Here is a 57,671-nt window from a genome sequence, read left to right on the forward strand (position 1 = left end):
ATTTGTTCAGGCTGATGTAACATCGTTACCTTTTCCGGAAAATCAATTTGATGTGGTATTCGTGGAGTCGGTCACGATCTTCACCCCATGGCGGAGTACACTTGCTGAGTATAGAAGAGTGTTGAAGCCCGGTGGACTTTTGGTGGATCGGGAGATGGTTCTATCAGGCCAGAAGACCGAATTAATGTGTCGCAGGTTAAAGCAATTTTACGGTATACGAACTCTGGTAACGGCTACAGCATGGAGAAAACGCCTTAAGCAGTGTGGTTTCACCAAGGTAGAGGTCAAAGAACATTCGCGATCCATGGGAAAATGGGGCGTTGATCATGATCCACATCGGGAGATCGATATGAATTGGTTTGAGGATGAACGTATGCAGCGAATGAGTCGAACCAATGATCGTTTGCTCGCGAAGTACGGCAAAAAGTTGGGATATGCTGTTTTTGCGGCTAGGGCACCGTTGGAGGTCAAAAAGGAAAAATAGGAAAAAGGCAACTCACACAATCGTGTGGGTTGCCTTTGGTTTGTTCTGACAGTACGTACTACAACATATCGTTGTCGATAATCCGCCAGTGGTGTTTGAGCAGGGCTTCCAGTTGGTTCTTATCTTTGGCTCGAAAAGCACTTAAAATTTGACGGTGCTCTTCATTAACTTCGAGCAGTACCTCGGATAGCTTTGGTTTATTATCACTAACATACGACTGCCGGATGAAACTGTTCTTCAATGTGTTTAACATCTCAATGACTGTGGCGTTACCACATCGCTGAATGTACAGATTATGAAACTGATATTGGTTTTTGTTGTAGGCAGCAAGATCAAGCTGGCTGATATCTTCGTCCATTCGGACAACCAGAGTTTCCATCTCCATAAGTTCTGATGGTCTGAGATGGTCTGCTGCAAGTGTGGCAGCAAGTGCCTCCAGCACACCGATCGCTTGGGAGAATTCCAGTTTTTTGCCTGCATCAAAAGGAGTGACAATAAATCCCCTGCGTGGGATGTATTGCAGCAGATTGTCTGAAGCCAGCTGAAAAAGCGCCTCCCGGGTAGGTGTGCGACTGATGTCCAGCTTTTTGCATATTTCGGCCTCGTTGATCTTCTGGTTGGGAAGTAACGTCCCGTCCTGAATCTTCTGGGCAATGTAATCGTATACGTGATCTTTCAAGGATCGGTATTTGGGTACCTCCATACCGAATCCTCCTTTCTATGTATAGTGAATAAATAGATGAGTGTGAGGCCGTACTGTACGCGCCGTTCAGGAGTTTCAAGTTTTTATCATCTTAACACCGAGGGGGAAGTTGGGCAAGCAAACTTCATGTTTCAGGCGATGTAAATACTGTGTTATATATAGTACATTTTATGGAATTAAAGCGTATAAATGTTTAAATAATCATTGTGATAAACCAGATTGTTTGTTAGTATAACTTACATATAAGTCCATATATTGTCTTGTGTATATTGTATACAAATCATGATGTTTCTCATTTAAAAAAGAATAGGGGTATGATGTGTGAAAAAAGTGCTGTTGCCAATGATGCTGTTGTTAGTGGTTGTGATCATGTCCGCATGTGGGCAGGAAAAAACGACAGGAACCGGATCGGAGCCAGATTCATCCTCGGGAAATAACTCGGCAGAAAAGGAAGTAATTGTACTTGGAACCAGTGCAGACTATGCACCCTATGAATTTCATAAGAAAATCGATGGTAAAGATACCATTGTAGGTTTTGACATCGAGATTGCAAAAGCAATTGCGGCTGATCTGGGAGCCGAGCTGAAGATTGAGGACATGGACTTTGATGGCCTTCTTATGGCCCTCGGTACAGATAAGGTTGATTTTGTAATATCAGGCTTAACCCCTACCGAAGAACGGAAGAAGAATGTTGATTTTACGGATATCTACTATTATGCAGAGCAGGCTGTACTTGTTAGAGAAGGGGAAGATACGGCATTAAAGTCCATGGATGATCTATCAGGCAAACAGGTTGGTGTACAAAAGAGTTCCATTCAGGAAGGGATTGCACAGGAAATAGAGGGGGCAAAGCTCACTTCTCTGGCCAAAATACCTGAACTGATTCTGGAGTTGCAGACAGGACGTGTAGACGCACTCATCCTGGAGAGGCCGGTGGCTGAACAGTATGTGAAGAACCAAGAGGGGCTTGTTGTTGCAGGTGTGGAGATCGAACAGGCTGAAGACGAGGGTGGTTCGGCCATCGCGGTGAAGAAAGGCAATCAGAAGCTGCTGGATCAGATCAACACTACATTGGAAAAGCTCAAAACGAACGGAGATATTGAACGGTTCGTCGTTGAAGCGAATGAGATGCTCGGCGAATAAACCGGACGAGTGAGGGATATGCCGTGAATTTAGATTTTTCCTTTCTATTAGAACATTGGCAGGATTATGCACGAAGTGCGTGGGTCACGCTTGAACTTTCCTTCTTCGGTGTATTGTTTGGTACGTTACTTGGTGTGATCATGGCATTAATGCGAATATCCCGAATATGGCCATTTAAATTTGTGGCTTCGGCGTATATTGAACTCATCCGAGGAACACCAATGCTGGTACAGATTCTTATTATTCATTATGGTCTGACGGTTGTAGGTGTGAACTTGCCGGCATTTATGTCGGGGGTGGTAGCTCTGACGATGAATAGCTCGGCTTATATGGCGGAGGTGTTCAGGGCCGGGATTCAGGCGATTGATAAAGGACAGACCGAGGCTTCGCGCTCCCTTGGTATGACACATGGTATGACACTTCGCTATATTATACTGCCGCAGGCTTTTCGTAACATGCTTCCAGCTATCGGCAATGAATTCATTATTATCATTAAAGATTCTTCGCTTGTCTCCATGATCGGCATAGCCGAGATTATATACACGGCCAGAACGATTCAGGGTGTTACGTTCCAGCCGCTTGCTCCGCTGCTCGTTGCCGCCGGCCTCTATTTTATAATCACATTTGCACTGGCCAACTTGCTCTCTTGGTTGGAACGTAAACTATCTACTTCTCGATAACTAGTGATAAAGGATTCGATTCGAGAAAGGCTGGGAATAGGCTACTGTGGAAATAGCGGGATGTAGTCGTAAATGGCTGTGGCATCGCATACATTGTTATTGTATTTTGTATACAATATTTTGGAAAGGTGTTGGGTGTGTATGTCAGATTCCAAAATGTTAATGGATTGGTCGGAGCGTTATGCTGCACCTAATTATCATCCACTTCCTATTGTTATTGAACAGGCGGAAGGGGTATGGGTGGAAGACCCTGAAGGCCGCCGTTATATGGATATGTTAAGTGCATACTCTGCATTGAATCATGGTCATAGACATCCTGTGATCATACAGGCACTCAAGGATCAGGCAGATCAGGTTACGCTGACATCACGGGCATTCCATAGTAGCTCAGCTTCTCTTTTTTATCAAAAACTCTCACAATTCACGGGGAAATCGAAGATTCTCGCCATGAATACAGGAGCGGAAGCGGTGGAGACTGCGGTGAAGGCGGTGCGTAGATGGGCCTATCGTTGCAAAGGTGTACCGGAGAACCAAGCCGAAATTATCGTATGCTCTGGTAACTTTCACGGAAGAACTCTGACGGTCACGTCTTTCTCTTCTTCGGCGGAGTATAAAAAAGATTTTGGACCGTTCACACCTGGATTCCGAATTATTCCCTATGGAGACATTGAAGCACTGAAGCAAGCCATTACACCGAATACAGCAGGCTTTCTTGTAGAGCCCATTCAAGGTGAGGCAGGAATTGTTATCCCGCCCGATGGATATCTGGCTGAAGCTTTTGCATTGTGCAAACAACAGCAGGTGCTAACCGTATCTGATGAGATCCAGACCGGTTTTGGAAGAACAGGTCGCCGTTTTGCCTCTGACTGGGAAGGTGCTGAACCAGATATGTGGATTATGGGCAAGGCGCTGGGAGGAGGAGTCATGCCCATCTCGGCTATCGCTGCTAATGCGGAGATACTGGATTTGTTTGAACCCGGGTCTCATGGTTCTACGTTTGGCGGGAATCCACTCGCCTGCGCCGTGGCTGTAGCAGCTCTGAAAGTCCTTGAAGATGAGAAGCTCGCCGAGCAATCGGAGCATCTGGGCAACTATTTTATGAAAAGACTTCGTGATATTCGCAGTTCGGCTATAAAGGATATTCGGGGTAGAGGTTTATTTATTGGGGTTGAGTTGTATGGATCAGCACGTCCTTATTGCGAACGTTTGATGTCTGCTGGACTGCTGTGCAAAGAAACCCATGAGACAACCATTCGGTTTGCTCCACCACTAACGATTAAAGAGTCCGAGATTGACTGGGCATTGGAGAGAATTGAGCTGGTTTTGACAACCGATGAGGGAGCTGACCTACATGAAAAATGATGATGTCCTTGATGGCACACAAGATACTTCTACTAATACAAGTCATACTTCTGTGCGGCGCAATGTTGCCATCATTAAGGTTCCTTTCGGACTCGGTGGAGCGAGAGGCGGTGCAGAGTTGGGGCCCGATGAATTAATTACAGCTGGACTGAAGCGGGAGATCGCGAGCCTGGGACTAGTGCTTTCCAAAGAAGTGCGGGTAGAGTGTCCAACTGAACCATCTGTCCCTGCTGAGCGGAATCGGGTGAAATATTTAAACGAAGTACGGCAGGTCAGCGAGAATGTGTTTAATGAAGTATCTGTTGCGGTAGAGGAGGGGGCCTTTCCGCTTGTGCTTGGAGGAGATCATAGTGTAGCGATAGGTACTTTCGCCGGATTAACTGCGCATTATTCTAATCTGGGGGTGATCTGGTTTGATGCGCACGCAGACTTGAATACGGAAGAACGAAGCTTGTCCGGTAACATGCATGGGATGAGTGTGGCTGCTTCTTTGGGTCATACTGCATATAATCTGTCTCACATTGCTGGGGCAGGCGCATTTATAGATCCATCCAATTTGGTCTATATTGGTCTGCGTGATCTGGATGAGTATGAGAAGGAACAGATTAAGGGACTGGGCATCCAAGCATTTACGATGCATGATATTGACCGGATGGGTATACAGCAAGTTATTGAGCAAGCAATAGCTATAGCTGGTGATGGAACGGATGGTATTCATGTCAGTTTTGACATGGACTGTCTGGATCCGCGTGAAGCTCCGGGGGTAGGCACACCTGTACCGGGTGGTTTGAATTACCGAGAGGCACATTACGCATTAGAGCTACTTGCTTCCACGAATCAAGTTACGTCCATGGAACTGGTTGAGGTGAACCCATTGCTTGATCACAATAGACATACGGCAAGGCTTGGTGTGGAACTGATCGCTTCTTTGCTCGGTAAGCGCATATTGTAAGCACTGAGAAGTGAATCGGAATGTGTAAGCTGCGCTCAAGGAATGACTCTCTTATTTATATAGAAGGAAAGAAAACTGAGATTTCCGAAAACTAGGGCTAGTCACAAGAAATTGTTCACTGCATTCGCAGTGGAAGTGGCTTCCCTGGTTATGTTTAATGGATAAGTATATTAGAGGCGCCGTAATGAGGATGCTGAGAGTTATTTCTATAGTACAGGAGCGTCAGATTACATATTGTGCTGATGATGTAGGTTGATTATCATTTTTAAAAAAGACTTGCAATTGAAATCTGTACATGATATATTCTAAGTCCGGCCAAGAAAGTACGGTTTACACGGTGCGGCAAGCAAATCAAATAAGCTTCGAAAGAAACTTAAAAAAAGAGCTTGCAAAGTTGGTTAGGACATGATATTATATAAGAGTTGCTGAAGAGAACGACATTCAGTAACGAAACAAGTTTGATCTTTGAAAACTGAACAACGAGTGAGTAAACATTCTGCTTGCAGAATGAACGCGAAAGTTGGAAACAAGCCTTGGCTTGGATCGACTGGAGCACAAATGAGATTTTTAATCTCGTCAGATTCAAAATGAGCTTATCGCTCTTTTCAATACTTTATTGGAGAGTTTGATCCTGGCTCAGGACGAACGCTGGCGGCATGCCTAATACATGCAAGTCGAGCGGACTTGAAGAGAAGCTTGCTTCTCTGATAGTTAGCGGCGGACGGGTGAGTAACACGTAGGCAACCTGCCCTCAAGTTTGGGACAACTACCGGAAACGGTAGCTAATACCGAATAATTGTTTTCTTCGCCTGAAGGAAACTGGAAAGACGGAGCAATCTGTCACTTGGGGATGGGCCTGCGGCGCATTAGCTAGTTGGTGGGGTAACGGCTCACCAAGGCGACGATGCGTAGCCGACCTGAGAGGGTGATCGGCCACACTGGGACTGAGACACGGCCCAGACTCCTACGGGAGGCAGCAGTAGGGAATCTTCCGCAATGGGCGAAAGCCTGACGGAGCAATGCCGCGTGAGTGATGAAGGTTTTCGGATCGTAAAGCTCTGTTGCCAGGGAAGAACGCTTGGGAGAGTAACTGCTCTCAAGGTGACGGTACCTGAGAAGAAAGCCCCGGCTAACTACGTGCCAGCAGCCGCGGTAATACGTAGGGGGCAAGCGTTGTCCGGAATTATTGGGCGTAAAGCGCGCGCAGGCGGTCATTTAAGTCTGGTGTTTAATCCCGGGGCTCAACCCCGGATCGCACTGGAAACTGGGTGACTTGAGTGCAGAAGAGGAGAGTGGAATTCCACGTGTAGCGGTGAAATGCGTAGATATGTGGAGGAACACCAGTGGCGAAGGCGACTCTCTGGGCTGTAACTGACGCTGAGGCGCGAAAGCGTGGGGAGCAAACAGGATTAGATACCCTGGTAGTCCACGCCGTAAACGATGAGTGCTAGGTGTTAGGGGTTTCGATACCCTTGGTGCCGAAGTTAACACATTAAGCACTCCGCCTGGGGAGTACGGTCGCAAGACTGAAACTCAAAGGAATTGACGGGGACCCGCACAAGCAGTGGAGTATGTGGTTTAATTCGAAGCAACGCGAAGAACCTTACCAGGTCTTGACATCCCTCTGACCGGTACAGAGATGTATCTTTCCTTCGGGACAGAGGAGACAGGTGGTGCATGGTTGTCGTCAGCTCGTGTCGTGAGATGTTGGGTTAAGTCCCGCAACGAGCGCAACCCTTATATTTAGTTGCCAGCACTTCGGGTGGGCACTCTAGATAGACTGCCGGTGACAAACCGGAGGAAGGTGGGGATGACGTCAAATCATCATGCCCCTTATGACCTGGGCTACACACGTACTACAATGGCCGGTACAACGGGCTGCGAAATCGCGAGATGGAGCCAATCCCAACAAAGCCGGTCTCAGTTCGGATTGCAGGCTGCAACTCGCCTGCATGAAGTCGGAATTGCTAGTAATCGCGGATCAGCATGCCGCGGTGAATACGTTCCCGGGTCTTGTACACACCGCCCGTCACACCACGAGAGTTTATAACACCCGAAGTCGGTGGGGTAACCGCAAGGAGCCAGCCGCCGAAGGTGGGATAGATGATTGGGGTGAAGTCGTAACAAGGTAGCCGTATCGGAAGGTGCGGCTGGATCACCTCCTTTCTATGGAGAATCGTTTCCCGAGTGGAAACATTCAAAACCGCAGCTTAGCTGCAAAACACTCACTCGTTGCTCAGTTTTGAGAGCTCAAACTCTCAAACAGCTTGCTTTTGCATGGAGCTTGTTCTTTGAAAACTAGATATCGAAACGAAACAAACGCGAATTAGAACATTCCTTTTTAGCTGAACTTGTGTTAAACAAGTTTCAATAAAAACGGTAGATTGCACGTACGATGGTATCGAATGGGAGCGACTTTTGGCTTTGCGCAAGCAAAACAAGGGAAGCGAGCAGTTGAAACCGGAGCACGAGGTTAAGCTACTAAGAGCACACGGAGGATGCCTAGGCGCTAGGAGCCGATGAAGGACGTGGCGAACAACGAAACTGCCTCGGGGAGCTGTAAGCAAGCTTTGATCCGGGGGTGTCCGAATGGGGAAACCCAGCTGGGGTAATTTCCAGTTACTCATAACTGAATACATAGGTTGTGTAGAGGCATACCAGGGGAACTGAAACATCTAAGTACCCTGAGGAAGAGAAAACAATAGTGATTCCGTCAGTAGCGGCGAGCGAACGCGGAGAAGCCCAAACCAGAGAGCTTGCTCTTTGGGGTTGTGGGACGTCTCACATGGAGTTACAAAGGAACCGGTTAAGCGAAGAGGTCTGGAAAGGCCCGCCAAAGAAGGTAAAAGCCCTGTAGTTGAAAGTTGGTTCCCTCCGAGACGGATCCCGAGTAGTGCGGGGCACGTGAAACCCCGTATGAATCCGGCAGGACCATCTGCCAAGGCTAAATACTTCCTAGCGACCGATAGTGAAGCAGTACCGTGAGGGAAAGGTGAAAAGCACCCCGGAAGGGGAGTGAAATAGAACCTGAAACCGTGTGCTTACAAAAAGTCAGAGCCCGTTTTAGGGGTGATGGCGTGCCTTTTGTAGAATGAACCGGCGAGTTACGTTCCCGTGCAAGGTTAAGGTGAAGAGCCGGAGCCGCAGCGAAAGCGAGTCTGAATAGGGCGACTTAGTACGTGGACGTAGACCCGAAACCGGGTGATCTACCCCTGTCCAGGGTGAAGGTGCGGTAACACGCACTGGAGGCCCGAACCCACGCATGTTGAAAAATGCGGGGATGAGGTGGGGGTAGCGGAGAAATTCCAATCGAACTCGGAGATAGCTGGTTCTCCCCGAAATAGCTTTAGGGCTAGCCTCGGAAAACAGAGTCGTGGAGGTAGAGCACTGATTGGGTGCGGGGCCCGCAAGGGTTACCAAGCTCAGTCAAACTCCGAATGCCATAGACTTACTTCCGGGAGTCAGACAGTGAGTGCTAAGATCCATTGTCAAAAGGGAAACAGCCCAGACCATCAGCTAAGGTCCCCAAGTGTGTGTTAAGTGGGAAAGGATGTGGAGTTGCACAGACAACCAGGATGTTGGCTTAGAAGCAGCCATCATTGAAAGAGTGCGTAATAGCTCACTGGTCGAGTGACTCTGCGCCGAAAATGTAACGGGGCTAAACACACCACCGAAGCTATGGCTTGATGCTTTGCATCAGGGGTAGGGGAGCGTTGTATAAGGGTTGAAGGTGTACCGTAAGGAGCGCTGGACATTATACAAGTGAGAATGCCGGTATGAGTAACGAAAAGATCAGTGAGAATCTGATCCGCCGAAAGCCTAAGGGTTCCTGAGGAAGGCTCGTCCGCTCAGGGTAAGTCGGGACCTAAGGCGAGGCCGAAAGGCGTAGTCGAAGGACAACAGGTCGAAATTCCTGTACCACCGTAAGCCGTTATGAGCAATGGGGGGACGCAGTAGGGTAGTGACGCGGACTGATGGATGTCCGTCTAAGCAGTGAGGCTGATGTGTAGGCAAATCCGCACATTGTAAGGCTGAGCTGTGATGGGGAGCGAAAATTATAGTAGCGAAGGTCATGATCTCACACTGCCAAGAAAAGCCTCTAGCCAGGTGATGGTGCCCGTACCGCAAACCGACACAGGTAGGCGAGAAGAGTATTCTAAGGCGCGCGGAAGAACTCTCGTTAAGGAACTCGGCAAAATGACCCCGTAACTTCGGGAGAAGGGGTGCCCCGGTAGTGTGAATAGCACGAGGGGGCCGCAGTGAAAAGGCCCAAGCGACTGTTTAGCAAAAACACAGGTCTGTGCGAAGCCGTAAGGCGAAGTATACGGGCTGACGCCTGCCCGGTGCTGGAAGGTTAAGGGGAGTGGTTAGGGAGTAATCCCGAAGCTGTGAACCGAAGCCCCAGTAAACGGCGGCCGTAACTATAACGGTCCTAAGGTAGCGAAATTCCTTGTCAGGTAAATTCTGACCCGCACGAATGGCGTAACGACTTGGGCGCTGTCTCAACGAGAGATCCGGTGAAATTTTAATACCTGTGAAGATGCAGGTTACCCGCGACAAGACGGAAAGACCCCATGGAGCTTTACTGCAGCTTGATATTGAATTTGGGTACGATCTGTACAGGATAGGTGGGAGCCTTTGAAGCATGAGCGCCAGCTTGTGTGGAGGCAACGTTGGGATACCACCCTGATCGTATCTAGGTTCTAACCTGGTACCGTAATCCGGTGCGGGGACAGTGTCAGGTGGGCAGTTTGACTGGGGCGGTCGCCTCCTAAAGAGTAACGGAGGCGCCCAAAGGTTCCCTCAGAATGGTTGGAAATCATTCGAAGAGTGCAAAGGCATAAGGGAGCTTGACTGCGAGACCTACAAGTCGAGCAGGGACGAAAGTCGGGCTTAGTGATCCGGTGGTACCGCATGGAAGGGCCATCGCTCAACGGATAAAAGCTACCCTGGGGATAACAGGCTTATCTCCCCCAAGAGTCCACATCGACGGGGAGGTTTGGCACCTCGATGTCGGCTCATCGCATCCTGGGGCTGAAGTAGGTCCCAAGGGTTGGGCTGTTCGCCCATTAAAGCGGTACGCGAGCTGGGTTCAGAACGTCGTGAGACAGTTCGGTCCCTATCTGTCGTGGGCGTAGGAAATTTGAGAGGAGCTGTCCTTAGTACGAGAGGACCGGGATGGACGTACCGCTGGTGTACCAGTTGTTCCGCCAGGAGCACCGCTGGGTAGCTATGTACGGACGGGATAAACGCTGAAAGCATCTAAGCGTGAAGCCCCCCTCAAGATGAGATTTCCCAGTATGTAAGACCCCTTGAAGACGACGAGGTAGATAGGCTGGGGGTGGAAGTGCAGCAATGCATGGAGCTGACCAGTACTAATCGGTCGAGGGCTTATCCAATAGCAAGTGATAATTCGCATGTTTCGTTTCGAATCTAGTTTTCAGAGAACGATCTCTGAAATGTAAGCTACGCGTTTGGTGGCGATGGCGGAGGGGTTCCACACGTACCCATCCCGAACACGACCGTTAAGCCCTCTAGCGCCGATGGTACTTGGACCGCAGGGTCCTGGGAGAGTAGGACGCCGCCAAGCGATTTCCCTTTGGGGTATTTTTTTTGCCCCCCTTGCCAAGGAATAAGGGATATATATTAGGGCCCTTAGCTCAGTTGGTTAGAGCGCACCTCTGATAAGGGTGAGGCCGGTGGTTCGAGTCCACCAGGGCCCATAGCAAGACCACAACAAGAAATACACAGTGTATGGGGCCATAGCTCAGCTGGGAGAGCGCCTGCCTTGCAAGCAGGAGGTCAGCGGTTCGATCCCGCTTGGCTCCACCATTCCCTGATAGCTCAGTTGGTAGAGCACTCGACTGTTAATCGAGTTGTCACAGGTTCGAGCCCTGTTCGGGGAGCCATATGGAGAGGTGTCCGAGCTGGCCGAAGGAGCACGATTGGAAATCGTGTAGGCGTCACAAGCGTCTCGAGGGTTCGAATCCCTCTCTCTCCGCCAGATAATTTTTTTAGCAAGGCCCGTTGGTCAAGGGGTTAAGACACCTCCCTTTCACGGAGGTAACAGGGGTTCGAATCCCCTACGGGTCATAATATGGAGGCTTAGCTCAGCTGGGAGAGCATCTGCCTTACAAGCAGAGGGTCGGGGGTTCGATCCCCTCAGCCTCCACCATAATACTTCTATAACGACGCGGGGTGGAGCAGCCCGGTAGCTCGTCGGGCTCATAACCCGAAGGCCGCAGGTTCAAATCCTGCCCCCGCAATTATACTTTCCTTGAGAAAGTGATCTGGAACCGTGGTGTAGTTGGCCTAACATGCCTGCCTGTCACGCAGGAGATCGCGGGTTCGAATCCCGTCGGTTCCGCCATTTTTAATTAAATATACACCGTGCCGGTGTAGCTCAACTGGTAGAGCAACTGACTTGTAATCAGTAGGTTGGGGGTTCAAGTCCTCTCGCCGGCACCATTTTTAGTATTTACATCTGAATTTGTGATAGAATGTATATTATAGATGCAGTTGTTAATACTAAGATACTCTTAGTGGATGAATGGCTTACTCTATGGCGATCGTGGCGAAGTGGTTAACGCACCGGTTTGTGGATCCGGCATTCGGGGGTTCAATTCCCCTCGATCGCCCCATGATTTTTTAATGGGGATTAGCCAAGCGGTAAGGCAACGGACTTTGACTCCGTCATGCATAGGTTCAAATCCTATATCCCCAGCCATTTCATTACGAGTCATTAGCTCAGTTGGTAGAGCACCTGACTTTTAATCAGGGTGTCGAAGGTTCGAGCCCTTCATGACTCACCATTATATTTTGCGGTCGTGGCGGAATTGGCAGACGCGCACGGTTCAGGTCCGTGTGGGCTAACCCCCCGTGGAGGTTCGAGTCCTCTCGACCGCACCATATGTTTTGCGGAAGTGGCTCAGCGGTAGAGCATCGCCTTGCCAAGGCGAGGGTCGCGGGTTCGATTCCCGTCTTCCGCTCCAATATTTGCGCCCTTAGCTCAGCTGGATAGAGCGTTTGACTACGAATCAAAAGGCCGGGAGTTCGAATCTCTCAGGGCGCGCCATTATTTTCATAAGTATCGGGATGTAGCTCAGCTTGGTAGAGCACCTGGTTTGGGACCAGGGGGTCGCATGTTCAAATCGTGTCATCCCGATTTTTTTTATTTTGCGGGTGTAGTTCAATGGTAGAACTTTAGCCTTCCAAGCTAATAGCGTGGGTTCGATTCCCATCACCCGCTTCCGAGTAACATACAGAAGAGCCTTTGCTTATAGCAAGGGCTTTTTTTGTTTTCACCTATAAGAAGAGGTGATTTTCTGAAAATCAGAGTTTAATGTGAGTAGACAACTCGAGATGAACAGATGAAGTAGATAAGCAAAAATCTCAACTGTTGATAAACGTAGAATTACTTAATTAACTGATTTTAATTCGTTCTCTACGCAAAAAAAGACAGGCTCCTCTCCTACGATGTACGCAGGAAGAGGGGCTTGTCTTTTTTATTAAAGCTTGCGATTAATATCTTTCCAGAATGGTCTGTGTTTTCAAGCCATCGGCAGGAATCAGCCAGTTGTTGTTCTCCAGCAATTGCAGCAGTTGGGTACGGAGTCCGGATACGGCTACAGCATCATCGTTTTTGAAAGAGACCTCTACGACATTCTCAATACCTGTACCTGCTGCGTCACGGATTGGCCATACTTCGAGTGTAAGTTCTTGTCCATTCCATGTACCTTCATATCGTTGGAATGTGATCGGACCATATGCACGGGATTGAGTCAGTTGCTGCTTGCCCCAGTTGGAGGAAGTCCAGTTTTTCAATTTGCCCGGAAGCTTGTCCAGTAACATGTTCAAGGCTTCTTGCTCCGAAGGAAGCTGAACACCTGTTGCCTTGGTATCGACTTTTTTGGTGTTGGAGAAGCTCAAGGTTTGTTTGCCATATCCCCAATCGATTTCAGCCTCGTAATTATCATCCGATTGATCAAATCCCTCTTGGTTAGCCAGGGTCAGCGCACCGTTGATGTCGCCATTGATTACAGGGTAGCGCTTTTTATAAGTCAATTCGTAGTTATTCTTGTCATCCTTTTTGCGAAAACGAACGTTCCATCCTTGTTGATCCAATCCGAGAGCATTGGTGTCAAAGTACTCTACGTTAATGTTTCTTGGCGTGGAACTCAGGCCGAGTGTCTGAATCACTTCACTGCGTGGTGTCCCATCTGTATTCAATACAAGTTCCGGCTTGGCCAGAAACTTTACTTCATAAGCAGGAACGGCATTGGCAGCAGCTGAAGCCTGGGGTGCTCCCAGAAATGTCATTCCACTTCCCAATGTTACGATGCTCAGCATCAATGAGGCGGTTACCTTTTTCCACTTTTTCAAAACCAATCACTCTCCTAATCTGGATTAACGTACAGATCCCACTTTATCGCCCGAGTATCTGAAAGCGATTAACGGGGAGCGCATATTGCGTTAACCCTGCATAGATTTGATGAATGGCAAACGATAGTTTATAGCGGATCAGGGCAATCAGCCATAGAAAGGGGGAAGCCTTGACTCACCTCTCGCAGCACTTCTTTGAAGCGGTTTACCTGAACTGAAGGGTGGCGGTCTTTGTTATGTACGGTGTATATATGGCGTGGTGCCTGCTCTCCGGGAATGGGAAGAACCTGAATGAGCCCGTGCTTTTCCTCCCACTGTACCGCCATCCGAGACATGAACGAGATATGCCCCCCGATTAACACGAGCTGTTTGATTGCTTCCAGAGAATCCATCTCTACGGTGCTCCGCAAACGAATGTCATGTTGCGCAAGCCATTGGTTGGTTAGTCGCCGAGTACTGGATTCGTTGCCATGTAGGGCAAATGGGATCTGAGCAATATGCTCAGGCGTCAATGGTTCCTTCTGGGCCAACCCATGCTGCGGAGAGCAGATTAATACCAAGTCATCTTCACATAACGTCTCAGCTTGCAGCGCGGGTCCGACAAACGGTTCCGAAGAGATCACCCCCAGATCAATCTGATGCCGAATTAACATTTCGCGAATAACAGGTGATGGTTTGACGGATAAGACGATACGAATACCAGGGAATTCCTGAGAAAAGGTATTGAGTATGGCGGGCAGCAGATATGTAGCCGGTACATAACTTGCCCCAATGTGCAGAGTGCCCCGATATAGACTGTCATATTCCTTTACTACCCGCCTTGCCTCTTGGGTCAAAGCATTGATTTTGACGGAATAGTGGAGCAAAGCCTGTCCGGCTTCGGTTAAAAATGTCTTTCCACTGCGTGATTCGAATAATCGCACACCCATCTCTTCCTCCAATGATTTCATATGAAATGTAACCGTAGGTTGTTTGATCCCCAGTAACTCGGCCACGCTTGTCATGTGATGATGCTTGTCGATCAGCTCAACAATTTGCAATTTGATCAGATTCAATGTCCCAGCACTCCTCTCACTTCTACTTTATAAATCGAACTAAAGATTATTTACACAGACACTACGATGACAGAACAACCTTCCAATCGCTGTTATCCCCAGATTTTTTGATTCCCTTTCTCAAGGGAAAATCCGGTGATAAAGGCGAACGCTCCGCTTTTTCAGGTTTTTTCTGTCCTCTCCGTTATCGTGCAAATGATTAGTTCACCTACTATAGATTTAATCTATGAACATCAACAGAATTCATCTAAAAAGTTAATTCCAATTTTACATACAAGACATACAACTCGCGAAAGCGGACGTTAGACTGAAAACAGTGCAAGAGATCAAGTAACAGAAGACAGGCAGGGATGCTTATGAAATTAGAGATAACGGGAATTCAAAAATCATTTAATCAAACACCCGCACTGCTGCCGACAGATCTAACGCTTGAACATGGAAAGTTCACGACCCTGCTCGGCCCATCGGGCTGTGGCAAAACAACATTGCTGCGCATGTTGGCCGGGCTGGAACAGCCGGACGCGGGGGAGATTCGGGCAGATGGTCAGTGTATCTACTCTGCGGCGAAGCGGATTGATATACCAACACACAAGCGTAATCTGGGCATGGTGTTTCAGGATTTTGCATTATGGCCGCATATGACCGTATACGAAAATGTAGCGTTTGGCCTGAAGGCCGGAAAACAGAAATCTGATCTGCGGCAAAAGGTGAACGAAGCACTTGGCATGGTTCGCCTGCAAGGCATGGAAGATCGATATCCTCATCAGTTGTCTGGTGGACAGCAGCAACGGGTTGCTTTTGCCAGAGCCGTAGCCGTCAGACCTGGTGTGATCCTGTTCGATGAGCCACTGAGTGCACTGGATGCTGTACTTCGGGAAGAGATGCGGATTGAGATGATGTCTTTGGTACGAGACATGGGACTGACTGCGCTGTACGTCACACATGATCAGATTGAAGCGATGTCGATGTCGGATGAGATTGTGGTGATGCAGAAGGGGCGGATATTGCAAAAGGGAAGCCCGGAAACGATCTACTCGGCGCCAAGTGATCCGTATGTCGCTTCGTTTATCGGAAAGTCCAACTGGCTCACGCCTAATCAATCGATGGTGCGACCAGAGCATGTCACCTGGAACAAAACAGGTCATGATGATCTGTGTTATCCGGGGACGGTACTTAGTGTCAGCTATGTAGGTGAGCGTTATGAAGTACGAGTGCAGATGGAAGGGCTGGGCGTATGGACAGCCTATATGAACCAAAGGGTGCGCGTCGGGGAGCGGGTGCAGCTCTATGTAACCCCTGAGCAGATATGCCGAATGGACGGTTATGACCACCCGAGTGTGAAGCAGAACGAAGCAATCGCAGTGGCATACTAAATTATTGAACGAGCACGCAGTTGGAAGCAGGAGTACACATTTTATAAGAAACCAAGGGAGATGGACGAATATGTTGGGTATGAAAACACGGAAAAAGAGCGCAATGCTGTTATTAACAGCGGTAATGAGTATCAGTTTGTTCGGATGTAGCACAGGGAACTCAACTACAGGTAACGCGGCACAACCTGCAGGTGAAGGAAACACAGCAGCGGCGGCGGAAACAACGAAACCGGCTGGCGGCAAGTTGGTATTGTACAGTGCTGGCCCACAGAAGCTGGCGGATAATATCGTGAGCGGATTTACAGACAAAACAGGGATCGAAGTTGAGATGTTCCAGGGAACGACAGGCAAAATTTTGGCTCGTATGGAAGCAGAGAAATCCAATCCGGTTGCAGACGTTGTGATTCTGGCTTCCTTGCCTTCTGCACAGGCTTTGAAAGCTGATGGACTGACTATGCCTTACCCCGAAGCAGCCAATGCAGACAAGCTGAACAAGGATTGGTCGGATGCAGAGGGCAACTATTTTAGCAGCAGTGCTTCTGCACTGGGTATTGTATATAACACCAAACTGGTATCTACACCACCAACAAGTTGGGCAGAGCTCGCAACGCCTGCGTGGAAAGATGCAGTGAACATTCCCGACCCTACATTATCAGGTTCAGCACTCGACTTCATCACAGGATACCTGAGTGCGAATGGTGAAAAAGGATGGGATCTGCTGAGTGCCTATAAAGCCAATGGTGTAGCGATGGCAGGCGCCAATCAGGAAGCATTGGATCCGGTCATTACGGGTGCTAAAAGCATCGTAGCGGCAGGTGTGGACTACATGGCTTATTCCTCCAAAGCAAAAGGTGAACCACTGGATATCGTATATCCTGAGGAAGGCACGGTAATCAGCCCAAGACCGGCAGCAATTCTGAAATCCAGCCCAAATGTAGAGAACGCCAAAGCGTTCATTGATTACCTGTTATCCGATGAAGCACAGAAGCTCGTTGCAGATGCCTATCTGATCCCAGGCCGCGAAGACATTGAAGCGACTAACCGTGCCAATGTGAAGGATATTCCACAACTTAAAGTGGATTGGAACTGGATGAGCGAACATGGCGAAGAGACTGCGGCTCGTTTCTCCGAGACTTTTAAATAAGACATAGTACGAAAAAGAAAATTAGGCAAAAGGAATACCTGCTGTCTGTGGAAAGTCATGTGAGGTGAACGTAGTGAAACCTGTTGGAATGGACAACAACCGAATTTTTCGGAGAGTGGGCGTGATTCTGGCCCTCTTTCTGCTGACTATAAGCATTGGCGTACCGCTCTTGCTGATCTTCTGGCAAAGTGTGTATCCGGACGGACAATGGGACTGGATGGCTCCGATTCGCACGATTACAGGTCATCATCTATCAGGTGTATTGCTGAACTCCGTCTGGCTTGGTATCTGCGTTGTAGCGGTAACCACACTGCTGGCGCTGCCGCTGGCCTGGATGATGGCGAAGACTCGGATGGGCGAGCATCGCTGGGTCGATGTAATCCTGATGATTCCGTTCATGACCCCGCCGTATATCGGCTCAATGGGCTGGATTCTGTTTATGCAAAAAGGGGGATATCTCCAGCAATGGGTGCCCTCATCTGCAGGTTGGAGTGAGCTATTCTTCAGCTTCTGGGGCATGGTGCTCATCATGAGCTTGCACCTGTTCCCGTTCCTGTATCTGCTGCTTCGGGATGCATTGATCCGCATCGGTGGCAATCTGGAAGAAGCGGGAGCTGTACACGGTGCACAAGCAGGATACCGTTTCAGACGTATTATTTTACCCCTGTTGTTGTCGTCTTACGGCATGGGGATCATGCTGGTCTTTGTCAAAACGATTGCGGAATTCGGAACACCGGCAACCTTTGGGCGAAAGATTGGCTATTATGTCATGACCTCCGAAATTCATAAGTACATCTCCAGTTGGCCGATTGACTTCGGTAAGGCGACTTCGCTGGCATCGGTACTGCTATCCGTCTGTCTGGTGATGTGGTATATGCAGTCTGCCATGAGCCGGAAGTTCACGTATCGTCTGGTGGGTGGCAAAGGGCAACGTTCGAAGCGATATTCCCTTCGTGGCGGAGCAGGATGGTTGTGTGGGGCGTATCTTGCAATTCTGTTGATCCTGTCGATAGGTATCCCATATTTCTCCATCATTGCCGCTTCGACCATGAAGTTACGGGGATCGGGGATTGCTTTTGATAATCTGACCTTGGATCATTACAAGGAGCTGTTATCTTGGGGTTCGGTGAGTATGAAGGCGATCGGGAACAGTCTGGGATTATCCCTCGCGGCTTCAACCGTTGCTGTTATTATCGGTACTGGGTTTGCACTCGCGATCGGCAAATCATCTTCATTCATGCAGCGTGTGATTGACTTGTTCAGTCTGTTGCCTAATACAGTGCCGGGCATCGTGATGGTGGTGGGACTGATTCTGTTCTGGAACTCACCCTGGATGCCAGTCACGTTGTATAACACCTACGGCATGGTTGTGCTCACGTACGTTGTTCTCTTCTTGCCTTACACTGTGCAGTATGTAAAATCGAGCTTTACCCAGATTGACGGAACGTTGTTCCAGGCTGGGCAAGTGTTTGGCGGGAAGCCGCTGTATATTCTGCGGCGCATCCTGATCCCACTGATCCTGCCCGGCATGTTGGCGGGCTGGATGATGACCTTTACGATTGCAACAAGGGAACTGGTCGGATCGTTGTTGATTCTTCCACCGTCGATGCAGACGTCGGCTACGTATATTTTTGCGCAGTTTGAACAAGGTCAGGTATCACTTGGCATGGCGATGGCCGTTGTAACTGTAGGTATGACGGTGCTGATGCTGCTTGGAATCGAACTGCTGAATTCAAAGAGAAAGTGGAATGCATCATGATCAAACTGAACGTATGGGGCGGTGCAGGGGAACATGGACGTTCTGCCTATCTCCTGAGCGGGAGCCGGTTTCGCCTTTTGCTGGATTGTGGTGTGAAAAAAGAAGGTACGGGCGAGTATCCGCTGATTGACCCGAAGATCGTCCCGCAACTGGATGTGGTCCTGTTGTCCCACGCCCATGAGGACCATTCGGTCGCCATCCCATTGCTGTATAAGATGGGCTACCAGGGTGAAGTGTGGACGACGAGAGAGACGAGGGCGCAGCTGCGTACGTATTTTGCCAACTGGCGAAGGTTTGCAGAACGTGTCGGAGAGAAACTCCCTTACGATGAAGCAGATGAGCAAGCTATTCGTTATCGTTATCTGGAAGATGAGGTCGTATCCCAAAACTGGTTCGAACCCATTCCCGAAGTAAAAGTGATGTGGGGCCGGAGTGGACATCTGGCTGGAGCGGTATGGTTTGGGGTTGAAATGGAAGGCAAGCGGATTTTCTATTCCGGGGACTACACGTCCGAATCAATGCTTTTACAGGAGGATTGTCCAGCGGAGTCGTTCTGGCAGAAAAGCATGCTTCGTGAGAATCCTGTGTCCGATGCTCCGAGCAGCGAGCGGTGGGGTACGGAGCAACTAATCGTTATAAACAGTGGGCAAAAGGCTGGAGAATTCATAACGTCACAAGATCAGACATCTGTTGCATCAGAAGCGTCGTCAAGAACACTTGTATCCATGGAGATACCCATGAAGCAGAGGAATTTCTCATCCAATGGAGCAGATGGAGCAGTCAGAGCAGGCAGAGCAAACGTAGCAGACGCTGCGCCAATATCTTCCGTCGGACTGGTGGATCTGGCAATCGTTGATGCGGCCTACGGTACGGACCAGGATACACAGGCCGACAAACTGGAACAGCTTGAACGAGCCATTCGCCAGACGATTGCTCAAGGTGGAAAGGTGCTCTTACCCATGCCTGTCGTAGGGCGTGGACAGGAGATCATACTGTGGGCACAGCAACAATTCCCGGCTATTCCAATCGTAGTGGAACAAGGGCTGGTGGACGGTATGAAGCAGCTTATGCATGTTCCGTATTGGTTGAGGGAGAAGGGAGAGCATGTCATCGGAAGTTCGTTGAAAGACGAAATCGATTGCTTTCTGACCGGACGAGGATGGGATCTACCTACAACCACCCAAGAGCGGGAACAACTGTTGGAACATCATGCTGCTTCGCTATGGTTCATTCCGGACGGCATGATGCAGTCCTCGCTTGCCCGTTGGTACTATAGTCAATTATCGGACAGGGAGGAGAATCTGATTCTGCTCACTGGGCATGTTGCTCATGATACATTTGCTGATAAGCTGCTACGGGTTCCTGAAAAGTATGGAGCATGTGAAGTGCGGAAAATACGTTATAAAGTGCATCAGGGCTGGAAGGATGTTGAACGGATGCTGCATCAGGTTCCAGCAAGACATACGGTCCTTGTACATGCTGACCGGGCAGAGACGGACCGATTAAAAGAAGGTTTGCTCAGAAATAGCCCGTCACCGGGAACAGTTATACATTCACTGTCTGCTGGTGACGAGCTATATGTGTGAATAGTGCATGAATCGAATTGATGCGTCAGATTGGAACGTCCCTGGGGACGTTCTTTTTCCATTGTTGTTTGATCAGTTAGGATTCGCGATGAATGGGGTGTTCCAGTTCGGCATGACCCATCAAACTATCAACGGCTTCACCGTCCACCAGTATATCCAGGCTCTTCACTTCATCAAACTGAAACATCGTTGTTGTTAAAGCTTCCAATGCGAGCATTTCTCCACTGGTACCGAGATTGGCTTCAGCGGGGATATGAACATCCAAAGTCACCGTACCCTCAGCATATTGGACAGAGAGCAGTTCCACCTGCTCCCAGAGGGAAACAAGATCTGAATCGGTGTTCGTTTGCAACGCTGCGAATGTTTTTTCATATTTTTCGGAATCATCCTTGTATTCAATTTTCTGTTCTGTTTTCTCCAGCTCAAGGACCTGAGAATCTGCCAAATATACATCGATGACTTGTGTATTCATTGTGCCCAGATCCACCTCCGGTTCGGATGGGTTTGGTGACTGCGCCTGTCCTCCCTGAACAGCAGGTTCATTCGAACCGGATTCGTTCACTGGCTTCTGGGCACATCCAACTCCGATAAGGATCAAGCATGTTAATATAAGTGCACAACCTAGCTTCTTATTCAAAAAATCACTTCCTTCATCTGATTTATTTGATGATTTATAGGCCCAAATACTCCTTGATTCCATCGGCTATCGCTTGAGCGGCTTTCGTCTGAACAACTTCGGACGACATCAGTTCTTCATCGAGCACATTACTTAAGAATCCCACTTCCAAAAGCACTGCAGGCATGGTCGTGTCTCGGATTACTTCCAAGTTGCCATTTTTCACACCACGATCTCTGAGACCCATGGCTTTCACCAAACGTTGATGAATGATATTGGCTAATTCCTTGCTGTTACTGCGTTGATAATAATATGTCTCCGTACCTGTCGCTTGGGGGGCAGACTTCACACTATTGCCGTGGATAGATACGAATACATCCGCATTTAATTGATTGGCGAGTTGAACACGCTCAGGGCGGGTCGGATAGGTATCACCTTCACGAGTCATCACCAATTCGATATTGGGCTCATTGAGCAACAGGGCTTGTACTTTGTGAGCCAATGCCAGGTTGTATTCTTTTTCGGGTTTGTTCGTGATGCTGATCGTCCCCGGGTCACTGCCACCGTGTCCTGGATCGATCACAACGACCTTGCGTCCTGAATCGCCTACTGGAGTGACAGGAGCAGGTGCGATGTTGTCTCCCGCAACATTCAGATCAATAATCAGTTTGTCGGCAATCACATTCTGGCTGTACTGGACATCCATCACATTATTCAATTCTACGACAATTCGAACTTGTCCTGGATCTCGTTTGAAAAGCGAATATCTCACTTCCGTCACATTGGGATAACCGCTCACATCCAACTTGCCATTGAGTCCTTGATCCAGTGGTTGGGAGATATCACCAAAGGTGGCTCCAGGCAAGTCCACAACCAGACGATCAGGGTACTTGAGGGTCGTTACTACCGGCTGAACGGTCCCATCCGTGGATAAGACGAGCTGATTGTTGGCAAATTGGATATCGGTAACCTGAGCGACAGAAGAGGAGTCCCCTTTCCCTGAACTGTTGCCAGGGTCGACAGCAGGTTCTTTGCTGGTGTTTGTTAAGTATACGATCTTGTCTTGATTGTTCCATTTTACCGTAAGCCCCATTTGTTCACTGACAAATCGAATGGGCACCACCAGCGTTTTATTCAAAATTTGCGGTGCTGTGTTCAAGGTGACCTGCTTGTCAGCAACCATGGCTTGTTTTTGGTCCACGGTTAGAGAGATGATCTGTTGATCTTGCTGGATTTTTACAGTGTGTGCTTGCTGGTTCCAATCGACTTTGAATTTCAAATTTTCGGCAACGACACGAATCGGGATCATCACGTTTTTATTGATAATCTTCACCTGTACATCATTTGGGAGGACTAATTCCTCTCCATCCATAAAGATTTTCGACGTGCTTGCAGCGGCATTTCCCTGATGAGGGAGCAAAACGAGTAAGAACAGGCTCAAAAACAGTAGTAAAATGGTTTTCTTCATTATGCACCTCGACTAGTATTAGATCTATAGCTTACTTCCAAAATATACCTACATAGTATGAACGGTAAAAATGTAAAAATGTTTCTTTTTTGATCTTAAATTATCTAATTTATTTATAGATGAGCACGTATTCTTTTGGACATTGATGGGATTTCTAGTAGATGTATGTATTCGAAGTCGGAATTGAGGATGTATCTAGAACAAAGAGACGATCCTGTTGAAGGACCGTCTCCAATTACTCTTTATGACAATAAAATTATTGCAATTGCAGTGCTTTGGCTGTTTTTGCCTCAACTTCATCCAAAAGTGAAGTCATGTCCATACCTGCGTGGTTGCCGAGCAGGATAATCGTGATATCATCGGACAGATTACGTGAAAAAGCTGTGGCAAACCCGCCGCCACTCCCGTTATGGAAGACGGTACGATTCGTGCCGTTTTCTTTAAGAATCCAGGCGTAGCCGTAGTTCTTATCGGAATAAGGCTCATACATCTGCTCAATCGTATCCTGGCTTAGAATCTGGTCTGTATAAAGCGCACGATCCCATTTCAGCATATCGTCCACCGTGGAATAGATGGTTCCTGACCCGGATTGAGACACATAGTAAGGCGCAGTTACCCATGCGTTATTTTTTTGAACAAAACCACTAATGGTATGCACTTTACGGGAAGCCTCTCCTGAATTTTTCATGCCAAGCGGTTTCAGTATCGTCTGTTGCACGTAATCGGCATAACTCATGCCAGATACCTGTTCAACGACATATGCAAGCAAAACATAACCGCTGTTGCTGTACAGATAGGCACTCCCCGGTTCAAACTTCAGCGTTTTGTGACGAATCTCTTCTACCGTCTCTTCCATAGAAGTTCCTTCACCCCGACCAAATGCGGATGGCAGACCTGAAGTCTGGGATAACAGCATATGAAGCGTGATCTGATCTCCCTTCGGTATACCAGAGATATACTTGGAGATTGGATCTTGCACATTAATCTTACCATTCTCCACGAGACTCAGAATGGACGCGGCCGTGAAGGATTTGCTTAGTGATGCGATTCGTGTCTTCTGATCCGGGCGATTCAGCGTCTGTTCATCGGCAAGTCCGTAGCCTTGCTTTAGAAGTACTTCACCATCGCGGGCGATCAGAGCCATACCTGGATAGTTGATCTCGCGCAGATATGTATCCACGCTGGCAACCTCGCTATTCAGCAAGCTGACTTGATCAGTGACCATATTTACACTCATCTGCCCCGTGGCTGTGCGTTGGACCTTGATGTCTGCCTTGATTGCATTAGCCATTGCCCGGACAGGTACCATCAACGTACCGTTAACGGTACGTGAATTCACACCTGTAGCCAGATCGACCTTATTTACTTTAATGGAATTGCTGCCAGCCTGATGGATCAGCTTGTCTCTGCCAACGGTAATGGTAGCCGTCTTGGTACGATTATCCCATTTCAACGTGCCTTTAACCGATGTGACCACATCCCGCAGTGGAACAAACGTTGAACCTTTGATTATAAGTGGTGCGTTCTTCCAGGATTGTTGCTCACCATTCACTTCAATGTGAACTGCTTGCGTTGCCTGCGCTGCGGATGCCGTAATACCAGATTGTCCCAGAATCGGTCCTGTGCACAGGATGAGCGCTAACAGAATGCGGAACATGGATGAATATACTGTGGAAATACGTTGTCTTTCATTTGACTTGCGTAAGATTTGAATCCTCTCCTTCCAATCGTTTCATGAATAACCAGCTTATGAGCATTGTAAACGATCTCGGGTAGAGGGTCAAAACGATGAAGCGGATATAATCCATAACATCTGATCAGATCATTTAAATTAAATTTGTACTAATTTAGTATCTATACATAATATTTTTACAGCGATTGTCCGATAAAAGGATGGGTGAAGATTATGATGGGGGATAGTTAAAATGAAGAAAAGGATTCGAAATTGGTTTACTTTAACCGTAAAAAAACGCCTGATTGCTGCATTGCTCCTGTTCCTGATAGTACCGAGCATTACCGTGGGATGGTTGTCTTATCAAAAAGCTGCTGACCAGGTTAAAATGGAGATTATTCGTTCCGCACAGGCCAAAACAGAAATGCTTAGTCTGCAGATAAATCAAATGCTCGATATGGAGAAGGATAACGCAGCTCAGATGGCTGCGGGTATGACTTCAAACGATATTATTACTAAATCCCCTGCACTGCAAAGGCAGATGGATCGGATGTCTCAGAATCATAAGGAACTGGGTGTACTTACTGCAGGTGCTGAAGATGGCAGCTGGATGAAGTCCCCTGAATCCGAGGAACAGAATTATGATCCTCGAGAACGTTCATGGTATAAGATGGGCATGTCCCAGGATGAACCGGTCATCTCGGATACGTTCCAGTCGGCTTCGACGGGCGAATGGGTTGTGACCGCAGCGGTCAAGCTGGCTGACGGCAAAGGGGTATTCGGAGCCAATGTCAGTCTCAATCATCTGAAAGAATCCGTTGATCAGATACGTATTGGTAAAGAAGGAAAACTGTACATGCTGGATAACGGGGGTAAATTCCTGTTCCACTACAATATTGAATCCGGTACACAGTCGGATGAAAGCTACATTAATGAGATGTATACGAAGGAAAGTGGAACGGTGAAGTATACATATGATGGTCACGAAGTGGAAGCTGTGTATTTTACCAATCCGGTGACAGGTTGGAAAATTGTTGGCGAGATGGTTCCTTCCGAAGCAAGTGAAGCCGTAATGCCTATTTTGATCCGTGCAATTACGATTGTGGCATCTGCATTGGTTATTGGGTTGATTCTGCTTATATTCATTATCCGCAGCATTCACCGGCCATTACTGCAATTAACGCAGGCAGCATCCCAAGTTAGCGCAGGGGATCTAACAGTACGTGTAGGTTTGCAGCGTAAGGATGAGTTCGGACAGCTTGGAGAAAGTTTCGATATGATGACGACTTCACTACGTAGTGTGCTTGGAGAAGTACATGATACGTCCAGCCAGCTGGCAGCATCTTCTGAAGAACTGATGGCAAGTTCCGAGCAGACATCCAAAGCCACGGAACAGGTGGCAGAACTGATGCAGGATGCAGCAGCGGGAACGAATTTGCAGAACAATAGTCTTGCTGCTACAGGCCAACTCGTGGGCGAAATGTCCATTGGAGTGAAAGAAATCTCATCAAGTGCTGAAGAAACCGCTCGTATCGCTCTGGATGCTTCCACCAAGTCGGAAGCGGGCATGGTTACCGTGGAAGAAGCGGTCACCCATATTCAGCAGGTGAATGACGAGAGCAAAGCCATGTCTGTGGTCATTGAGGATCTACGCGCGAAAAATGAAGAGATTCTTGTGATTGTGGCCGAGATTACGGCCATTGCCAAGCAGACGAACATTCTTGCTTTGAATGCATCCATTGAAGCTTCAAGAGCTGGCGAGCAAGGGCGCGGATTCGCGGTTGTAGCCAACGAAGTGAAGACACTGGCTCACAGTTCAGGCGCTTCAGCCGAGAGGATCAATGAGCTTATGCATGAGATGCAGGAGAAAACCAATGCGGTACAATCCACTTTTGCCCGTACGGGAGAAGGCATGGTGAAGAGTTCGCAGATGGTTACAGAAGCGGGCGAAGCATTCAATAACATTCGTACTGCGGTACAGTTGGTGGCTGCACAAGCTGGAGAAGTATCCACGGCTTCCCGTCAAATTGATGGTGGCATGAGTCATGTCAACAAGGCAGTAAGTGATACCATGGTTCTGTCGGACAGAATTGCCTCTGGAACGGAAGATGGATCAGCGGCGGCTCAAGAGCAGTTGGCTACAATGGAAGAGGTTGCAGCTTCTTCGGCAGCATTGTCACGTATGGCTGAAGATCTGCAAAGCATGATTGAACGTTTTAAGTTGTAACAGGTATTGAGATGAGACTGCAGGGTTGCGACCCTGCGGTCTTTTTTCTGTTGAACAAAGGGGTATCCGTTGTGTCTTCAAACACAGTATCCTTTTCCATTATGTTGACATATTATAAACTAAATTATATTATATCTATAAATGAACAAACAAAAATATAATATGTTTGATTAATATACGTTTGGAATGACCATAACAATGATAAAAAGGAGCTTTTACATGAAATCATCGGAATCCTGGTTGCAAACAGCTTCATTGGAAGAGATCAAGCGTGGTTATACGGAGGAGGGTCCCGCCTATATATGTGTCTGCTGCGGATACAGGACGGAAGCCGGGATTATCTATCCTGAAGAAGGAGTGCTCTATGAGGCAGCCCGTTATATGCGAGTGCATATTGAAAAGGTTCATGGATCGGTATTTGAATATTTGCTGGAGCTGGATAAAAGCGTAACCGGATTGTCTGATGTCCAGCGTGGATTGCTGGCCCAGTTTCATGAAGGAAAGAAGGATGCTGAAGTACAAAAGGCCCTTGGTATCGGGAGTGCCTCCACGATTCGGAATCATCGGTTTGTATTAAAGGAAAAGGAACGGCAGGCCAAAATATTCCTGGCATTAATGGAACTTCTCAAAAGTAAGGATACCCAGGCTCCAGCCGAATGGGTGTCACCGGTGACAAGACATGGACATACAATCCATCGTGATTCATTTGATATTACAGTACAGGATCGGGAGAAGGTGCTAAATAAATTTTTTCCAGAGGGTACCGGTGGTCCGCTGACGACGTTTCAAATGCAGCAAAAGCATAAATATATCGTGCTCATCGAGATTGCCAAACGATTCGAGACAGAGCACAAATATTCCGAGAAACAGGTCAATGAGCTGTTGAAGGAAGTTCATGACGATTACGTGGAAATACGGAGGTATCTCATCGACTATGGCTTGCTGGAACGTGAGCCAGACGGCAGTCAGTATTGGCTGGGAAGCCGCGCAGAACAACAGAGCGCCGAAGTTGGAAAACCGGAGCGCAAAGAAAAGAGGGAGCAGGAGAAGATGAATCGTCGCAAAGAATTGCAGGAACAGGCCAAAGAAGTCAAAACGGAAGCGGGCGTCTACCAAATTCGGAATGAACGTAACGGCAAAGTTTATATCGATAGCACACTTAACCTGAAAACCATTAACGGACAACGGTTCATGTTACAGATGGGTAGTCATCTGAATCGAAAGTTGCAGGCTGAATGGAATGAATATGGAGAGAATGCGTTTGTAATCGAGGTGCTGGAGACATTGAAGCAAGATGATAACCCGTATTACGATCCCAAAGATGCACTCGCCAAATGTCTGAATCGCTGGTTTGAACAGTTAGAGCCCTACGGAGATCAAGGATACCACGGAGATAAAAAGCAATCTGCTGAATAGGAGGGATATTTCCTTTCTAGAATTCCCGTTCCTTATAACTCAAATATAACCCAAAAGCCCCTTTGCCAATATGATGGCAAAGGGGCTTTTGGTACTACAAACTACTTAATTTTATAAGTCGAACTAATCGTTTGCACGATAACAGCGATTGGAAGGTTATTCTGTCATCGTAGTGTTAGTGTAAACAATCTTTAGTTCAACGACTACAGCTTGAATTGTTCCACCAGCTTCTGCAGCTTGTGAGCCAGATGGGCAAGTGAATCAGCAGAGGATGATATCTCCTGCATGGAAGCCACTTGCTCCTCCGTAGCAGCAGAGATGTTCTCCGTTCCATCGGCATTGGTTTCCGATATGGCGTGGATCTGATCAATGGATTGCACCACTTCTGCTGTACTTGCAGACATCTGTTGTGAGGCGGCTGCAATGTTCTCAAGCTGATGATTAACGACCCCGACAGCCTCACTAATCTGGGCAAAAGCTTCATCTGCAAACTGAACGGCACGAATGCCGTTGCTTACATCCTGTTGCCCGATCTGTACACTGTGATTGGCCATTGAAATCTCCTGTTGAATCGCTCCGACCATCTCTACAATCTTCTGGCCGGACAGGCTGGATTGTTCCGCGAGCTTGCGGACTTCGCTGGCAACAACGGAGAAGCCGCGTCCATGCTCACCTGCACGTGCTGCTTCTATAGAAGCATTGAGAGCAAGCAAATTGGTCTGTGCAGCGATATCTGTAATGACAGATACCATCTCACCAATGGATGTGGAATGCTGTTCAAGTCGTCCGGCAGTATCTGCCATACCTTGCACAAAGCGACTGACGGAACTCATCTCGGATACGGCCGTCTGCATGGTCGCATTCCCTTTATCCGCGAGCTCACTTGCTTGCATGGCAGCTTCGGATACTTGCTGTGTGCTGTTCGTTACCTGTCCCACACCTCCAGCAAGTTCATTCATCTGCAGTGCCGTATGTTTCAGGCTGCTTGCTTGTTTCTCAAGTCCAGCTGCGGATTCTTCCGTGATCAGGGCGACTTGCTCAGTTGCTTTGGTTGTTTCCGATGAGTTGACTGCCAATTGTGTGGATGAGGCGGTTAACTCGTCAGCCGTGTGTCGCACGTCCTGAATAACGGTTCGCAAGGATTCGCTCATCTTATTGAAGCTGGTGCTCAGCTTGCCGAATTCATCCTGTCCCAATACAGCAACTTCGATGGTCAGATTACCATTACTAATTTCGTCAGATGCCTTCACTAAGCGGTTCAGTGGTTTGGTGATTGATTGCACAATCCAAAAAATAATGATGGAGCTTACCGCAATTGCAATCGCTACAACAATAAGTGTGGTGTATAGGATCGGACGGACAGATGCCGTCACTTCCCCACTGTCGATGACACCAACCACGGTCCAGCCTGTCGTTTCATTGGTGGAGAAAAAGGCGTGTTCCTGGTTTCCATTTAGTGTATAGGTCAGACTTCCGTTTTTCTGTGCAAAAATATCTTTATAGGGTGCCATGGTTCCTTCGGTCCCCGGTTTCTCGGTAGGATGTACAATGATTTTATTGGCATTATCAATGATATAGATATAACCCTTCTTGCCGATCTTCGTGGAGTTAACCGTCTTCGAGAGGGCTTCAAGCGACAGGCTGACAGAGACGACACCATGGCCATCCGCTGAGGTCTGAGCTACCGAAGCAACAACATTGCCGGTATTGCTTGATAAGTAGGGGGTGATTACGGTAGGGACATCTTTGTTCTGCGTAGCAGCCTGATACCACGGGCGTTCGCGCGGGTCATATCCTTCTTTGTTCACCGCAGTTACAGGGGAGTTAATATACACGCCCTGATCGGTACCGATGGAGGCAAGTTCCACGTCATCATGCGTTTCCTTATACGCGTCGAGCAAGGTACGGATGGTATCTGTTTCGTCACCCTGATTGGGTCCGACATTGCCTGCATCCAGCTGACTTGCCAGGAAGTCAACATTTTTGCGTGTTGCACCAATGATCTGGTCAATGGTCTGGTTGAGCACAGTAACACTGCTGATCGCGTTCTCATACATTTTCTCTTCAACCTTGGCATCAGCTGTTTGGAACGAGATAATGCCAAGACTAATGGTTGGAATGAGCAATACAATGGCAAATGACAAAATCAGTTTCTCTCTCATCTGCATTGTTCTTTTGACCCCTTGTTTACGAATTTTCTTCATACACATTCCCCCTCTGTATAACCCATCCCCATGTCTAGTGGACAAGCCCGTCTGATAAAAGATATTTCATTCCATCCTTTCCAGAAGTTTCTGGTGCTATCGTATGACAAATTTCGCGTTTATTCAACATAATTTATGAGTTTTGCGAAAATATTTTTCGGTTTTGTAGGTATTTAGGATTACATCTGTTCTATAAAAAGTAATCTGTCTCTCCCTTAGTGCACGTCTTGTGGTATATTTCTGAATTAATGTGGTACGAAAAATGCACCTGAATTAATACTCATCCATATATATCGGTTTATGGGGACAGAAATTGGAGAGGGGTTGTACGGCAGTTGGACCAAAGTACACTACAGATATCTGGACAGGAGAACATGGAAGAGGTTCAGGATCAGGCTACATTCATGCAGGGGGTCAAAGATTGTATCCCAACCCTGCTTGGTTATTTAAGTATTGGCTTTGCGGCGGGTGTCATTGAAATGACCGCAGGTCTGAGTCTGGCGGAAACAGCTCTGCTCAGCCTGATTTTATATGCAGGATCGGCTCAGTTCATTGCAGCAGGCATGCTCGCATCGAATGGGTCAGCAGTAGCAATCATGTTCACCATATTTTTTGTGAATCTTCGTCATTTGCTGCTCAGTGCAGCTGTATCACCATATTTTCGGCATCTGACCCCGCTTAAAAATATGTGGATTGGTTCATTGCTTACCGATGAATCTTTTGGCGTCGCGATGACACGTGCAATTGGCAGGGAAAGGCTGAGTGAACGCTGGATGCACGGTCTGAATATTACCGCATATCTGAACTGGTTCGTGGCTAATATGGCTGGAGCGTACTTTGGACGCTGGATCACCAATCCGGAACGACTGGGTCTCGATTATGCTCTGCCAGCCATGTTTATTGGACTGGTTGTACTCCAGTTGGTGCATCGCAAAAACAAAAAAATACACATTAATGTGGCGATTATCGCCGTTGTCTGTGTAATCTTCGCCAGCATGGCTTCACTTGGCAGTATGAGTGTCATTGTGGCTGCGGTCATTGCGGCAACGATGGGAGTGTTCATGGAACGATGGAAGTAAGATGGGATGTATTCTGGATTATTATGGGTTCGGCACTGTTAACATTTATCCCGCGTGTACTGCCACTGATGCTGTTCAGCAAGATACAGATTCCAATGTGGTTGTTACGCTGGCTGGAGTATGTACCTGTAGCGGTCATGGCAGCGCTAATTGGTCAGGAACTGTTCATGTCAGACAACCAGTTAGTGCCGATTACGCACAATGCAGCTCTGTGGGCATCCCTGCCTACGGTTGCAGTGGCTATCTGGACACGCAGTCTGCTTGGAACCGTATTGGTTGGTATTGTGGCTATGATGATACTGCGATATTGGATTGGATAGTTGCAGGTTGTATTGTAAAATCCGGTAATTCCTTTGAAGGATCGGTTAATACTGTTCTATAGAGGACAGATAACCTATCTGAGCGAAGGGAGCTGGATTCATGAGTGAACTGAAGCGCAAGCTGTTAATTACGGGAGCTGCCGGAGTCATTGGTCGCAGTCTGCTGGAGGGGCTGAGAGCTAAGGGTGCGTATGACATCGTTGCAGCTGATCTGCGTGAGGACGAGGAAGCTGGCATTGTAGCCATGGATGTGACAGATGGGGAACGCCTGAAGGAACTAATGCAGGGGGTTCACACCGTTCTGCACATTGCATGGGCCAAGGATGAGGAAGATTTTCTGGGCAAAGTTCTGCCTATCAACGTAACCGGAGCCTACCATGTGTATGAAGCAGCACGGTTGAATGGGGTTCAGCGGGTGATCTTTGCAAGTTCCAATCATGCAACAGGCTTCTATCCTACAGGTGAGGATATTGAAGTGGATGACCCGTACCGGCCGGACAGCTTCTATGGACTTAGCAAATGTTATATTGAACTGCTGGGACGTTATTACGTTGACAAATATGACCTGTCCTCATTCAACATTCGGATTGGAAACTTCTCAGGTGATACATACCCGCACTCGGAGCGCTCGGCTCATATCTGGATCTCACCAAGGGACATGGTCCAGCTCGCTGAGTGCTGTATTGAAGCCTATTCAGATATGAAGTATCTGAATCTGTACGGGACTTCAGCGAATACAGATAATTACTATGATATTAGCTATCTGGCCCAGAAAATTGGATACCGCCCACAGGATGATGCAGCCGAGTTGTGGGAAGAGGCAAAGCTTAGAGGCGTACCTGATAAACAGGATGAGACAGCCTATCAGGGCGGAGGCCATGTAGAGAAAGAACCAAAAGATTCATAGATGGGTATCTATATAAGATGAATTAATCTTTTACACGATAACGGAGAGGGCAGAAAAAACCTGAAAAAGCGAAGCGTTCGCCTTTATCCTCGGATTTTTCCCTTCAGAAAAGGGAATCAAAAAAATCTGGGGATAACAGCGATTGGAAGGTTGTTCTGTCATCGTAGTGTCAGTGTAAATATATGTAGTTCAACTTATATAGTGATGAAAACGCTATTTTCTATTGTGACCGAAAGGGATAAAATGGAGACTGAGGTGTTCAGTGTTTCCATTTTGCACAAGAGGAAGGAACGATTTCAATCATGAGTACTAGTCCATCCGTTATATTGTTTCAGGGAGACTCGATTACAGATGGGGGAAGGTCACGCAATGATGATCCGAATCATTTTCTCGGACACGGGTATGCGTATCTGATCTCCAGCAAACTGGGTATGGAACTGGCGGGCAAGCAAAAGACCTTCTATAACAGAGGCATCAGCGGGGATCGGGTATCCGATCTGTACGCACGCTGGAATGAGGATACAATTAGTCTGAAACCGGACCTGATCAGCATCCTGATTGGGGTTAATGATGCCTGGCGCACGATGAATGGTGAACCTAGCGGGGTCACGGATCGTTTCGGACGGGCGTATCGCCATTTGCTCGAAGAGACTCGGGAAGTGTTGCCGGATACGGGGCTGATTTTGATGGAGCCGTTTATTCTGAGAACCGGAGCGACCGCGGAGAAATGGGAAGCCTGGGAAGAGTATATCGGTCAATATCAGAAACTGGCTCAAGGTCTTGCTGAAGAATTCGGAGCTGTGTGGGTGCCATTGCAGCAGACGTTTAATGACGCTCTGAAACAGGCGGATGCAGCGTACTGGTTATGGGATGGCGTACATCCAACCGCAGCAGGTCATGAGCTGATTGCACGCCAATGGTTGTCTGTTGTACAGAATTCTTCGCTTGCGATTGTGTAATAACAACAGCGGACAGTTGCGATATGGGCAGTAGGAATGGGTATTCAGGATTAAGATAGCCATAAAAGCCTGTGGTGACAGGCAGAATGTAACGGAGAACCTGACAAAGGTTCTTCGTTTTTTTGTGTTGGGAAGGAGAAGGAAGTAACGTCGTGGAAAGAGTTTTAATGGATAATTCTTCAAAAGTGCTATCATATCCGGTAAAATGAAATCGATTACATTATAATGTGAGTATGACAATCCATTAACGAAGAGTGGTGAATCCAGTGGAAGATTCCATTCATGAAGTCGAAAATGAAAATATAAACCAACGTGGAACTGAGAACAGAATATGGAGTTCCTTAAGTGCCGATAGACTCTTGGAGAAGTTATCCCGGCCTGAATTGGCTATCTTATACACAGACTTGAAGGCTTACGGTGAACGTGCCTTGAAAGAACCCATGCCTTCCTTGTCGTTCCGTTTATATCGACAGTTCAGCGATACGGGTGAGCGGAAAGCCTATGAAGAGGCTTATTTCGATCGAAGGGGCAGACTGGCTGCTGTGACGATGCTCGCATTGGACCTGTCTAGGCCGAATGCAATGCAAGTGTTGGAAGATATGTTGTGGGACATATGTGGTGAGTATACGTGGTGTTTGACAGCGCATCTGGGTACGGGAGAAGTCGATCAGGTAGATGGAAACATCGATCTGTTCGCCGCAGAGACGGTACATATGTTGGCCGAAGTTGTAACGATTCACGCCGAGCGCCTGGATCGCCTTGTCATAGAGCGTATCAGATTCGAAGCCGAGCGGCGAATCTTCACTCCGCTTTACCGGGATCAACGGAAGTTCCACTGGCAGACAGCGGATCACAACTGGTCGGCAGTCTGTGGTGGCTGCTGTGGCATGGCTGCATTGTTGCTGTTGGAAGATGAGCCAACACTACGGGAATCGATCTGCCAAACAGTCAGTTGTATGGACGCCTTCCTGAGCGGTTATGGCGAGGATGGCGGCTGTGCCGAAGGCATTGGATATTGGGTATATGGCTTCGGTTATTTCACCTATTATGCCGAGATGCTTCGTGAGTACAGTAAGGGCGAACTAGATCTGCTGACGGGTTCCAAAATAACAGCCATCGCAGCCTTCCCGCTGCGAGTGCATCTGTCGGGCGGCACATATGTGAATTATTCGGACAGTGCCGAGAAGGAAGAGATCCCTTCCGGATTGCTTTCCCTGCTCGCGTCCCGGGTTGGGTTGCAGGTGGATTTGCCACTTCATATTCCACTGTTTACCGAAGATCCCTGTCATCGCTGGGCTCATCTATTGCGGAACGTGATGTGGAGCGACCCGAAAATGTATGGTGATGAAGGTGCCTCTTCACAGGCTGAACGGGGATTTATTTTTCAAAATTTGGGTTGGATGATTGCAAAAGGCTCGCTTGATTCTCCAGATACAAAACGTACAAACGGCGGACCTCTTCATGTGGCTATTTCCGTTAAAGGTGGACATAACGATGAACCTCACAACCATAATGATCTGGGGCAGTTCATTATCCATTGCGGTGGTGAGAATATTCTGTGTGATCCAGGAGCAGGGTTGTATACCCAAGCGTATTTTGCACCAGACAGAGAGCAGTTGTTACACATCTCGTCATCCGGGCATAACGTTCCGCTCATTGAAGGCCAGGAGCAAAGTTCGGGCCGACAAGCGCAAGCCCATGTGTTAGAGGCAAAGCTGGCAGAGGGTGGCGGTGAGCTGAATACAACATTGGATCTGACATCCGCTTACTCTGGAGCTGCTTCACTGGCTCGTTATACGCGCCAATTTCATTGGAAGATGGCTTCTGGCGGTAGCAGGAATGGAGCAGAATTGCATCTGATTGACCATTTTCATTGGAAGAGCAGGATGGTGTCTTCGGCAGAACGATTCTCTTCGGTGGACGATTCAGATGCAGGATGTTCGAGTGTTGTGGAGCGATGGATGAGCAGAGTACAACCTGAGGTGGTGATGAGCGGTAATCTTCGCTGGCAAGGTGTACATGGAACGGTCCATATGACGTATGATGCGAACCAGTGGCAAGTCCTTACGGAGGCAATAGACACAGTTGATCATGACAATGTTCCAGTCACATTCTATCGGACGTCACTATCATGGACAGGTGCAATTGATGAGACGGAAGTTCGGACAGAACGCCCTAATCCGCTTGAAACGGTATGTGAGGTGCGCTTCATTATTGAACTGAAAATGGGAGAAACCGAGGTGAGCATGCGTGAGTAAATATACATCTGCGTCCACGTATCCATGGAAAGATGAACTCGAACGTTACCGTACATTGGCAGAACAAGCGGGCCCTGCTCCGGCAGACGGCTGGAGTCGGGAGCGCAAGTTGGCACTTGTTGAAAGTGTTGTTCGTGCTTATACACCATATCAGGACAGCCAGGGTGCAATTATCGACCCGTTCTCGGGTGTGGAGAGATATTATGCTACACCAGCCTATGCGATGGCGGCAGCAGTTCTGGTTGACGCGGGGCGTACAGGTCTGCTTGATTCCGCAGCGGCAGCCCTGTCACAGAGCATTGGTGCCGTGGTGAAAGGTAGCGTACCTGACAATCATCCTGATTTTTATCCAGTGCTCATGATGCGAGCTTACATGTTGTTGAAGTCATATCTGCCGGAACAAGCAAAGATCTGGGCTGAGGCACTCAAAACGATCAGTCCTGAACAGGATTATGTATTTACGATGAGCAAGATGAACAATCCCAATCGCATGATTAACTGGAACGCTATCATGATCTCTGGCGAATATCTGCGGTGGCGTGAACAGCTGGCAAGTGAGGATACAACTTGGATGGATCGTTATCTGGAAGCCTATCATCTGCCACGGTTTACGGCACTTGGGTTGTATCAGGATGGACCGCTGGACCGTCCGAATTGTCCATTTTCCTATGATATTGCCACCCGGTATCACCTTGGGGTGATGCTTGAAGCTGGTTACGAGGGAACTACTGCCGATACGTTACGTGAGCAGCTGCGCCATGGTGCCTTCAGCTCGTTACTGTCGCTCTCGCCGCTAGGTGAGATTCCACCACGTGGTCGCAGCTCCCAGCATCAGTGGAATGAAGCTGCCGCAGCTTATGTATGTTCTACACATGCAACGCAGGCTCTGGAGGCGGGAGATCCGGTGATGGCGGGTGCTTTTGCACGTGCGGCCAATCGGTGTTTTGCTGCTGTTGAGCGCTGGAAGATGGATGATGGACGCTTGAAAATTGTACGCAATGAATACGCGCCAGAAGATCGGCATGGATATGAAATCTATACCAACCATACCTGTTACAACCTGTGGACTGCGGCAGCGCTGGCTCACGCTTGTCTGAGTGATCCGGGAGACGATGTGAGCGAAGTGTACCTTCCTTCCGAGTTAGGCAGCAGGGTATTGCAGACCGATGGGTGGTTCGAAACCGTGATTGCTTCCATACCTGGTCAGCAACTGGTATTACACACGGCGATGAATGACCCGTATACGATCCCTGGTTTGGTACGGATTCAGCAGATGAGGTTACCTGGTCTGATTGGCCCGTCCGCCGCCAGCCATGTGCAGGCTGGATTCACGGAATTTGTCGAAGGGGCGGTCCGACCGCTCAGCTACTGTCCTGCGTGGAAGACACTAGATGGGGTATGGCATAGCCTTGCAGAGGGGATTCCATCCGGTGATGCATATGATCGGGATGTTGGATTGGACCCTGCACAGGGAGGAGGGTCCATTGTGTACGAGAAGGTGGACCATGGTACGCGGAATAAAGTAGAGAAGCATCTGGTGGAAAAAGCGTCAGAAGATGGTGTGAATGCCTTGGAGAATTCTTTTGCCGTGACATGGGTCGGTCCATTACCCGGAATTGAAACATTGCGTACTCATTATGTGCAACAGGCAGACTTGCTGACCATAACGTATGAATTCGAAGGTGAGATCGCGGCAGCAGGGGCACTCATTCCGTTGATGTTCCATGATGGCCGTGAACAGGCGGTAATTACCCATACGGATCATAGCGTGCGAACGGAGTATCGGGGGGCCTATGTAGAATCTACAGCGCTGGATCAGGGGGCCAATATTCATCTGGAAGAGCAGGCCGTGGCCTCCCGTAATGGGTTGCTGAAGGAAGCACGGATTGAAGTGAACGGAGCACGTAGGTTGTCATTTGCAATCCGATTGGGCGAGGTTAACTGAAGGTGTTCAGGTTGAGGATCATTAGATCTCTGAACATCTCGAATGATAGTTAAAAGTGTTATTCGTGGATGATTAGTGATATTTAACTGATAGCTATTGCAGTTATGGCATACGACGCTATAGATAAGTTGAGGATGAGCTGGAGCATCAAGCATAGATGTCTGGTATTGAATCGAGGAGGGATATGTTCATGAACACATCAACGTCGGTAAAATGGCTCGAGGAAGCGTGGCAACAGGGGGCTGCCAAGACAATTCGGAATGCAAAGCGGATCAAGGATACTTTTCCACACATTGCACCGCAAGGGACATATGACCGGAATGATCCGGAATGGTGGACAGCAGGTTTCTGGCCTGGATTGTTATGGCTGGTCTATGGGGATGCTCCAGAAAGTGAAGCGGCGGCTCCGCTACATCGCATTGCCGAAAGCTGTGAGCGGCAACTGGAGGGTTGTCTGCGTGATCCCGAATCGGTGGATCACGATCTGGGGTTCATCTGGCTGCTTAGTGGCGTAGCCAACTACCGCCAGACGGGCAGCATGGATGGACGGCGGCGCGGCATGCTTGCCGCCAACCTGCTCGCTGCCCGGTTCCACGTGCGCGGTGAGTTCATCCGCGCCTGGAACTTCAGCTCGTCAGCAATGGATACGCGCGGCGTAGCCATCATTGACAGCATGATGAACCTGCCGCTGCTCTACTGGGCATCCGAGCAGAGCGGCGACCCTCGCTTCCGCTGGCTGGCGGAAGCGCATGCGGACACCGTGGCGCGCGAATTCATCCGCGCTGACGGGTCCATCTGTCACGTGGTGGAGTTTGATCCACACACGGGGCAGAAGCTGCGAGAGCATGGCGGACAGGGCCATGCTCCAGGTTCCGCCTGGGCGCGGGGCACCGCCTGGGCGTTGCACGGGTTTGCGCTGTCTTTCCGGTATACGGGCGAAGCCCGATATCTGGAGACAGCGGAGCGTGCGGCCGATTTCTTCCTCGCCATGCTTGGCGAAGAGATCGTGCCGGTGTGGGATTTCCGCGCACCTGCGGAGCATCAGGTGGCGTGGGACTCGTCCGCTGCGGCGATTGCCGCGAGCGGGTTGCTTGAGCTGGCGAAGCTGTCGCCACGCGGTGAAACCTATGCTGCCGCGGGAGAGCGTATTGTCCGCGGGTTGCATGAGCATTATAGCTCCGGCGACTCGGCAGCGGAAGAAGGTCTGATCATGCAGGGAACGGTGCATTACCCGGAAGGGCGAGGGTTGAATGTGCCGATTATATACGGCGATTATTTCTATATGGAAGCGCTGGCGAAGCTGCGTGGACATGCGGGGTTATTTTAAAAGAAGAATCGAGAACTACGGGCTGGAAGAACTGAAGGTGAGAACAGATTAGTAAGGTCGTAGTGTTATGAGTCTTCGAGTTGTTAGCAAACCATCATCACCTGTCCGCATAAGGCTGTCTCCAGTATTAGGAACGATATTCCTACTATTGGAGACGGAGTACACCTAAGTTTGAGCTTTGAATAGACGAATCAAGGTGAGCGGACAGGCGGATGGTTTACATAATCGAAGGAAGACAAAAGAATATCTGGCATATGAATATTCATTCTTACAGGTCCAGTTGGGGTGCAGACTTAGCTATGCTTTACTGAAAGAATCGATTTTCACTTCGAAGGCGTACGTCTCAGAATGACAAAGTCGGCAGAAGATTGATCTGGATAGCGCTGCGGAATAATCTCATGAACTTTGAAATCAGGGTAGTCGAAGAGATATTCAAACAGATTACGGTCCTGGATTGTATCAATCCCCGGGTTGCCGTTTTCTTTCAAGCGGGTGTAAAGCACCACCCATGCTGTTGAGGAGTGCAGAATATCATAGAGGGTGTTGCGAAAGTCTGTTTCATCCGTGATGTGATATAACACATCCAGACAGACCGTCAGATCGGCTTGCAGGAAACCATGGTTAATCCATAGGCCTGGTGTATACAGCATGAAGCTCTTGGATGAATCCTTGGCAAATTGGGAAGCACAACGCTTTACTGAAGAAGCCGCTACATCCACGCCCAGGTAGTCCTCATAATTCATGTATTGCAACTGGTTGCCATCTCCACATCCAAACTCAATGACACGATGAATCCCTTCACGTTGAATCAGTCCGTTTACGACCTCGGCCTTGAATTCAGCCAAAACTCCGTATGAACCCCTGCCAGAAGTTTCACCCGAACGATATGTTTCCTCCCAATACCCGATGTAATCAAAAGGCTGACTCATTATGTTTCCTCCAATCCTGTTAAAAGAAGTTCAAGACAGTCAATATACATAGGTATGCGCTATATTCGCAGGTATGATCGGTTGAAACAGGAATAGAAGATAAATTAACTTCCATAGAATTCCCTGAAAATTTCCTGAAAGTCTAAACATCTGGAAAGGACTTGCCGACATTAAAGATAAGGAAAAAAATGATGATAATCGGGGGGAAATGATGTTAAAGCCAAGATTGACCAAGTACATGGTGATGATGCTGGTGTTGATGCTGAGTATTTCCAACGTAGGCTTGGCCGCTGCGGCAGACAAAGAACTGTCCAAAATTGTGGTTTCCAAGAATGAGATGTCGCTCGAAGTTGGTGATTCTGGGTCTGTTACGGTGACAGGGGTATATTCAGATAATACCTCGGCTAATGTAACGATTAGTACAACCTGGAGTAGCGAAGATACTTCGATAGCAACTGTATATAATGGTGCAATCACGGCCAAAAAGGAAGGTAAAGCGACGATTACCGCAGCTTACCAGGGTCAGAGTCAGACCGTTCAAGTGAAAGTGACGAAGAAGGTCAAAGCCCTTTCGAAAAACGTGCAAAGTCTGGATTTGCGCACGGGAGATACAAAAGAAATTATTTTGACAGCAACGTATAGTGACAATGAAACAAATAATGAAGCAGCAAGTACTGCAGAATGGTCTACCAGTGATGAGAAGGTTGCTACCGTTGTGAATGGTAAAGTGACTGGACAAAGTGCGGGTACGGCCGTTATCACAGCCAAAGTTGGCAGCCAAAGCGTGACGGTGGATGTTAACGTTGAAGTGGTTAAACGTGTAGATGTAGATAAACAACAAGTTAATCTGTTGTTGAACAAAAGTGAAAGTGTGAAAGTGACGGCTACGTATCCAGATGGCACAACCAAAGATGTAACCGATCTGGCGGAGTGGACATCCAGCAATGAGAAGGTTGCAGACGTACTCAAAGGCGAAATTACAGGATACTCGGCAGGTTCTGCCAAGATCACAGCCAAATACGGTACGAAATCAGTATCCGTTGACGTGGATGTAGATCTGACCAGCAAGCTGAGTGTGGAGAAACAAAGTATTTTCTTCCGTTTGGGTGGGGACAAGAATACAGCCAATATCGTATTAACGGCTTCTTATCCAACCAGTAGCGATGTGAATGTAACGGATCAGGCGACATGGACATCCAGCAACGAGAAAGTTGCAACGGTATTCAAGGGGCAGATTACAGCCATTAGCGCAGGTTCAACAACGATCAAAGCAACCTATAGTGGAAAAACTGTAGAAATTGCTGTAGATGTAGATACGGCAAGATATCTGGATATCAAAGATGTAAATGACAAGCTCGCCTTGAGTGTTACCGGTGATAACAAGTCTAAGACATTGGTAGCCAATGCCGAATATATTGATGCCAGTACAGAAAATGTAACTTCCAAAGCAACATGGACTTCAAGCAATCCAGATGTCGTATATGTATCAAACGGCGATCTGATTGCATACAAATCCGGTACGGCTACGATCACTGTAGCTTATGGCGGTAAAACGGTTAAATTCACAGTGAATGTAGACGTAGCAGACAAGTATGAGATGGACAAGAAGAAAGCATCGGTAGCCGTTGGTGGAACGACTTCTGCCAAAGTACTGGCGTTGTATGGTGAAACATCCAAAGATGTATCTGAAGATGCAACTTGGAGCAGCAGCAGCGACAAAATCGCTGAGGTAGATAGCAAAGGGGTTATCACAGGTGTTGCTACAGGTAAAGTAACCATTACCGCGAAGATTGAAGGCAAAACACTGACTCTGCCTGTTGAAGTAGGTATGGCTAGTGGACTGGAAGCAGATGTGAACTTCGTTGTTCTGTCTGCCAAAGAAACTCAGAATATTCTTCTGACAGGTACGGATGAAGATGGAAACACGCTGGATGTTACATCCGAAGCAACCTGGAAATCCAGCAATGCACGTGTAGCAGATGTGAAAAAAGGCGTGATCACAGGTAACAGCAGTGGTAAAGCCAACATCACAGCAGAATACGGCTCCAAAAAAGTGACGATCCAAGTTGAAGTGGATGTCATCACACGTATTGAAGCTTCCGAGCCGGTTCTTTCCCTGAAATCAGGCGATACAGCTGATTTGACGGTAACTGCCTTCTTGAGCGACGGTAGCGAGCGTGATGTTTCTGACAAAGCTGAATGGAAAACGAACAGCTACAAAGTAGCTCAAGTGGCCAAAGGTAAAGTCAAAGCTACAGGTTCAGGTAAAGCTAAAATTACTGCAAAATACGGCAGTAAGTCTGTAACGATTGCTGTAGATGTGGATACACTGAAATATTTGCAGACGGATAAAGTAACGTTGACCATGAAACCTGGTGAAAAGGTAACTGTGGCTGCAACTGCAACGTATGCCGATGGCAGTGAAGCCGATGTATCCAAACCGGCTCTCTGGAAATCTTCCCGTATTGCTACAGCATCGGTGAAAGATGGAATTATTCAGGCGAACGGCAAAGGTAAAGCAACAATTACAGTGACATTTGCAGGTGTGAAAACCAAAGTAACGGTAGTGGTTGAAGCAAAGTAAACGATATGTTTCAACTGTGAGTGTGAAACGTGCAAATAAAAACGGTGATGCCAGCTAATAGCTGGTATCACCGTTTTTTGGTCTATAAACTAGGCATGTCTTCAAGCGCTAACGAATCTGAAACGTCTTATTAAGGGATCGTTCCCTGTATGTTCTATAACTACATCGTGTGAGACAGTACCAGCGCACCATAGGCAAAAGCGATCACGATCAGAATGGCCGGATGCAGCTTGGTCTTGGTCATAACCCAGAGCGAGATGCCTGCAATGATCAACGTCTGCCAGATGCCGATGGAATCAGTGGACAGCTGCCCGAATTCCCATGTGAGCAGAATCATGAGTACGGCGATAACAGGCTGTACGAGTAGAGTCATACCTTTGACTTTTGGTGAAGTGCGATGTTTGTTCAACAGACGAAGTAATATAATTAGTGCGGTTGCGGAAGGCACGATTGTGGCAAAACTTGCGATAAATGCCCCAAACCATCCTGCTACGTGGTACCCGACAAATGCAGCAATTTTGGTTGCAATCGGGCCGGGAAGGGCGTTACCAATCGCCAGTACATCACCGAATTGCTCGGTGGTCATCCATTGGTAGTGGTTCACAATCTCTTCCTGCATGAGCGGAATGGAGGCCGGACCACCCCCATATCCCAAGATGTTTGCTACGAAAAATCCCCAAAATAATTCCCACCAAGTCTGGAGCATCCTTAGGACACCTCCTTATCGGACTTGCCTTTGGATTTGAAGCGCTGTACTAGCTCCAGATGGAAGACACCATATCCAAGGAAAACCGCGATCACAATCCCCGGGTGGATATCCAGTAGCTGCAACAGTACAAAGGCAATTACGCCGAATAGGGCGGCAAAAACTTTGCCAAGTCCCTTCCAGGCTTTCATGGCAAACTCATAAGCCATCATGCCCAGCATGACAAAAATGACCGGCCGCACGGCGGCTACCATGCCTGCTACCACTTTCGACTCGCGCAGTGCGTACATGGAACCGAGCAGAGCAATAATGGCAATACTGGTCGGTAAGATGTGAGCGAGTACGGACACAATCGCGCCCAGTACACCTTTGGTTTTGTATCCCAGATATGCGGCCATCTTGGTCGCAATAGGACCGGGCAGGGCATTAGCGATAGCCAAAATCTCGCCGAACTCCTCATCACTGACCCATTTGTAACGCATAACAGCTTCATAACGGATCAATGGAATAACCGAAGGTCCACCGCCATATCCGAGAATTCCGGTTCGGACCATTCCGATGACGAGACCTTTGTAATCTTTCCAACCCATGCTGATTTCCTCCTAGAGTCTCATGCCCATCCGGCTTTTATAACGTTTCAACAACAGCTGTGATTCCACTTTGACGATGCCTGGCATCTTATATAGCTTCTCGAGCAAGAACTGCTCCATCTCTTCCATATCCGCAAAAATACCGTGCATGTGCAGGGTACTTGGGCCTGTCATATGATAAAGGCTAGTGACGGCCGGTTCTTCGTCCAGTTTCTCCGCGACTTCATCCAGGAAGGGCGGTTCAACATCGACATTGAAAAAAGCCGAGACCTGGAGCCCAACTTTGCCAGGGTTGATCACAACGGTGAAGCGTTCGATGATTCCTTTTTCGGATAAAGCATTAATGCGTGCCTGAACAGCCACACGAGACAACCCGATCTGTGTCCCCAGATCCGTATAGGATATCCGGCTGTTGTGGTGAAGCGCGGCGATGATTTTGCGATCCATCTCGTCCAGATTGTACATTTGCGGAATTTCTCCTCCTTTGGAGGAGCGTTTCTCTGACATGTTGATCATCCTTTTCTCTCGCTATATGAAATGAACAATGAAATTTTACTAATCATACAATGTGTATGTGGCATTCATAGTTTAATGACGAATCGTAACTGGAGTCAATCTATTTATCATGATTATTGAATTTAACCGATTTTGAGCCTTCATTTTGTCATTTCGACCAATCGGAAAATAAAAAGACCACTCGCACAGTCCTTTAGCGAGCAGCCATTAAATAATAGATAAGCTGGGGTGAAGCGCAAATTACGATACGAGGCATGTCCGATTATGCTTGTGCTGTCTTGGGCAGTAAAAGGGTAACGGTAGTCCCTTCGCCAGGCTCGGAAGAAACTCTCAACGTTCCTCCTGCACCACGGGCACGCTCTTCCATACTGAACAATCCAACGCCATTGCCAGCGGTTGCTTCGCTGAATCCGGCACCTTGGTCTTCAATAATAACCATTGTCATGTTCTCAGCGTCTTCTATAGTAACACGTGCTTCGGCAACATCGGCATACTTTGCGACATTGGTTAAGGCTTCCTGAATAATTCGGTAGATAGCTATCTCCCGATTCATCTCCAGTCGTTTGCGCAAATTACATTCCAGATCAACTTCGATTCCGTAGTGACGGGTGTAATTCTCGATATACGTACGAATCGCCGGAACAACACCCAGGTCATCCAGAACGGATGGTCTCAGCTCCCATGCCATACCGCGTACATCTTCCATGATACCCGTGACCTGCTTACGAAGTGCTTCAACCCCGGGGTGAGGCTGGTCTGCCAGCAGTCGGTCCATCTGAATCACCAGAGAGAAGAGACTCTGTCCAATCCCGTCATGCAGTTCACGCGAGATCCGGCGTCGTTCCTCTTCCTGAATATTCATCACTTGGGACATCATCTTTTGCAATTCGGCTTCGACGGATTTCAGCTTGGTGACCTCACTGCGTACAGCCAGATATTGATATGGCTCCCCGTCGTTATCAAGGAAAGGCACGATGGTGGTGTTGACCCAATAATGACTGCCATCTCTGGCACGATTGAGAATTTCCCCGTTCCATACCTTACCTGAGGATATCGTGTCCCACAGGTTTTTCATAAAACTTTTGCCATGGTATCCGGAATTAATGATTCGATGATCCTTACCAATCAGTTCCTCGCGCTCATACTGTGAGATTTCACAGAATTTATCATTCACATACTGGATTTTACCCTTGCGGTCTGTCAGGGCTACAATGGAGGATTCATCCAAGGCAAATTTCAGATCACTCAGTTGATGCAGGGAACCCTTCAACCTGCTGCGAAATTCATTATCCGTAATGTGATTATCGATTTCGTTCAGCAGGAGGCGTACGGGCTGGTCTGCGAGTCCACTTAATCTGTTCTTGCGTGCACTACTCAAAGTTCAGCAACCCCTTTTTCATGGCGAACTTCACCAGTTCCGGTCGTGTACGCAGGCCAAGTTTCTCCATCAGATTGCTTTTGTGGGATTCGACCGTTTTGACACTGATGATCAGATGTTCGGCGATTTCCTTGTTGGCGTAACCCTTGGCAATCCAGGACAAAATCTCTTTCTCCCGCTCGGATAACGTGTCATACGGTCCGGCGTTTTCCTGTTTGGCTTTGTCCAGGTATTCACTCATCAGCCGCTTGGTTGCACTGGGGTACAGATAGGCGCTACCCTCTGCTACGGAACGAATTGCAGCAAGCAATTCTTCATGCGGTGCACTTTTGAGGATATATCCGGATGCTCCCGCGTGGATGGCGCGGAACAGATATTCTTCATCGTCATGCATGGTTAGTATCAAAATGGAGACATCCGGCATCAACTTCTTCAACTCAGCGGTAGCGGTCAGACCGTCTTTGCCTGGCGGCATGCTGAAATCCATCAAGACCACATCTGGTTTCAACTCTTGAGCCTTGGCAATGGCTTCATCGCCATCTGCGGCATCTCCAACGATATGTATATCATTCTTTCCTTCAAGTAAGGCGATCAGCCCGGAACGTACGACAACATGGTCGTCTACAACTAATAGTTGAATCACATGATTTCCCCCTGTCCGCTTCCTTAGTTCTATCTATATCATAACAAAAAAAGAAGCCATTCAGAGCTTTAATCTCCGAATAGCTTCTCTCACGCTCTAGTTCATACTTTTATCCAAACACCTTCGGCTGAAGATGTAGAGCAACTTGCTCCGTCTGCCGGATCATGTCGGGTGAGAAGGTGCAAGGCAGTCTGCTGCCAACGAGCAGCACGGCACCAGGCACGCTTCCTTCGTGGAACACAGGTACCGCTATGGCACTTACCAGCCGCTCAGCAAGCATTAACGGGCAACGACCGGGTGTATGCTCTCCGGTGGATTGTGCATCAGATCGGGCTGTGCGTCCAGTCCGAAGGGCTGTGCCTACCAGATCTTGTCCGGGGCGCATTTCCATGCGTTTCACCCGTTCATTACTAGCCCCAGAGGTATACTTCCAGCGTAGCATCGTCCCGTTCAGACAGGCAAGTCCACAGAAGTCGCTGGATGTGTTCAGGCGCAGGCCGTCGATCATCTCCTGAATGCCAGATGGCAGTTCATCATGCATGAGAGGACACTTCCTTTTTCGAAATTATAACGTACGTAACCTGTAATTATTATCATTAACCTTTGAACAGGATCATCTTAAAGAGGTAGTTCAAAAAGTCCGCTTTTGATTACGAAGGATGCCCATCGGCATCATCAGCATCGAATATGGAATTCAGCCGAAATGTCCGTTGCTCATGTAGTTTTGCCTACGCTCCGCTACTCCATTTCTAGCTTCATCCCATCTTCTCGGTAATGAAAATCGCTCTTTTTGAACATGCACTTAAAGTAAGGGTATTACAATGTTAATTCTATTGTAGACCCTTTCTCATACATTGTAATTCAGGGAAAACCCCTATTTCCGTTCTATAATCTACTGAACTTGGGCAGTGGAGGGCTCCTGAGTCAGGTGCACCAAGGGATTGAAGAAATGCGAAGGATGAGGCATATCGGTGAAATGTGACTTTTCTCACAGCAAACTCAGGGAGTTTCTCGTTAATGATCAGGTAATCCCCCGATAACCCTCGCGCTACTTTCGCGGTATGATAGATACATAAGGAATCACCGAGGGGGACGAAGGTTATGGGTACAGTATTTGTGGAAAGAACAACCCAAAGAACAGAGCAGAAACAAACGGAGGCGGGCAATATGACACGAGAAACAGGCGGAATCCTTTCGTTTGTTACACCTGAGCAATGGGACCTGATTGAAGCGAAAATGCAACCCAAACGGGTAAAGTCGGGGTATAGTCTCTTTCTCGAAGGCGATGAAGCCGGATATCTGTACTACATTCGTTCGGGACGAGTGAAAATGACCAAGTCGACGGAGGATGGCAAGGAAATTATTTTATCCATTCAGCAAAGCGGCGATCTCATCGGTGAATTCGGCGGCATCGGCGGATTGAATCATAGCTACAGTGCAGAGATGGCGGAAAAAGGGGAACTGGCGATTATCTCGCTTAGCGATCTGGAAAGTATACTCAGCAAACATGGCGACCTTGCCTTGAAATTCTTGCAATGGATGGCGCTGTCGCAGCGGATTACCCAGTCGAGATTCCGTGATTTGCTGCTCTATGGCAAGGCGGGTGCGCTCGCTTCGACACTGATCCGTGCCAGCAATTCGTATGGCAGGGTGACACCGGATGGTATTGTGCTGGACATGAAGCTAAACCATACCGATCTTGCCGAGATGATTGGAGCGACCCGGGAGAGTGTAACGCGGATGCTGGGGGCATGGAAGGAACAAGGTACGCTGGATATGATGGACGGCAAACTGATGATTCGTGATCTGGCAGCCCTGCGCTGTATGTGTGGATGTCCTACATTCCCGAGCTGTCCGGTAGAGCTCTGCCGACTGTAAATAACTTGTTCCGGTGTTCCGAGTTGAGGGAAGAACAACGTTTGCAGCATCCCTGAGGAACAAATTTGATTTGGATTGCAAATGAGGCTTCAAGGCTTCATCTCCATTGGCGATTGGGGTCGTTACGGAGTAAAAGAAAAGCTGGCGTCCCATATAGGGAAGTCAGCTTTTTGTGTTTCTTTGAAATTGTTCATGTGCATATTCACTGGCGAGAATCGAATAGATCACAGAGTCATGAAAGGAACCTTTGTAGAACCAGTGCTCGCGTAATAGCCCTTCTCGCTGCATGCCGATCTTCTTCATGACATTCTCCGAAGCTGTGTTGTGCGGACGGCATTTGGCGTAAATCCGGTGCATGCCCAGTTCATTGAAACCAAAACCTATTAGAGCACGGGCTGCTTCGGCGGCATAACCTTTTCCTTGATAGGCGGGATTAAGGACGTAACCGATCTCTGCATTGGTTTTCTCCATCACGTGAATACCTACTCCACCAAGGAGAGTTCCATCACTTTTCAAACATATCGCCAGTTCAAAGCCTTCTCGTGGTTGTGTCTGCTGCATGTCCAACACAAACTGCACGTATGCTCGCGTATCTTCTTCCGTATTCGGTCCCCATGCCGTATGCTGAGTAACTTCTGTCATGGATGTGTAGCTATGTATACTTTTCCAGTCTGTCTCCAGAATATCCCTGATGATGAGTCGTTCGGTCTCCAATTGCATCGTTGTTCACTCCTTCACGTTTGAGTAACTTTACTGTTCATTGTACAACAAAAATAGCCCATAACAGATTCAACGAATGAATCGGTTATGAGCATAATGTAGATCTATGATGTATCTGGAGTGCTATTGTGGTTGTTTACATTGAACTGCGGGATAAGTATACGCCAGCTTACGGATAATTTCCTTTTGCCATCTCGTATCACCCAGGTTGGTTGCCAGGTTCAGAAGATCCAAATAATCGTCAAGCTGCAGATCAGCCTTTTGCAGAGTTGTATTCATTCGATGTTCGTTCCCCTTTATCTATAAAATCGTAAAATTATATGCAGTAGAAAGTTACAAAGAGACAAGTTCAAGAATGATAATCATTATCACGTTTATATATTCATTATGCAATGAACGCTGGTAAAATGCAATCCCAAGTCCGCAACGAATTTAACTTTTTTCTGAAAATAGGCTCATTAAAATGGAATTCTAATGATAATCAGTATGGGCCAATAGACTCAACTTCTAAACTTTTTCATAAACTTTACAAAAAGAAAGAGGAATTCAGCATATGAACCATTAAATTAAAGGAGGATAACCCATTATCAGGTAATTTGGAGGAGGAGAAAGGGAATATGAAGAAGGCGTTATGGCAGCACTGGATTGGGGCATTCCTGGTCTTTATCATGATGGCAACCGCACTGCTGGGGCCGGGTTCGCAAAGTCCGGTGCAAGCTGCAGCACCACTTACGGTATCTCAGGCCATCGCTGCCCAGAGCGGTGGAGGAACAGCAACGGTTGAAGGAATCATTGTTGGACATGCCACCGGGTCACTTACCGCGAAGTTTACATCTCCGTACGCCAATGATTTTAATGTTCTGATTGCAGATTCAGCGTCAGAGCGAACTAACGCCAGATTATTGGATGTACAGATTCCCTCATCTTTCCGTTCGCAATATGGATTGGCGTCCAATCCCAGCCTTGTAGGCAAAAAGATTATCGTAACCGGAACCCTCGGTGCCTACAACAGCTATGCAGGAGTCAAAAACCCAACGTCCATCACACTTTCCTCCGGAACAACCAATCCTGATCCAGAACCGAACCCGGGTACAACACTGCCGGACGGTACCGGCAAGAAAGTATTATTTGATAATACCCACGCCCAGACAGCAGGTGCTGCCGACTGGATTATTGACGGGGCATTTTCGGATTTTGCCAATGGTTTGCGAAACGCAGGCTTTGCCGTGGATCAGCTGGAACGCAGCATCCCCTATACATTTGGTGAGCAAGCCATCACCTATAATAAATTGAAAGACTACCACGTCTTTGTCATTGGCGAAGCCAACGTGCCGTTCAAAGCGACTGAACAGGCTGCGCTGGTGCAGTACGTGCAGAACGGAGGAAGTGTTTTCTTCATCTCCGACCACTATAATGCAGACCGCAACAAAAACCGCTGGGATTCTTCCGAAGTGTTCAACGGCTATCGCCGCGGTGCCTTCCTGAATCCGGCCAAAGGCATGTCTTCGGCTGAAGCCGAATCACCAGCGATGCAGAGTGTGACTAGTTCAGACTGGCTCGCGACGAACTTTGGTGTCCGTTTCCGCTACAATGCCCTTGGAGATGTAAATGCATCGGACATCGTTGCACCTGCACAATCCTTCGGCATTACGGCTGGTGTTAATTCTGTAGCCATGCATGCGGGATCGACCGTTGCGATTATAGACCCGAACAAGGCCAAAGGTTTGGTGTATGTACCAAGTGGTGTGTCCAAGTGGGGCAATGCCGTGGATCAGGGCGTATATAACGGTGGTGGACGAGCTGAAGGAGCCTATGCTGCCATTGCAAAGGTTGGTGCAGGCAAAGCCGCATTTATCGGCGACTCTTCACCTGTGGAAGATGCGACTCCGAAATATTTGCGTGAAGAGACCGGTGCTACCAAGAAGACCTATGATGGATTCAAAGAAGTGGATGATGCAACGTTCCTTGTGAATACCGTGAAATGGCTCGCGGTCAAAGAGAGCTACACCAGTCTGGCACAAGTGCCAGGACTGACATTGGATACGGCAACAAGCCTGCTTTCGATGGAAGCTCCGTCTGCATCAACAGAGCCACAACTTGAGCCATGGGCTGCACCTACGGCGGGATACAAGTGGTATGATCCGACTACGTTTAAGACAGGTTCATACGGAAAAGCACAATAAGTGAAATAGACAGGACATCAAATAATGCGAGTAGGGTCTGACCGTGAGTTTTGCGGACAGGCTCTTTTTTTGCTTGTTATATCAGTTACAATCACGACTATAGAGCCATGCTGCCATTGCATAAATAACTGCTCCGGAGGGGAAGGTATGGGTACTAATGATGCGGCGTGAAGCTCAACCCAACCAGAGGAGGCGGTGAATGATGACTCAACAAGGAGACTGTGACAGTTCCTCAATGAGGCAGAAGCTCAAGGCAGATCTGCATCGTGTGGCGGATCGAATGAACATGACGTTATCCCGTTTTGACAATGACAGTGTCTGTTTGCTGGGGCAATTTGCAGAGATTCGAGCGGAGATTAAACAGATCGAGGTGCTTGCCTCTTCGTTTTATCTGGATTGTTATCTGTCGCCCTTTACCGAGAAGTTTGCCGAATTAACATCGAGCGTACAGCATCTATCTGACCGGAGATATGGGGCGTTAATTGTGATTGAACGGGAGATACCGTTGGAGTCGATCATTCACTCAGGCGTGGCTGTGGATGCAAGAGTAACGCATGCGTTGCTTGAATCGCTGTTTATTCCTGGTGCGCCACTTCATGACGGGGCTGTGCTGATTCGTGGCAATCAGATTGTGTCCGCTGGTAATGTATTGCCTTTATCGCAAGCGGAAGTGCATGAACGTAAAATAGGCACCCGTCATCGAGCAGCACTGGGGCTCAGTGAATTGACGGATGCGGTTGTGTTGGTTGTCTCCGAAGAGACGGGGCAGGCTTCATTTGCTGTGGATGGCGATTTGCATCCCATTAATGTGGTTGAGACGCTATCTTAAATGTGAACGATCAAGTGGCTTACTTGGCACGATTGAGTTAATGCAGTTGAGGGAAGTGTACCTTTCTCCTGTAAGGGAGAGAGGTTTTTCTATTGATAGACGATAAAATTATAATCTGAAATTCGACAGCTTTGCTCCCGCCATAAGAGAAACATCGATCAATGCTTCTCTGACATTGCGATGTGATTTTGCACAAACTGGGTATTCATGGGTACAATAGAGGATGGTCAATGAATAGAGAACAATGCGATTGGATCGCAAAAATGGTTGGAGGAGACGGTTAGCACATGAGTTGGTTTGAAGCAATGGAGCATCACGATTATGAGGAACTGGTTCTGTGCCAGGATCGAAATTCAGGGTTAAAAGCAATTATCGCCATACACGACACAACACTCGGCCCTGCGCTGGGAGGCACACGGATGTGGACTTACGCTTCAGAAGAAGCAGCCATTGAAGATGCCCTGCGCCTTGCCCGTGGTATGACATATAAGAATGCAGTATCTGGTCTGAATCTGGGCGGTGGCAAAACCGTTATCATCGGAGATCCGCGGCGTGACAAAAATGAAGCGATGTTTCGGGCTTTTGGCCGATACATTCAAGGCTTGAACGGACGTTATATCACAGCCGAAGATGTGGGAACAACGGAAGAGGATATGAACCTGATCTATCAAGAAACCGATTATGTAACAGGCATCTCGGCGAGTTATGGTTCATCCGGTAATCCATCACCTGCAACGGCTTGGGGTGTATATCGGGGGATCAAGGCAGCAGCCAAAGAAGCATTTGGTACCGATCTGCTGGAGGGTAAAACGATAGCAGTCCAAGGTGTGGGCAATGTGGCGATGCATCTGTGTAAATATCTGCATGAGGAAGGTGCACATCTGATCGTTACGGATATTCATAAGGACTCGGTGAAACAGGCCGTGGACCGCTTCGGCGCGACAGCAGTTGATCCCGCAGATATCACCGGTGTGGAGTGTGATATCTATGCTCCATGTGCGCTTGGCGGCACGATTAATGACGATACACTCAAAACGCTCAAGGCGAAGGTCGTAGCGGGATGTGCCAATAATCAGCTGCTGGAGACCCGTCATGGGGATCAGCTCTATGATATGGGCATCGTATATGCACCTGACTATGTTATCAATGCAGGCGGCGTGATTAATATCGCAGATGAGTTGAACGGTTACAACGCGGATCGGGCGTGGGGCAAGATCGGAGAGATCTATTCCAATCTGGAGAAAATATTCGAAAGCTCACGTACCGAGGGCATCGCTACCTATGTTGCCGCAGATCGTCTGGCTGAACGGCGGATTGAGCAGATGAAGAATACGCGCAGCACATTCTTGCAGAATGGTCACCACGCGCTGAGTTCCCGGAGATTGCGCAAGTAATCGTAATCCATTCATATAATTTGAAAACTGTCTGTTAGGATCGGCAAACCTACTCCAAAATTGGATGTTGTCGATCTGACAGGCAGTTTTTTTGTGCACTGTCAGAACATAACAAAGAAAAACAGTGGCAATATCTCCCTAATTGATCAATTTCACTATGCTTTTTTCCGATAATGTATTTACATCGTTCAGATGGAGATGGTTCAGGGAAGCGGGGAGAAGTGGGAATGGGAAAAACGGGGGAAAAGCAAGGAATAGGGTATAAGATCAAAAATATGTCGCTTAAGATCAAGCTGCCAATCATGATCAGTGTACTGGTAGTTTTGGTTCTGCTCGGTGCAACGGCCACAAGTTATATGATTTCATCTGATGTTGTGGTCAAGAAAAGCAAGGATGAAATGAATGTGATGGCTGACCGCCTTGGGGAAGGGCTTTGGACAGCGATGCAGCTTCAGCAACAGATGAGTCATGCGATATCTGTACATAACACGTTCAAAGAACTCTTGCAGTTGCGTGATACAAACGAAATGACAGACGAAACTTTTTTTACGGATGAGAATCCATATTTCAACAGAGCAAATACGATTCTCACGGACAGTATATCCGACACGGTAGGCACCAAGCCGGACTTGTTCGTGTTTGACAAGGAAGGAACGATGGTCGCAGGAACCATGCCGGAAGTCATTGGGCAGTCACGGGGAGATCGGGAATATTTTAAGGAGTCCATACAGGGGAAATCCTTCATCAGTGACGCGGTTGTCTCTAAGACTGGCAAGAAGCTCATTATTGTATTCTCGGAGCCTATCACCGATGAACAGGGGAATATACTGGGTGTGTTCGCCATGTCGGTGGACAGCAGCTTTTTCCTGGGGCAACTGGGAGACATTAAAATCAATGCCCAAGGCAGAGTTGAAGTGCTGAGCCGTAGCGGCATCATCATGTATGATTCACTGGACCCTTCCATTGTGGGACAAACGCTGGAAGCGGACAAGGAAGCGATGGGAATCATCGAGGCCAGAGCCACTGACAAAGTGAAAATCACTTCGATGGATCGAGATAACATCTATTATCGTATTAATCAGATTCCTGGTGCAGATCTATCTGTGGTCATCATTGACGATTATGACGATATCAAGCGCCCTATAGATGATATCCAACGTCAGATGGTTATCGTGACCTTGATCGGAATTGCTCTGGCGATTGGCGTAGGACTATTGATCTCTCGTAGTATTACGAGACCTATTGTTCGTCTGATCGGGCTGTTCCAACAGCTTGCTCAAGGGAATCTGACCGTCAAGGCCAATGGTAGATATAACAGTGAATTCAAAGATCTGGCGGACAGCTTTAATGGTATGGTGGAGCAGAACAGGAATCTCATTACCGATATGAATAATTCAATCCATGTCCTTCAAGCCAGCACTCAGGAGTTGGAGGAGACATCCAGACAGACGGCAAGATCCATTGATGAGACATCCGCGACGTCCATGGGGATCGCGAAGGCGATGGAGGCCCAATCCGAAGATACCGAACAGATTGCAGGCAAATTCAACAGCTTCGGCGATAAAGTGGCTGCCATGAACAGCAGTGCCCAGGATGTGAAGGCGAGAGCAGATGAGATCGAATCTGTATTCCATAACGGGAATGAAGTCGTCAATGAATTGATGCGTATTAATGAGGTGAACGAACGGGAAGTCGAGAAAATCTCGGAGATTACGGTCAAACTTCAAACCAGTTCGGGCAGTATTAGTCAGATCACGGAAGCCATCAGCCAGATTGCGAAGCAGACCAATCTGCTTGCATTAAATGCTTCCATTGAAGCATCACGGGCAGGTGAGCATGGCAGAGGATTTGCAGTTGTAGCTGAGGAGATCCGCAACCTGGCAGAGCAGAGTTCCCGCCAATCCAAGGAAATCTCCAGTATTATTGAGCAGAATCTGGCTGATGTCGCCGAGAACAACCAAAGTGTTGCCGAAATTCACACCATCTCATCCAGACAGGATGAGCTTGTCTTGCAGACTCGTCAGGCATTTGATGTAATTTTGGAGAAGGTAACGGTCATTAATCGACAAATTGCCACGATGGCAGGACAGATGCAAGAGATGTTGCAGAACAAGGATGACGTACTGGAGTCAGCCCACAGTTTGTCCGCTTCAGGGGAGCAGGTATCTGCTTCGGTTGAAGAGGTAACGGCAACCATGATGGAGCAGTCTTCAACGGTGCAGCAGTTGGCGAACATGGTCGATACGATCGATCAATTGACACAAAAGCTGGCCGAATCGGCTGCGCGGTTCAAGGTGGAGTAAGGGTTAATTGAATAGCTATCGAGGGAAGGAAGGCAAAAGGCACTCTGTATGAGTGCCTTTTGCTTTGTTTTTTTAGGGTCTCGATCAATGTGCTCTAGTCCATTTAGTAATCAAGAAGATCAGCAGTTGGAAGAGGGGGTGCTAAGTTATCTATATCAAAACGTAATGCACTTCTGGTTTAGCAGCTTCACGAATTGATAGAGCGCACTGCTGACATAACGACCCTCACCGCGAACAAAGGTGGTTGTAGTATGTGTGAATCGCTCGGCTAAGTCGAATACAGAGAAATGATCTGGTCTTTTGTGAATAACGTTGCACGGCATAATGGTAAAAGCAATTCCAGACTCCACACAGCTGAGCAGGTTTTCCATCGTACTCACTTCGATGATATTACGAGCGGACAGCCCCTCTTCCAGCAAAAATTCTTCGGTCATTTCACGATAAGGGCAGCCCTCGGGGAAAACGACCCACGATACTTGGCACAGACTTTTGGGTGGTGTGTCCATCTGTTTGGATATGATATGCACCGTGTCTTGCATCTCGTATTCCACTTTCAGTCCTTCCTTCACACAAGCCCCGCTGATAAAGGCACCGTCAATCTCATCGTCCTGTATTTTCTTGCGCAGTACTTTGGGTGAAGTAGCGTTGACGAGTGAGATGGACACCTTCGGGTAGGTTATTTGATATTCATTCAGAATCTCCATAAAGCGGCTGGATGCCGCCGTTTCTACAATGCCGATTTTCAGCGTGCCGGAAGGCTCACCGGGATCGGTCATATCCTGCTTCAGATCATATAAAAGGTTGTGAATCTGTGTGGCGTACTGGACGAACTGCTCTCCTTTGGAGGTCAGCACAACGCCTTTGGGAAATCGGTTGAACAGCTGTATTTGATATTCCTGCTCCAGTTTTTTGATGCGTGTGGTGACATTGGATTGCGCGTAATTCAGTTCTTTGGCGGCCTGTGAGATTTTGCCTGAACGCGCCACCGCGAGAACAATATCGATATCGGAAAGTTCCATGCTGTATCCTCCTGAACGTGGGTTACCTTCAATTAATTCGGCAGATGGCGATGTTAGGTATCTCTTTGAGAGATACAACTATATATTTCAATCATTTTACGATATATCGAAGCCGCCGTACAATATCCTTAATGACAAAGAGAGTAGGGATATGACATGGATAACATGAATACACGTTCAACATTATTAAGCCCGGTAACGATTCATCAGTGGCAATTAAGGAACCGGATTGTGATGGCACCGTTGACCCGGGGATTTGCTGATGATCAGGAGGGGACGGTAACGGATGAGATGGTGGACTATTATGAGCAGCGTGCGCGGGATGGCGTGGGACTGATCATTACAGAGGGCATTAACCCGAATCTGGCAGGCAAAGGCACCTACGGCATCCCCGGCTTATATACAGATGAACAGACGACTTCTTGGAAAAGGGTAACAGATGCTGTTCACAGACATGGCGGCACCATTATTGCTCAACTGTGGCATGTCGGCAGGTTGTCGCACTCCGATCTGATCGGAACCGCTCCACTTGCACCTTCCAGCCTTGCGGCAGAGGGAAGAGTGCATAAGCTGCATAAACCGTATCAGGTTCCTCAAGCGATGAGTACACAGGATATAGCGGATACGATTCAGCATTTTCAGACGGCTGCCCGCAATGCGGTTCTGGCGGGGTTTGACGGGATTGAGCTGCATGCTGCGCATGGGTATCTGATCGACCAGTTTATCAATGAGAAGACCAACCACAGAACAGATGAATATGGAGGAGATACTGAGGGTAGATTGCGGTTCCTGCGGGATATTATTGTGGCTGTGAAAAAAGAGATCCCTGTGGATCGCATATCAGTACGATTCTCCGAGAAAAAGGATGATGATGCATCCTATGCATGGGCAGACAAAGCTGGAATGATCGATGCATATCTGAACTTGTTCCGCGAGACGGGAATTACGATCTTGCATCCCTCAACAGACCATTATGCG

Annotated in this window: 42 protein-coding genes, 17 tRNA genes and 3 rRNA genes (2 of these 62 only partly in view); 45 read left to right on the forward strand and 17 right to left on the reverse strand. The window is 48.1% G+C overall.

Annotation, left to right across the window (positions count from 1 at the left end; translation table 11 throughout):
• On the forward strand, window positions 1-484 hold the 3' portion of the coding sequence (locus MKZ13_RS01645) for a class I SAM-dependent methyltransferase (protein ID WP_339181314.1). The gene continues 251 nt to the left of window position 1, outside the view; only the last 484 of its 735 coding nucleotides appear in the window; its start codon lies off the left edge, out of view; it ends in the stop codon at window positions 482-484.
• 58 nt (window positions 485-542) lie between these two features.
• Here the strand turns inward: MKZ13_RS01645 and MKZ13_RS01650 are convergent, their stop codons facing one another.
• Window positions 543-1,187, reverse strand: coding sequence for a GntR family transcriptional regulator (locus MKZ13_RS01650; RefSeq protein ID WP_221825677.1), 645 nt, complete (start codon window positions 1,185-1,187; stop codon window positions 543-545).
• 321 nt (window positions 1,188-1,508) lie between these two features.
• On the opposite strand from MKZ13_RS01650, the gene MKZ13_RS01655 reads away from it, so the two are divergent.
• The 24 genes from MKZ13_RS01655 to MKZ13_RS01770 all read left to right on the forward strand — a co-directional run bounded on the left by MKZ13_RS01655 (window position 1,509) and on the right by MKZ13_RS01770 (window position 12,573).
• Complete coding sequence (locus tag MKZ13_RS01655; RefSeq protein WP_339181317.1) at window positions 1,509-2,330, forward strand: transporter substrate-binding domain-containing protein; 822 nt, start codon at window positions 1,509-1,511, stop codon at window positions 2,328-2,330.
• A gap of 23 nt (window positions 2,331-2,353) precedes the next feature.
• Window positions 2,354-3,010 carry an amino acid ABC transporter permease gene (locus MKZ13_RS01660; protein WP_339181320.1) on the forward strand — a complete coding sequence of 219 codons (657 nt, stop codon included), beginning with the start codon at window positions 2,354-2,356 and terminating at the stop codon, window positions 3,008-3,010.
• Window positions 3,011-3,151: 141 nt separating this feature from the next.
• Window positions 3,152-4,372 carry an ornithine--oxo-acid transaminase gene (locus MKZ13_RS01665; RefSeq protein ID WP_339181322.1) on the forward strand — a complete coding sequence of 407 codons (1,221 nt, stop codon included), beginning with the start codon at window positions 3,152-3,154 and terminating at the stop codon, window positions 4,370-4,372.
• A complete protein-coding gene (rocF, locus tag MKZ13_RS01670) occupies window positions 4,362-5,324 on the forward strand; it encodes an arginase (RefSeq protein WP_307540549.1) in 963 nt (320 codons plus the stop codon). Before MKZ13_RS01665 ends, rocF begins: the two co-directional genes overlap by 11 nt.
• A 613-nt stretch (window positions 5,325-5,937) precedes the next feature.
• Window positions 5,938-7,490 (forward strand): 16S ribosomal RNA (locus tag MKZ13_RS01675).
• 305 nt (window positions 7,491-7,795) lie between these two features.
• Window positions 7,796-10,723: ribosomal RNA gene (locus MKZ13_RS01680) — 23S ribosomal RNA — on the forward strand.
• A 74-nt stretch (window positions 10,724-10,797) separates the two neighbouring features.
• Window positions 10,798-10,914: ribosomal RNA gene (rrf, locus tag MKZ13_RS01685) — 5S ribosomal RNA — on the forward strand.
• The 16S, 23S and 5S rRNA genes sit together here with 17 tRNA genes alongside, the layout of an rRNA operon.
• A gap of 59 nt (window positions 10,915-10,973) precedes the next feature.
• A tRNA-Ile gene (locus MKZ13_RS01690) sits at window positions 10,974-11,047 on the forward strand.
• Window positions 11,048-11,080: 33 nt separating this feature from the next.
• A tRNA-Ala gene (locus MKZ13_RS01695) sits at window positions 11,081-11,156 on the forward strand.
• Between the two features lies 1 nt (window position 11,157).
• Window positions 11,158-11,233 (forward strand) — tRNA-Asn (locus MKZ13_RS01700).
• 3 nt (window positions 11,234-11,236) lie between these two features.
• Window positions 11,237-11,328: transfer RNA gene (locus MKZ13_RS01705), tRNA-Ser, on the forward strand.
• 17 nt (window positions 11,329-11,345) lie between these two features.
• Window positions 11,346-11,417: transfer RNA gene (locus tag MKZ13_RS01710), tRNA-Glu, on the forward strand.
• A 6-nt stretch (window positions 11,418-11,423) separates the two neighbouring features.
• Window positions 11,424-11,499, forward strand: a tRNA-Val gene (locus MKZ13_RS01715).
• A gap of 17 nt (window positions 11,500-11,516) precedes the next feature.
• Window positions 11,517-11,590: transfer RNA gene (locus tag MKZ13_RS01720), tRNA-Met, on the forward strand.
• Window positions 11,591-11,616: 26 nt separating this feature from the next.
• Window positions 11,617-11,694: transfer RNA gene (locus tag MKZ13_RS01725), tRNA-Asp, on the forward strand.
• A 22-nt stretch (window positions 11,695-11,716) separates the two neighbouring features.
• A tRNA-Thr gene (locus MKZ13_RS01730) sits at window positions 11,717-11,792 on the forward strand.
• 97 nt (window positions 11,793-11,889) lie between these two features.
• A tRNA-His gene (locus MKZ13_RS01735) sits at window positions 11,890-11,965 on the forward strand.
• A gap of 11 nt (window positions 11,966-11,976) precedes the next feature.
• Window positions 11,977-12,051: transfer RNA gene (locus MKZ13_RS01740), tRNA-Gln, on the forward strand.
• 9 nt (window positions 12,052-12,060) lie between these two features.
• Window positions 12,061-12,136 (forward strand) — tRNA-Lys (locus tag MKZ13_RS01745).
• A 9-nt stretch (window positions 12,137-12,145) separates the two neighbouring features.
• Window positions 12,146-12,233 (forward strand) — tRNA-Leu (locus tag MKZ13_RS01750).
• A gap of 8 nt (window positions 12,234-12,241) precedes the next feature.
• Window positions 12,242-12,316: transfer RNA gene (locus MKZ13_RS01755), tRNA-Gly, on the forward strand.
• A 6-nt stretch (window positions 12,317-12,322) separates the two neighbouring features.
• A tRNA-Arg gene (locus MKZ13_RS01760) sits at window positions 12,323-12,399 on the forward strand.
• A gap of 16 nt (window positions 12,400-12,415) precedes the next feature.
• Window positions 12,416-12,489 (forward strand) — tRNA-Pro (locus MKZ13_RS01765).
• Between the two features lie 13 nt (window positions 12,490-12,502).
• Window positions 12,503-12,573, forward strand: a tRNA-Gly gene (locus MKZ13_RS01770).
• A gap of 272 nt (window positions 12,574-12,845) precedes the next feature.
• Here MKZ13_RS01770 and MKZ13_RS01775 read toward each other — a convergent pair.
• Entirely contained in the window at window positions 12,846-13,706 is an 861-nt protein-coding gene (locus MKZ13_RS01775; protein WP_307540547.1) for a hypothetical protein, read from the reverse strand.
• Window positions 13,707-13,834: 128 nt separating this feature from the next.
• A complete protein-coding gene (locus tag MKZ13_RS01780; RefSeq protein WP_339181326.1) occupies window positions 13,835-14,761 on the reverse strand; it encodes a LysR family transcriptional regulator in 927 nt (308 codons plus the stop codon).
• Between the two features lie 356 nt (window positions 14,762-15,117).
• Between MKZ13_RS01780 and MKZ13_RS01785 the strand changes: the two genes are divergently transcribed.
• From MKZ13_RS01785 to MKZ13_RS01800, 4 genes are all read left to right on the forward strand, one after another.
• The gene (locus MKZ13_RS01785) at window positions 15,118-16,134 is read left to right on the forward strand and encodes an ABC transporter ATP-binding protein (protein ID WP_221823770.1); all 1,017 of its coding nucleotides are present in this window, start codon (window positions 15,118-15,120) and stop codon (window positions 16,132-16,134) included.
• A gap of 70 nt (window positions 16,135-16,204) precedes the next feature.
• Window positions 16,205-17,278, forward strand: a complete 1,074-nt coding sequence (locus tag MKZ13_RS01790) for an ABC transporter substrate-binding protein (RefSeq protein ID WP_036673000.1) — start codon at window positions 16,205-16,207, stop codon at window positions 17,276-17,278.
• 88 nt (window positions 17,279-17,366) lie between these two features.
• Entirely contained in the window at window positions 17,367-19,037 is a 1,671-nt protein-coding gene (locus tag MKZ13_RS01795; protein ID WP_339181329.1) for an iron ABC transporter permease, read from the forward strand.
• Window positions 19,034-20,623: an MBL fold metallo-hydrolase gene (locus tag MKZ13_RS01800; protein WP_339181332.1), complete on the forward strand. Its 1,590-nt coding sequence runs from the start codon at window positions 19,034-19,036 to the stop codon at window positions 20,621-20,623. Before MKZ13_RS01795 ends, MKZ13_RS01800 begins: the two co-directional genes overlap by 4 nt.
• Window positions 20,624-20,699: 76 nt before the next feature.
• Here the strand turns inward: MKZ13_RS01800 and MKZ13_RS01805 are convergent, their stop codons facing one another.
• The 3 genes from MKZ13_RS01805 to MKZ13_RS01815 form a co-directional block, all read right to left on the reverse strand.
• Window positions 20,700-21,260 (reverse strand): GerMN domain-containing protein, encoded by a 561-nt coding sequence (locus tag MKZ13_RS01805; protein ID WP_339181333.1) that lies wholly within the window; start codon window positions 21,258-21,260, stop codon window positions 20,700-20,702.
• 34 nt (window positions 21,261-21,294) lie between these two features.
• Entirely contained in the window at window positions 21,295-22,707 is a 1,413-nt protein-coding gene (locus MKZ13_RS01810) for an N-acetylmuramoyl-L-alanine amidase family protein (protein ID WP_339181336.1), read from the reverse strand.
• 256 nt (window positions 22,708-22,963) lie between these two features.
• Complete coding sequence (locus MKZ13_RS01815) at window positions 22,964-24,364, reverse strand: serine hydrolase (protein ID WP_339181339.1); 1,401 nt, start codon at window positions 24,362-24,364, stop codon at window positions 22,964-22,966.
• A 268-nt stretch (window positions 24,365-24,632) separates the two neighbouring features.
• On the opposite strand from MKZ13_RS01815, the gene MKZ13_RS01820 reads away from it, so the two are divergent.
• Both MKZ13_RS01820 and MKZ13_RS01825 read left to right on the forward strand, forming a co-directional pair.
• Window positions 24,633-26,606 (forward strand): methyl-accepting chemotaxis protein, encoded by a 1,974-nt coding sequence (locus MKZ13_RS01820; RefSeq protein WP_339181342.1) that lies wholly within the window; start codon window positions 24,633-24,635, stop codon window positions 26,604-26,606.
• Window positions 26,607-26,825: 219 nt separating this feature from the next.
• Window positions 26,826-28,022, forward strand: coding sequence for a DUF2087 domain-containing protein (locus MKZ13_RS01825; RefSeq protein ID WP_221823779.1), 1,197 nt, complete (start codon window positions 26,826-26,828; stop codon window positions 28,020-28,022).
• A gap of 203 nt (window positions 28,023-28,225) precedes the next feature.
• Here the strand turns inward: MKZ13_RS01825 and MKZ13_RS01830 are convergent, their stop codons facing one another.
• Window positions 28,226-30,226, reverse strand: coding sequence for a methyl-accepting chemotaxis protein (locus MKZ13_RS01830; protein WP_339181344.1), 2,001 nt, complete (start codon window positions 30,224-30,226; stop codon window positions 28,226-28,228).
• Between the two features lie 374 nt (window positions 30,227-30,600).
• Between MKZ13_RS01830 and MKZ13_RS01835 the strand changes: the two genes are divergently transcribed.
• From MKZ13_RS01835 to MKZ13_RS01865, 7 genes are all read left to right on the forward strand, one after another.
• A complete protein-coding gene (locus tag MKZ13_RS01835) occupies window positions 30,601-31,305 on the forward strand; it encodes an AzlC family ABC transporter permease (RefSeq protein ID WP_036616527.1) in 705 nt (234 codons plus the stop codon).
• Window positions 31,296-31,625 carry an AzlD domain-containing protein gene (locus MKZ13_RS01840; RefSeq protein ID WP_339181346.1) on the forward strand — a complete coding sequence of 110 codons (330 nt, stop codon included), beginning with the start codon at window positions 31,296-31,298 and terminating at the stop codon, window positions 31,623-31,625. Before MKZ13_RS01835 ends, MKZ13_RS01840 begins: the two co-directional genes overlap by 10 nt.
• A 109-nt stretch (window positions 31,626-31,734) precedes the next feature.
• Complete coding sequence (locus MKZ13_RS01845; protein WP_339185287.1) at window positions 31,735-32,532, forward strand: NAD(P)-dependent oxidoreductase; 798 nt, start codon at window positions 31,735-31,737, stop codon at window positions 32,530-32,532.
• Window positions 32,533-32,834: 302 nt separating this feature from the next.
• A complete protein-coding gene (locus MKZ13_RS01850) occupies window positions 32,835-33,491 on the forward strand; it encodes an SGNH/GDSL hydrolase family protein (protein ID WP_339181349.1) in 657 nt (218 codons plus the stop codon).
• 359 nt (window positions 33,492-33,850) lie between these two features.
• On the forward strand, window positions 33,851-35,749 hold the full coding sequence (locus tag MKZ13_RS01855) for a heparinase II/III family protein (RefSeq protein WP_339181351.1): 1,899 nt from the start codon (window positions 33,851-33,853) through the stop codon (window positions 35,747-35,749).
• A complete protein-coding gene (locus MKZ13_RS01860) occupies window positions 35,742-37,694 on the forward strand; it encodes a glycosyl hydrolase (RefSeq protein WP_339181354.1) in 1,953 nt (650 codons plus the stop codon). Before MKZ13_RS01855 ends, MKZ13_RS01860 begins: the two co-directional genes overlap by 8 nt.
• A 190-nt stretch (window positions 37,695-37,884) precedes the next feature.
• Window positions 37,885-39,021, forward strand: coding sequence for a glycosyl hydrolase (locus tag MKZ13_RS01865; protein WP_339181357.1), 1,137 nt, complete (start codon window positions 37,885-37,887; stop codon window positions 39,019-39,021).
• 323 nt (window positions 39,022-39,344) lie between these two features.
• Here the strand turns inward: MKZ13_RS01865 and MKZ13_RS01870 are convergent, their stop codons facing one another.
• Window positions 39,345-39,950, reverse strand: a complete 606-nt coding sequence (locus MKZ13_RS01870) for a class I SAM-dependent methyltransferase (RefSeq protein ID WP_339181360.1) — start codon at window positions 39,948-39,950, stop codon at window positions 39,345-39,347.
• A gap of 226 nt (window positions 39,951-40,176) precedes the next feature.
• Between MKZ13_RS01870 and MKZ13_RS01875 the strand changes: the two genes are divergently transcribed.
• Window positions 40,177-42,534: an Ig-like domain-containing protein gene (locus MKZ13_RS01875; RefSeq protein ID WP_339181362.1), complete on the forward strand. Its 2,358-nt coding sequence runs from the start codon at window positions 40,177-40,179 to the stop codon at window positions 42,532-42,534.
• A 160-nt stretch (window positions 42,535-42,694) separates the two neighbouring features.
• Here the strand turns inward: MKZ13_RS01875 and MKZ13_RS01880 are convergent, their stop codons facing one another.
• From MKZ13_RS01880 to MKZ13_RS01905, 6 genes are all read right to left on the reverse strand, one after another.
• Window positions 42,695-43,240: a chromate transporter gene (locus MKZ13_RS01880; RefSeq protein WP_017691072.1), complete on the reverse strand. Its 546-nt coding sequence runs from the start codon at window positions 43,238-43,240 to the stop codon at window positions 42,695-42,697.
• A gap of 2 nt (window positions 43,241-43,242) precedes the next feature.
• Entirely contained in the window at window positions 43,243-43,830 is a 588-nt protein-coding gene (locus MKZ13_RS01885) for a chromate transporter (RefSeq protein WP_339181364.1), read from the reverse strand.
• 12 nt (window positions 43,831-43,842) lie between these two features.
• Entirely contained in the window at window positions 43,843-44,337 is a 495-nt protein-coding gene (locus tag MKZ13_RS01890; RefSeq protein ID WP_036616550.1) for an Lrp/AsnC family transcriptional regulator, read from the reverse strand.
• Between the two features lie 271 nt (window positions 44,338-44,608).
• Entirely contained in the window at window positions 44,609-45,724 is a 1,116-nt protein-coding gene (locus MKZ13_RS01895) for a PAS domain-containing protein (protein WP_339181368.1), read from the reverse strand.
• Entirely contained in the window at window positions 45,717-46,367 is a 651-nt protein-coding gene (locus MKZ13_RS01900; protein ID WP_017691068.1) for a response regulator transcription factor, read from the reverse strand. Before MKZ13_RS01900 ends, MKZ13_RS01895 begins: the two co-directional genes overlap by 8 nt.
• A gap of 109 nt (window positions 46,368-46,476) precedes the next feature.
• Window positions 46,477-46,908: a GAF domain-containing protein gene (locus MKZ13_RS01905; protein ID WP_339181370.1), complete on the reverse strand. Its 432-nt coding sequence runs from the start codon at window positions 46,906-46,908 to the stop codon at window positions 46,477-46,479.
• A gap of 560 nt (window positions 46,909-47,468) precedes the next feature.
• On the opposite strand from MKZ13_RS01905, the gene MKZ13_RS01910 reads away from it, so the two are divergent.
• A complete protein-coding gene (locus MKZ13_RS01910) occupies window positions 47,469-48,245 on the forward strand; it encodes a Crp/Fnr family transcriptional regulator (protein WP_237177533.1) in 777 nt (258 codons plus the stop codon).
• 162 nt (window positions 48,246-48,407) lie between these two features.
• Here the strand turns inward: MKZ13_RS01910 and MKZ13_RS01915 are convergent, their stop codons facing one another.
• A complete protein-coding gene (locus tag MKZ13_RS01915; protein ID WP_339181375.1) occupies window positions 48,408-48,965 on the reverse strand; it encodes a GNAT family protein in 558 nt (185 codons plus the stop codon).
• Between the two features lie 123 nt (window positions 48,966-49,088).
• Window positions 49,089-49,244 carry a hypothetical protein gene (locus tag MKZ13_RS01920; RefSeq protein ID WP_017691064.1) on the reverse strand — a complete coding sequence of 52 codons (156 nt, stop codon included), beginning with the start codon at window positions 49,242-49,244 and terminating at the stop codon, window positions 49,089-49,091.
• Window positions 49,245-49,633: 389 nt separating this feature from the next.
• Here MKZ13_RS01920 and MKZ13_RS01925 point away from each other — a divergent pair, with 389 nt between their 5' ends.
• The 4 genes from MKZ13_RS01925 to MKZ13_RS01940 all read left to right on the forward strand — a co-directional run bounded on the left by MKZ13_RS01925 (window position 49,634) and on the right by MKZ13_RS01940 (window position 55,674).
• The gene (locus MKZ13_RS01925) at window positions 49,634-51,148 is read left to right on the forward strand and encodes a DUF6359 domain-containing protein (protein ID WP_339185289.1); all 1,515 of its coding nucleotides are present in this window, start codon (window positions 49,634-49,636) and stop codon (window positions 51,146-51,148) included.
• Between the two features lie 199 nt (window positions 51,149-51,347).
• Window positions 51,348-51,977, forward strand: a complete 630-nt coding sequence (gene cdaS, locus MKZ13_RS01930; protein ID WP_339181377.1) for a sporulation-specific diadenylate cyclase CdaS — start codon at window positions 51,348-51,350, stop codon at window positions 51,975-51,977.
• Window positions 51,978-52,264: 287 nt separating this feature from the next.
• On the forward strand, window positions 52,265-53,371 hold the full coding sequence (locus MKZ13_RS01935; RefSeq protein ID WP_339181379.1) for a Glu/Leu/Phe/Val dehydrogenase: 1,107 nt from the start codon (window positions 52,265-52,267) through the stop codon (window positions 53,369-53,371).
• Between the two features lie 227 nt (window positions 53,372-53,598).
• Window positions 53,599-55,674 carry a methyl-accepting chemotaxis protein gene (locus MKZ13_RS01940; protein ID WP_339181381.1) on the forward strand — a complete coding sequence of 692 codons (2,076 nt, stop codon included), beginning with the start codon at window positions 53,599-53,601 and terminating at the stop codon, window positions 55,672-55,674.
• 155 nt (window positions 55,675-55,829) lie between these two features.
• Here MKZ13_RS01940 and MKZ13_RS01945 read toward each other — a convergent pair whose 3' ends face one another.
• Window positions 55,830-56,693 carry a LysR family transcriptional regulator gene (locus MKZ13_RS01945; protein ID WP_339181383.1) on the reverse strand — a complete coding sequence of 288 codons (864 nt, stop codon included), beginning with the start codon at window positions 56,691-56,693 and terminating at the stop codon, window positions 55,830-55,832.
• A gap of 165 nt (window positions 56,694-56,858) precedes the next feature.
• Between MKZ13_RS01945 and MKZ13_RS01950 the strand changes: the two genes are divergently transcribed.
• Window positions 56,859-57,671: the 5' portion of an alkene reductase gene (locus MKZ13_RS01950; protein WP_339181384.1), read on the forward strand. It continues 240 nt past the right edge of the window; only the first 813 of its 1,053 coding nucleotides appear in the window; its start codon is at window positions 56,859-56,861; its stop codon lies beyond the right edge, outside the window.

Origin of the sequence: Paenibacillus sp. FSL R5-0701, assembly GCF_037973995.1 — a bacterium.
Taxonomy (GTDB): domain Bacteria; phylum Bacillota; class Bacilli; order Paenibacillales; family Paenibacillaceae; genus Paenibacillus.

Bases quoted from the DNA above. Each gene is read 5' to 3' on its own strand.
- MKZ13_RS01865 (WP_339181357.1), top strand. From the start codon at position 37,885: ATGAACACATCAACGTCGGTAAAATGGCTCGAGGAAGCGTGGCAACAG.
- MKZ13_RS01800 (WP_339181332.1), top strand. From the start codon at position 19,034: ATGATCAAACTGAACGTATGGGGCGGTGCAGGGGAACATGGACGTTCT.
- MKZ13_RS01945 (WP_339181383.1), bottom strand. From the start codon at position 56,693: ATGGAACTTTCCGATATCGATATTGTTCTCGCGGTGGCGCGTTCAGGC.
- MKZ13_RS01815 (WP_339181339.1), bottom strand. From the start codon at position 24,364: ATGTTCCGCATTCTGTTAGCGCTCATCCTGTGCACAGGACCGATTCTG.
- MKZ13_RS01935 (WP_339181379.1), top strand. From the start codon at position 52,265: ATGAGTTGGTTTGAAGCAATGGAGCATCACGATTATGAGGAACTGGTT.
- MKZ13_RS01890 (WP_036616550.1), bottom strand. From the start codon at position 44,337: ATGTCAGAGAAACGCTCCTCCAAAGGAGGAGAAATTCCGCAAATGTAC.
- MKZ13_RS01835 (WP_036616527.1), top strand. From the start codon at position 30,601: ATGGAAGAGGTTCAGGATCAGGCTACATTCATGCAGGGGGTCAAAGAT.
- MKZ13_RS01665 (WP_339181322.1), top strand. From the start codon at position 3,152: ATGTCAGATTCCAAAATGTTAATGGATTGGTCGGAGCGTTATGCTGCA.
- MKZ13_RS01825 (WP_221823779.1), top strand. From the start codon at position 26,826: ATGAAATCATCGGAATCCTGGTTGCAAACAGCTTCATTGGAAGAGATC.
- MKZ13_RS01910 (WP_237177533.1), top strand. From the start codon at position 47,469: ATGGGTACAGTATTTGTGGAAAGAACAACCCAAAGAACAGAGCAGAAA.
- MKZ13_RS01830 (WP_339181344.1), bottom strand. From the start codon at position 30,226: ATGAAGAAAATTCGTAAACAAGGGGTCAAAAGAACAATGCAGATGAGA.
- MKZ13_RS01850 (WP_339181349.1), top strand. From the start codon at position 32,835: ATGAGTACTAGTCCATCCGTTATATTGTTTCAGGGAGACTCGATTACA.
- MKZ13_RS01915 (WP_339181375.1), bottom strand. From the start codon at position 48,965: ATGCAATTGGAGACCGAACGACTCATCATCAGGGATATTCTGGAGACA.
- MKZ13_RS01795 (WP_339181329.1), top strand. From the start codon at position 17,367: ATGGACAACAACCGAATTTTTCGGAGAGTGGGCGTGATTCTGGCCCTC.
- MKZ13_RS01820 (WP_339181342.1), top strand. From the start codon at position 24,633: ATGAAGAAAAGGATTCGAAATTGGTTTACTTTAACCGTAAAAAAACGC.
- MKZ13_RS01925 (WP_339185289.1), top strand. From the start codon at position 49,634: ATGATGGCAACCGCACTGCTGGGGCCGGGTTCGCAAAGTCCGGTGCAA.
- rocF (WP_307540549.1), top strand. From the start codon at position 4,362: ATGAAAAATGATGATGTCCTTGATGGCACACAAGATACTTCTACTAAT.
- MKZ13_RS01880 (WP_017691072.1), bottom strand. From the start codon at position 43,240: ATGCTCCAGACTTGGTGGGAATTATTTTGGGGATTTTTCGTAGCAAAC.
- MKZ13_RS01920 (WP_017691064.1), bottom strand. From the start codon at position 49,244: ATGAATACAACTCTGCAAAAGGCTGATCTGCAGCTTGACGATTATTTG.
- MKZ13_RS01885 (WP_339181364.1), bottom strand. From the start codon at position 43,830: ATGGGTTGGAAAGATTACAAAGGTCTCGTCATCGGAATGGTCCGAACC.
- MKZ13_RS01940 (WP_339181381.1), top strand. From the start codon at position 53,599: ATGGGAAAAACGGGGGAAAAGCAAGGAATAGGGTATAAGATCAAAAAT.
- MKZ13_RS01840 (WP_339181346.1), top strand. From the start codon at position 31,296: ATGGAAGTAAGATGGGATGTATTCTGGATTATTATGGGTTCGGCACTG.
- MKZ13_RS01785 (WP_221823770.1), top strand. From the start codon at position 15,118: ATGAAATTAGAGATAACGGGAATTCAAAAATCATTTAATCAAACACCC.
- MKZ13_RS01870 (WP_339181360.1), bottom strand. From the start codon at position 39,950: ATGAGTCAGCCTTTTGATTACATCGGGTATTGGGAGGAAACATATCGT.
- MKZ13_RS01905 (WP_339181370.1), bottom strand. From the start codon at position 46,908: ATGCATGATGAACTGCCATCTGGCATTCAGGAGATGATCGACGGCCTG.
- MKZ13_RS01810 (WP_339181336.1), bottom strand. From the start codon at position 22,707: ATGAAGAAAACCATTTTACTACTGTTTTTGAGCCTGTTCTTACTCGTT.
- MKZ13_RS01790 (WP_036673000.1), top strand. From the start codon at position 16,205: ATGTTGGGTATGAAAACACGGAAAAAGAGCGCAATGCTGTTATTAACA.
- MKZ13_RS01650 (WP_221825677.1), bottom strand. From the start codon at position 1,187: ATGGAGGTACCCAAATACCGATCCTTGAAAGATCACGTATACGATTAC.
- cdaS (WP_339181377.1), top strand. From the start codon at position 51,348: ATGATGACTCAACAAGGAGACTGTGACAGTTCCTCAATGAGGCAGAAG.